The organism is Pseudomonas lijiangensis, from assembly GCF_018968705.1.
GTDB classification, from domain to species: Bacteria; Pseudomonadota; Gammaproteobacteria; order Pseudomonadales; family Pseudomonadaceae; genus Aquipseudomonas; species Aquipseudomonas lijiangensis.
Map to the genome: position 1 here is coordinate 2,052,012 of NZ_CP076668.1, position 55,941 is coordinate 2,107,952.

55 protein-coding genes (1 of these 55 cut by a window edge) are annotated in these 55,941 nt (G+C 58.3%); 25 read left to right on the top strand and 30 right to left on the bottom strand.

Annotated features, from left to right (window positions below; genetic code table 11):
- Positions 1–144: the 3' end of a TonB-dependent siderophore receptor gene (locus KQP88_RS08960; protein WP_216705918.1), read on the top strand. Its footprint begins 1,965 nt before the window's first position; 144 of the gene's 2,109 nt are visible here — the last part of the coding sequence; its start codon lies off the left edge, out of view; its stop codon occupies positions 142–144.
- Positions 145–362: 218 nt separating this feature from the next.
- Here KQP88_RS08960 and chrA read toward each other — a convergent pair whose 3' ends face one another.
- Positions 363–1,568 (bottom strand): chromate efflux transporter, encoded by a 1,206-nt coding sequence (gene chrA, locus KQP88_RS08965; RefSeq protein ID WP_216705422.1) that lies wholly within the window; start codon positions 1,566–1,568, stop codon positions 363–365.
- 257 nt (positions 1,569–1,825) lie between these two features.
- Between chrA and KQP88_RS08970 the strand changes: the two genes are divergently transcribed.
- The 7 genes from KQP88_RS08970 to KQP88_RS09000 all read left to right on the top strand — a co-directional run bounded on the left by KQP88_RS08970 (position 1,826) and on the right by KQP88_RS09000 (position 8,958).
- Complete coding sequence (locus KQP88_RS08970) at positions 1,826–3,448, top strand: methyl-accepting chemotaxis protein (RefSeq protein WP_407681832.1); 1,623 nt, start codon at positions 1,826–1,828, stop codon at positions 3,446–3,448.
- 249 nt (positions 3,449–3,697) lie between these two features.
- Entirely contained in the window at positions 3,698–4,366 is a 669-nt protein-coding gene (locus KQP88_RS08975) for a GntR family transcriptional regulator (protein WP_200993154.1), read from the top strand.
- An 87-nt stretch (positions 4,367–4,453) separates the two neighbouring features.
- Positions 4,454–5,260 carry an ABC transporter substrate-binding protein gene (locus KQP88_RS08980; RefSeq protein WP_216705423.1) on the top strand — a complete coding sequence of 269 codons (807 nt, stop codon included), beginning with the start codon at positions 4,454–4,456 and terminating at the stop codon, positions 5,258–5,260.
- Positions 5,261–5,271: 11 nt separating this feature from the next.
- Positions 5,272–6,042, top strand: a complete 771-nt coding sequence (locus tag KQP88_RS08985; RefSeq protein ID WP_200993152.1) for an amino acid ABC transporter permease — start codon at positions 5,272–5,274, stop codon at positions 6,040–6,042.
- Between the two features lies 1 nt (position 6,043).
- A complete protein-coding gene (locus tag KQP88_RS08990; protein WP_200993151.1) occupies positions 6,044–6,841 on the top strand; it encodes an amino acid ABC transporter ATP-binding protein in 798 nt (265 codons plus the stop codon).
- Positions 6,835–8,445, top strand: coding sequence for a gamma-glutamyltransferase family protein (locus KQP88_RS08995; protein ID WP_216705424.1), 1,611 nt, complete (start codon positions 6,835–6,837; stop codon positions 8,443–8,445). The genes KQP88_RS08990 and KQP88_RS08995 overlap by 7 nt, the downstream gene beginning before the upstream one ends.
- A gap of 291 nt (positions 8,446–8,736) precedes the next feature.
- Positions 8,737–8,958: a hypothetical protein gene (locus KQP88_RS09000; RefSeq protein WP_216705425.1), complete on the top strand. Its 222-nt coding sequence runs from the start codon at positions 8,737–8,739 to the stop codon at positions 8,956–8,958.
- A gap of 196 nt (positions 8,959–9,154) precedes the next feature.
- Here KQP88_RS09000 and solA read toward each other — a convergent pair whose 3' ends face one another.
- The 4 genes from solA to KQP88_RS09020 all read right to left on the bottom strand — a co-directional run bounded on the left by solA (position 9,155) and on the right by KQP88_RS09020 (position 13,013).
- The gene (solA, locus tag KQP88_RS09005; RefSeq protein ID WP_216705426.1) at positions 9,155–10,330 is read right to left on the bottom strand and encodes an N-methyl-L-tryptophan oxidase; all 1,176 of its coding nucleotides are present in this window, start codon (positions 10,328–10,330) and stop codon (positions 9,155–9,157) included.
- 379 nt (positions 10,331–10,709) lie between these two features.
- Positions 10,710–11,396, bottom strand: a complete 687-nt coding sequence (locus tag KQP88_RS09010; protein ID WP_216705427.1) for an amino acid ABC transporter permease — start codon at positions 11,394–11,396, stop codon at positions 10,710–10,712.
- A gap of 2 nt (positions 11,397–11,398) precedes the next feature.
- The gene (locus tag KQP88_RS09015; protein WP_122322012.1) at positions 11,399–12,127 is read right to left on the bottom strand and encodes an amino acid ABC transporter permease; all 729 of its coding nucleotides are present in this window, start codon (positions 12,125–12,127) and stop codon (positions 11,399–11,401) included.
- 79 nt (positions 12,128–12,206) lie between these two features.
- Entirely contained in the window at positions 12,207–13,013 is an 807-nt protein-coding gene (locus KQP88_RS09020; protein ID WP_025259524.1) for an ABC transporter substrate-binding protein, read from the bottom strand.
- A gap of 552 nt (positions 13,014–13,565) precedes the next feature.
- Between KQP88_RS09020 and KQP88_RS09025 the strand changes: the two genes are divergently transcribed.
- The 14 genes from KQP88_RS09025 to KQP88_RS09090 all read left to right on the top strand — a co-directional run bounded on the left by KQP88_RS09025 (position 13,566) and on the right by KQP88_RS09090 (position 24,201).
- Positions 13,566–14,489, top strand: a complete 924-nt coding sequence (locus KQP88_RS09025; protein WP_200993145.1) for a sigma 54-interacting transcriptional regulator — start codon at positions 13,566–13,568, stop codon at positions 14,487–14,489.
- Between the two features lie 117 nt (positions 14,490–14,606).
- Complete coding sequence (locus tag KQP88_RS09030) at positions 14,607–14,813, top strand: hypothetical protein (RefSeq protein ID WP_025259526.1); 207 nt, start codon at positions 14,607–14,609, stop codon at positions 14,811–14,813.
- A gap of 69 nt (positions 14,814–14,882) precedes the next feature.
- A complete protein-coding gene (locus tag KQP88_RS09035) occupies positions 14,883–15,851 on the top strand; it encodes a DNA-binding protein (RefSeq protein WP_095067708.1) in 969 nt (322 codons plus the stop codon).
- A gap of 35 nt (positions 15,852–15,886) precedes the next feature.
- On the top strand, positions 15,887–16,255 hold the full coding sequence (locus tag KQP88_RS09040; RefSeq protein WP_025259528.1) for an EscI/YscI/HrpB family type III secretion system inner rod protein: 369 nt from the start codon (positions 15,887–15,889) through the stop codon (positions 16,253–16,255).
- Positions 16,256–16,265: 10 nt separating this feature from the next.
- Complete coding sequence (sctJ, locus tag KQP88_RS09045) at positions 16,266–17,051, top strand: type III secretion system inner membrane ring lipoprotein SctJ (protein ID WP_122322010.1); 786 nt, start codon at positions 16,266–16,268, stop codon at positions 17,049–17,051.
- The gene (locus KQP88_RS09050; RefSeq protein ID WP_216705428.1) at positions 17,048–17,671 is read left to right on the top strand and encodes a hypothetical protein; all 624 of its coding nucleotides are present in this window, start codon (positions 17,048–17,050) and stop codon (positions 17,669–17,671) included. Before sctJ ends, KQP88_RS09050 begins: the two co-directional genes overlap by 4 nt.
- Positions 17,637–18,215: a type III secretion system stator protein SctL gene (gene sctL, locus KQP88_RS09055; protein WP_216705429.1), complete on the top strand. Its 579-nt coding sequence runs from the start codon at positions 17,637–17,639 to the stop codon at positions 18,213–18,215. The genes KQP88_RS09050 and sctL overlap by 35 nt, the downstream gene beginning before the upstream one ends.
- 70 nt (positions 18,216–18,285) lie before the next feature.
- A complete protein-coding gene (locus tag KQP88_RS09060) occupies positions 18,286–18,507 on the top strand; it encodes a serine kinase (RefSeq protein ID WP_025259532.1) in 222 nt (73 codons plus the stop codon).
- Positions 18,494–18,907 (top strand): type III secretion system chaperone, encoded by a 414-nt coding sequence (locus KQP88_RS09065; RefSeq protein WP_216705430.1) that lies wholly within the window; start codon positions 18,494–18,496, stop codon positions 18,905–18,907. The genes KQP88_RS09060 and KQP88_RS09065 overlap by 14 nt, the downstream gene beginning before the upstream one ends.
- Positions 18,908–18,965: 58 nt before the next feature.
- On the top strand, positions 18,966–20,918 hold the full coding sequence (sctC, locus tag KQP88_RS09070) for a type III secretion system outer membrane ring subunit SctC (RefSeq protein WP_236249878.1): 1,953 nt from the start codon (positions 18,966–18,968) through the stop codon (positions 20,916–20,918).
- 309 nt (positions 20,919–21,227) lie between these two features.
- Positions 21,228–21,581: a hypothetical protein gene (locus KQP88_RS09075; RefSeq protein WP_025259535.1), complete on the top strand. Its 354-nt coding sequence runs from the start codon at positions 21,228–21,230 to the stop codon at positions 21,579–21,581.
- 103 nt (positions 21,582–21,684) lie between these two features.
- Positions 21,685–22,083 carry a type III secretion system chaperone gene (locus KQP88_RS09080; protein ID WP_025259536.1) on the top strand — a complete coding sequence of 133 codons (399 nt, stop codon included), beginning with the start codon at positions 21,685–21,687 and terminating at the stop codon, positions 22,081–22,083.
- A gap of 146 nt (positions 22,084–22,229) precedes the next feature.
- Positions 22,230–23,870, top strand: a complete 1,641-nt coding sequence (locus tag KQP88_RS09085) for a pectate lyase (protein ID WP_216705431.1) — start codon at positions 22,230–22,232, stop codon at positions 23,868–23,870.
- Between the two features lies 1 nt (position 23,871).
- Positions 23,872–24,201 (top strand): HrpW-specific chaperone, encoded by a 330-nt coding sequence (locus tag KQP88_RS09090; RefSeq protein WP_117184439.1) that lies wholly within the window; start codon positions 23,872–23,874, stop codon positions 24,199–24,201.
- A 511-nt stretch (positions 24,202–24,712) separates the two neighbouring features.
- Here KQP88_RS09090 and KQP88_RS09095 read toward each other — a convergent pair.
- Positions 24,713–25,321 (bottom strand): aspartyl/asparaginyl beta-hydroxylase domain-containing protein, encoded by a 609-nt coding sequence (locus tag KQP88_RS09095; protein ID WP_200993140.1) that lies wholly within the window; start codon positions 25,319–25,321, stop codon positions 24,713–24,715.
- Positions 25,322–25,431: 110 nt separating this feature from the next.
- Positions 25,432–30,888 (bottom strand): AvrE-family type 3 secretion system effector, encoded by a 5,457-nt coding sequence (locus KQP88_RS09100; RefSeq protein WP_216705432.1) that lies wholly within the window; start codon positions 30,886–30,888, stop codon positions 25,432–25,434.
- Between the two features lie 407 nt (positions 30,889–31,295).
- Here KQP88_RS09100 and KQP88_RS09105 point away from each other — a divergent pair, with 407 nt between their 5' ends.
- On the top strand, positions 31,296–32,042 hold the full coding sequence (locus KQP88_RS09105) for a YkgJ family cysteine cluster protein (protein ID WP_216705433.1): 747 nt from the start codon (positions 31,296–31,298) through the stop codon (positions 32,040–32,042).
- A gap of 33 nt (positions 32,043–32,075) precedes the next feature.
- Here the strand turns inward: KQP88_RS09105 and KQP88_RS09110 are convergent, their stop codons facing one another.
- The 23 genes from KQP88_RS09110 to sctW all read right to left on the bottom strand — a co-directional run bounded on the left by KQP88_RS09110 (position 32,076) and on the right by sctW (position 54,403).
- A complete protein-coding gene (locus tag KQP88_RS09110; RefSeq protein WP_216705434.1) occupies positions 32,076–32,732 on the bottom strand; it encodes an HAD family hydrolase in 657 nt (218 codons plus the stop codon).
- A 6-nt stretch (positions 32,733–32,738) separates the two neighbouring features.
- A complete protein-coding gene (locus KQP88_RS09115) occupies positions 32,739–33,926 on the bottom strand; it encodes an MFS transporter (protein WP_253950569.1) in 1,188 nt (395 codons plus the stop codon).
- Entirely contained in the window at positions 33,923–34,837 is a 915-nt protein-coding gene (locus tag KQP88_RS09120; RefSeq protein ID WP_216705435.1) for an ABC transporter substrate-binding protein, read from the bottom strand. Before KQP88_RS09120 ends, KQP88_RS09115 begins: the two co-directional genes overlap by 4 nt.
- 8 nt (positions 34,838–34,845) lie before the next feature.
- Positions 34,846–35,442 carry a GDP-mannose pyrophosphatase NudK gene (nudK, locus tag KQP88_RS09125; protein WP_216705436.1) on the bottom strand — a complete coding sequence of 199 codons (597 nt, stop codon included), beginning with the start codon at positions 35,440–35,442 and terminating at the stop codon, positions 34,846–34,848.
- A complete protein-coding gene (gene mtnP / locus KQP88_RS09130; protein WP_198728262.1) occupies positions 35,439–36,347 on the bottom strand; it encodes an S-methyl-5'-thioadenosine phosphorylase in 909 nt (302 codons plus the stop codon). Before mtnP ends, nudK begins: the two co-directional genes overlap by 4 nt.
- A complete protein-coding gene (locus KQP88_RS09135) occupies positions 36,344–37,456 on the bottom strand; it encodes a fatty acid desaturase family protein (RefSeq protein ID WP_216705437.1) in 1,113 nt (370 codons plus the stop codon). Before KQP88_RS09135 ends, mtnP begins: the two co-directional genes overlap by 4 nt.
- Position 37,457: 1 nt before the next feature.
- On the bottom strand, positions 37,458–38,156 hold the full coding sequence (locus tag KQP88_RS09140; protein WP_216705438.1) for an HAD family hydrolase: 699 nt from the start codon (positions 38,154–38,156) through the stop codon (positions 37,458–37,460).
- Positions 38,153–39,523, bottom strand: coding sequence for an NAD(P)/FAD-dependent oxidoreductase (locus tag KQP88_RS09145; protein WP_216705439.1), 1,371 nt, complete (start codon positions 39,521–39,523; stop codon positions 38,153–38,155). Before KQP88_RS09145 ends, KQP88_RS09140 begins: the two co-directional genes overlap by 4 nt.
- The gene (locus KQP88_RS09150; RefSeq protein ID WP_216705440.1) at positions 39,504–40,592 is read right to left on the bottom strand and encodes a DegT/DnrJ/EryC1/StrS family aminotransferase; all 1,089 of its coding nucleotides are present in this window, start codon (positions 40,590–40,592) and stop codon (positions 39,504–39,506) included. The genes KQP88_RS09145 and KQP88_RS09150 overlap by 20 nt, the downstream gene beginning before the upstream one ends.
- Entirely contained in the window at positions 40,589–41,101 is a 513-nt protein-coding gene (locus tag KQP88_RS09155) for an NUDIX hydrolase (RefSeq protein ID WP_216705441.1), read from the bottom strand. The genes KQP88_RS09150 and KQP88_RS09155 overlap by 4 nt, the downstream gene beginning before the upstream one ends.
- Positions 41,102–42,211: a DegT/DnrJ/EryC1/StrS family aminotransferase gene (locus KQP88_RS09160; RefSeq protein WP_216705442.1), complete on the bottom strand. Its 1,110-nt coding sequence runs from the start codon at positions 42,209–42,211 to the stop codon at positions 41,102–41,104.
- A 38-nt stretch (positions 42,212–42,249) separates the two neighbouring features.
- On the bottom strand, positions 42,250–43,260 hold the full coding sequence (locus KQP88_RS09165; RefSeq protein ID WP_216705443.1) for a Gfo/Idh/MocA family protein: 1,011 nt from the start codon (positions 43,258–43,260) through the stop codon (positions 42,250–42,252).
- Between the two features lie 662 nt (positions 43,261–43,922).
- Positions 43,923–45,008 (bottom strand): type III secretion system export apparatus subunit SctU, encoded by a 1,086-nt coding sequence (gene sctU / locus KQP88_RS09170; RefSeq protein WP_216705444.1) that lies wholly within the window; start codon positions 45,006–45,008, stop codon positions 43,923–43,925.
- Between the two features lie 24 nt (positions 45,009–45,032).
- The gene (gene sctT, locus KQP88_RS09175) at positions 45,033–45,830 is read right to left on the bottom strand and encodes a type III secretion system export apparatus subunit SctT (protein ID WP_216705445.1); all 798 of its coding nucleotides are present in this window, start codon (positions 45,828–45,830) and stop codon (positions 45,033–45,035) included.
- Between the two features lies 1 nt (position 45,831).
- Complete coding sequence (gene sctS / locus KQP88_RS09180) at positions 45,832–46,092, bottom strand: type III secretion system export apparatus subunit SctS (protein WP_025259563.1); 261 nt, start codon at positions 46,090–46,092, stop codon at positions 45,832–45,834.
- A 14-nt stretch (positions 46,093–46,106) separates the two neighbouring features.
- Positions 46,107–46,760: a type III secretion system export apparatus subunit SctR gene (gene sctR / locus KQP88_RS09185; protein ID WP_025259564.1), complete on the bottom strand. Its 654-nt coding sequence runs from the start codon at positions 46,758–46,760 to the stop codon at positions 46,107–46,109.
- On the bottom strand, positions 46,757–47,821 hold the full coding sequence (sctQ, locus tag KQP88_RS09190; protein ID WP_216705446.1) for a type III secretion system cytoplasmic ring protein SctQ: 1,065 nt from the start codon (positions 47,819–47,821) through the stop codon (positions 46,757–46,759). Before sctQ ends, sctR begins: the two co-directional genes overlap by 4 nt.
- Before the next feature lies 1 nt (position 47,822).
- Positions 47,823–48,386, bottom strand: coding sequence for a type III secretion system HrpP C-terminal domain-containing protein (locus KQP88_RS09195; RefSeq protein WP_200993127.1), 564 nt, complete (start codon positions 48,384–48,386; stop codon positions 47,823–47,825).
- The gene (locus tag KQP88_RS09200; protein ID WP_025259567.1) at positions 48,383–48,847 is read right to left on the bottom strand and encodes a hypothetical protein; all 465 of its coding nucleotides are present in this window, start codon (positions 48,845–48,847) and stop codon (positions 48,383–48,385) included. Before KQP88_RS09200 ends, KQP88_RS09195 begins: the two co-directional genes overlap by 4 nt.
- Entirely contained in the window at positions 48,834–50,177 is a 1,344-nt protein-coding gene (locus tag KQP88_RS09205) for a FliI/YscN family ATPase (RefSeq protein WP_198728274.1), read from the bottom strand. Before KQP88_RS09205 ends, KQP88_RS09200 begins: the two co-directional genes overlap by 14 nt.
- Positions 50,178–50,188: 11 nt before the next feature.
- The gene (locus KQP88_RS09210) at positions 50,189–51,175 is read right to left on the bottom strand and encodes an FHA domain-containing protein (protein WP_216705447.1); all 987 of its coding nucleotides are present in this window, start codon (positions 51,173–51,175) and stop codon (positions 50,189–50,191) included.
- Positions 51,176–51,185: 10 nt separating this feature from the next.
- A complete protein-coding gene (sctV, locus tag KQP88_RS09215) occupies positions 51,186–53,291 on the bottom strand; it encodes a type III secretion system export apparatus subunit SctV (RefSeq protein WP_200993124.1) in 2,106 nt (701 codons plus the stop codon).
- Complete coding sequence (sctW, locus tag KQP88_RS09220; protein WP_216705448.1) at positions 53,288–54,403, bottom strand: type III secretion system gatekeeper subunit SctW; 1,116 nt, start codon at positions 54,401–54,403, stop codon at positions 53,288–53,290. Before sctW ends, sctV begins: the two co-directional genes overlap by 4 nt.
- 264 nt (positions 54,404–54,667) lie before the next feature.
- On the opposite strand from sctW, the gene KQP88_RS09225 reads away from it, so the two are divergent.
- Positions 54,668–55,222: an RNA polymerase sigma factor gene (locus KQP88_RS09225; RefSeq protein WP_025259572.1), complete on the top strand. Its 555-nt coding sequence runs from the start codon at positions 54,668–54,670 to the stop codon at positions 55,220–55,222.
- Positions 55,222–55,803, top strand: a complete 582-nt coding sequence (locus KQP88_RS09230) for a GNAT family N-acetyltransferase (protein ID WP_216705449.1) — start codon at positions 55,222–55,224, stop codon at positions 55,801–55,803. The genes KQP88_RS09225 and KQP88_RS09230 overlap by 1 nt, the downstream gene beginning before the upstream one ends.
- Positions 55,804–55,941 lie beyond the last annotated feature (138 nt).

The following is a 55,941-nucleotide window of genomic DNA, read 5'->3' on the forward strand; positions in this document are numbered from 1 at the left end:
CATGACTACAAGACCAGTCTGCAACTGAACATCGACAACCTGTTCAACAAGGAATACTACCCGGCCACAACCGGCAGCAGCTCGCTCCAGGTGGAAGAGGGCGCATTACGTACCGCCCGTGTGACGGCCAGCGTTACGTTCTGATGATATAGGCGGGCGCTTGCTATCAATGAAGCGCCTTCACAGTTTTTTTACATTGGGGCAGGTAATGTCGTAACTGCTCCTGAGAGAACTTTAAGCCCGCTCCCCCCCATCGCGGGCTTTTCTTTGTCTGGAATTTGGCATACGGTACGGGATGTCGTGTGGATCAGTGTCGATAGTCGGTGATCTGCAAGCAAAATCACTCCGCCAAAAGTCTTCGCTCACAGCGCCATACTCATTAACCCTCCCACCACACCGCTGCCTGTCACCACCAGCCATGGCGGTAGTTTCCAGAACATCAAGGCAACCAGCGCAACGAGGGCCAGAGCAAAGTCCTGCGGTGTGAGAATGGCGCTCGTCCATACCGGCTGGTAGAGAGCGGCCAGCAACAGACCGACCACCGCTGCATTGATGCCTGCCAGCGCTGCTTGCGTTCGGGGGCTACGGCGCAAGTGCTCCCAGAATGGCAAGGCTCCCATTACCAACAGGAAGGAGGGGGCAAAGATTGCCAACAGGGCGATCAGCCCGCCAGTCCAGCCGTTGGGTGCCTGGTTCAGTGAGGCTCCGAGAAACGCTGCAAAGGTGAACAACGGTCCCGGGATGGCCTGCACGGCACCGTAGCCCGCCAGGAATGTATCGTTATCGACCTTGCCTGACAGCACGACTTCGGCCTGCAACAGCGGCAACACCACATGTCCGCCTCCGAACACCAGTGAGCCGGTGCGGTAGAAGGCATCGATCAGTGAAAGTATCGGGTTCGGGAACAGGGCTGACAGCAATGGCAGACTCACGAGCAGGGCAATGAACAGCGTCAGCCAGAGCAGACCTGCACGGGGTCTGATGGGCATCGGCAATGGATCATGCGCTTCTCCTTGCGAAGGCTTGAACAGCAGCAGGCCAGTGATCGCTGCAGCGAAGATAACCCCCATCTGTCCCCAGGCTGTCGGCACCAGAAGCACCAGGCATGTGGCCACTGTCATGAGGGTGATGCGCGCAACGTCGCTACAGAGGTTGCGCGCCATCCCCCATACAGCTTGCGCGACGACTGCCACGGCCACCACTTTCAAGCCATGCAGTACACCGGCGGGCATTGCATTGCCGTAAGTCGCAATGCCTGTTGCAAACAGGATCATGGCAATGGCCGAAGGCAAGGTGAATCCCAACCAGGCAGCCAGCGCTCCGGTATATCCGCTACGGAACAGTCCCAGTGCCATTCCGGCCTGACTGCTCGCAGGACCTGGCAGACACTGGCACAGAGCAATCAGATCGGCGTAGCTGCGTTCGCTCAACCATTGTCGGCGTACCACGAACTCATCCCGGAAATACCCCAGATGGGCGATCGGGCCACCAAAAGAGGTCAGGCCCAGGCGCAGGAAAATCAGAAAAACAGCCCAGGGGCCAGTGTCGCTCTTGATACTGTCGGTCATGAGTGCTTCCGGGTATGTGACAGCGCTGTGGATTGCCAGCCAGGGTATTTCTCCTGCATCGAGGCTGTCATTCCCATGGTGCTGTCGCCAGTGGAGTCTGTTCAAGGTAGACGTTTCAAGATTCTGTTTTTAACGGTTTTTTACTTTTTTGCTGAATATGGAATTGCCGTCTACCGTTGATCCGACACCCTTCAAGGAAAAAAACGCTACGCCGATCAGTTAAAAACACCCCCCTCGCTGTGGAGTACCCCGCAATGATGCGACGTCTTAACCTGGCCCCCCGTTCCGCCCTGTGCTTTGGCTTTTTCTGCCTGATGTTATTGCTTCAGGGAGGGTTGTTCATGCGCCAGGCCGAGAAGCTCAATGAGGCAGAGAAACATGTTGAAACAAATGTGCTGCCCAGCGTCAAGCTGCTCGGCTCGCTGGATCGCGAGTTCGTCAGCCTGCGGGGTAACAATGCTCGCCTGCGCAACCCTGTGGAACCACAGGAACGCAAGACCAAGGCGGCCAGCGATATTCAGCAGTCCCGTCAGTTGATCAGTGAATACAGCGATGCTCTTGGCAAGCTGATTGTCACGACTGAAGGTCAAAAAGCCTTCAGTGAGCTCAAGCAAGCCATTACCGGCTATAACGCCATCCAGGATCGTTACCTGTCGGAGGCAGCAGCAGGCAATCTCGAAGCTGCGGTCAAGACCTCCAATACGGACATGAAAGCCGCTGCCGACCTGACCGAGGCTTCGCTGCAGAAGCTGATCGGCGTGAACGACACAAAAGCCAAGCGTGCGGGTGAGAAGGCTGACGCTGCTTACCATGGCACGGTGGTGATGGTGATTCTGTTCGTGGTGCTGGGCGCGACAGGCACTGTGCTGCTGGCCTGGCTGTATACCCGCAGCCTTACCGTACCTATCGGCGATGCACTGGAGATTGCCCGGCGTATCGCAGCCAATGACTTGACCCAGCCCATCAAGCAAGAGGGCACCGATGAAGCGGCGCGACTGGTCGGTTCGCTGGCCGCCATGCAGTCCAATCTGCGTGGGGCTCTGGCCACCATCCTGGACTCGGCGTCCCAATTGGCTTCGACTTCCGAAGAAATGCATGTCGTGACCGAAGACGCCTCGCGCACCACCCAGCGCCAGAGTAACGAAATCGAAATGGCCGCAACCGCGGTCACTGAAATGAGTGCTGCGGTTGATGAGGTCGCCAGCAACGCTGCGGCGGCCTCGACGTCGGCGGCGCAGTCCACCAAGGCGGCGCTGGATGGCCGCGCTCAGGTGGATGAAACGGTCGCCGCGATCAACCTGATGGTGGCCAAGGTGGGAGATACCTCCGCCGAGGTGCGCGGGCTGGCGACCATGGCCACGGATATCAGCAAGGTGCTGGACGTCATTCGTGCCATCGCCGAGCAGACCAACCTCCTGGCACTCAATGCTGCCATCGAAGCGGCACGTGCTGGCGAAGCCGGTCGTGGATTTGCCGTGGTGGCCGATGAGGTGAGGGCGCTGGCGCATCGCACCCAGCAATCGACCCGTGAAATCGAGCAGATGGTCAGTTCTATCCAGACCGGTACTCATCAGGCGGTGACGGCCATGGAGCAGACCAGCCATCAGGCCCACAACACGCTGGAACTGGCCAATGGTGCCGGGCAGGCACTGCTGGCTATTACCGACTCCATCGGCCAGATCAACGAGCGCAATCTGATGATTGCCACCGCCGCCGAAGAGCAGGCTCAGGTGGCGCGAGAGGTCGATAGAAGCCTGGTCAGCATTCGTGACCTGTCGGCTCAGACTTCCGAGGGCGCGAACCAGACGACAATCGCCACTGCAGAGCTGTCCAAGCTGGCGACAAACCTGAGTCGCATCACCAAGCAATTCCAGGTCTAGGATCTGCAAAGCCGTCCGGTCGTGGGACCGGGCGGCATCAGGTCATTCAAGGCCTCAATGTTGTGCGCATCAGCCTGTATTCGCTCCAATACGTATCACTTCTCGCCACACCGGTTTTTCCCTCGATCCCCATCTTCTTCGTAACGGTTTGATTCCCTTCATTAAAAAATGACAGGTGAGGACTTGGCTCGCTCTTTGCTTTTTTGCATTTATGGATAATTGGATACATTTATGCAAAAGGTGACAGGCATGCAGAGCGTACCCACCTATGTGGAGCGTCAGCCGGTTACGGCCGAAGAGGAGGCTTACAACTTCCTGTTGAATGCGATCTGTTCGGGTCGTTATCGCAAGGGTGATCGTCTGATAGCCGAAGACATTGCCAGTGAAATCGGGACCAGCCGGATGCCGGTACGCGAGGCGTTTCGGCGTCTGGATGCTCAGGGGCTGGTCACGTTGCGCCCCAACCGCGGCGCTGTTGTCAGCGGCCTGGATATTGAGCAGATGAACGAAGTGTTCGAGATGCGCGCGGCGCTGGAAGGTCTGGCGGTGCGGGTGGCGGTGAGCAGGATCAATGATCGGCAGATCACGATTCTGGAACGGCTTCTTGATGACATGGATGATTTTCGCGACGACCCCGGACACTGGATCGCCCGCCATCGCGCATTCCATGAATACCTGTGCAGCCTCAGCGAACGGCCGCGGCTGATGAAGCAGATTTTCTCCCTGTACTCATTGATCGAGGCCCCCATGCGCCTGTGGCTGGAGCACGGTGAAAAGCCGCTCAGTGGCCGCCAGGAACATGCACAGATTCTTGATGCCGTTCGCGCTCGCGATGCCGAGGCCGCTGAACGTGTGATTCGCCAGCACATTGAAGGGACGCTGCCGGCGCTGACGTTGTTTCTCCGATCCGAGCCATAAGAATAAAGCGGGCACTCCGATTGAGAGCTGCCCCATGACACCTCGTTGAATGCTGCCCTCCCATCACAGCAAAACGGAGTTTTCACCATGCGTAAGCAATGCGCTCTTGTTGTCGCAGTTTACTTCGGTCTCGCTTCCCATCTGGCGATGGCTGAACCGACCGTTCCTCAACGTCTGCAATCGGTTGAAAAACTGACCTACTGTTCGGGCATGGATTCGCCGCCTCTGGTTGCATTCGACGAGGCGCAGAAGCCCAGGGGGCTGGCGGTGGATCTGGGGCTGGAAATAGCCAGGCGACTGGGCAACAAGAAGGTGGAGTGGCGTGTCATTCCGTTTTCCGGGCTGGTGCCTGCGTTGCTCGCCAGCCAGTGCGACATGATCGTCGATCAGCTGTTTGACAAGCCTGAGCGTCGTCAGGTCATCGACATCGTCAACTATATGTACTCCAGCCAGTCCGTCGTCGTACCCAAGGGCAATCCCAATGGGATCTCGGCCGTGTCGGATCTCTCCGGTCACAAGGTCGCCGTGCTCAATGGTTCGACCATCAAGACGCTGCTCGATACTGAGAACGACAGCCTGACGAAGGCGGGCAAGCCGCCCATGAAGCTGGTCGTCTACAACTCCGATACCGATGCTTTCCAGGCGCTGCGCATCAGCCAGGTGGATGCCTATGGCACCACAGTGGAGACCGCCGGTTACTACGCATCGATGGCGCCTGACCTGTTTCAGGAAGGTGTTCCGGCATTTGCCAGGATCCTGACCGGGCTGGGCATCCGCAAGGATGATCCGCAACTCACTGCTGCCGTCGAGCAGATCATCAAGGACATGCGCACTGATGGCAGCTACAGCAAGCTGCTTGCCAAATGGCATGTCGACAGCGACAAGCTGGACTGAGGGGCGGCGCAATGAACTTCAACTGGGACGTGTTCTGGCAATACCTCTTGCAACCTAGTGACGTGTATCTCAATGCGCTGTGGCTTACCTGCGTCATCAGTGTTCTGGCGATGGCAATGGGCTGTGTACTGGGGCTGCTCGCGGCCCTCATGCGTCTCTCCGGGAATCCGCTGCTGCAATACCCTGTGCGGTTTTATGTGTGGCTGATGCGCGGTACACCTCTGCTGGTGCAGATCGTATTCCTGTACACGGCTCTGGCTGCCGGCGGGATATTCCGGTTTCAGGACATTGATCTGGGATGGTTCGTACTGCCGGGCAATATTCAGGCGGCGATCATTGCGCTGGCGTTGAATGAAGGGGCCTATATGGCTGAAATCATTCGCTCGGGCATCGGTGCAATCGACAAGGGCCAGTACGAAGCGGGCCGTTCCCTGGGGATGACGTTTGGCAAGCTGATGCGGCGCATCGTGCTGCCTCAGGCATTTCGCGTCATCGTCCCGCCGATTGGCAACGAGTTCAACGTCATGCTCAAGAACACCACCCTCGTGAGTGTGATTGGCGTGCAGGAACTGCTGCTCAGTACCCAGATGATCACCTCGGCCACTTTCAGGGTTTTTGAGCTGTACCTGGTGGTTGCCATTTACTTCCTGCTGCTGACCACCCTCTGGGGCTTTTTCCAGAGCTGGCTGGAAAGACGTTTCGGTCAGTCGGACCGGCCGAAAGCGGCAGCATCAAAACGGATGTTCGGCAGCAGTACATCCAGGTTGTTGAGGGGGCGTTGAGATGACGAAAACCAGCAAAGACTTCGTGATCGAGGCCATGGACATCCACAAGTCGTTCGGGGATCTGGAGATTCTCAAGGGGATTTCCCTGCAGGTGGCGCGGGGTGAGGTGGTGGTGCTGATCGGAGCTTCCGGTTCTGGGAAGACCACGTTCATCCGCTGCATCAATCTTCTGGAAGAAATCCAGAGTGGCCGGATCCGCGTCAATGGCGAGCCCATGGGCTACCACGAGGGCAAGGATGGCAGCCTGATACGTGACAGCGAGCGCAACATCGCCCGGCAGCGCCGCAATATCGGCATGGTCTTTCAGCGTTTCAATCTGTTTCCGCACATGACGGCCCTGGAAAACATTATCGAAGCGCCTGTTCAGGTACTGGGTGTAAAACGTGCCGAGGCCATTGAACAGGCCCGGCAATTGCTGGCGCGCGTAGGGCTGGCGGACAAGGCGGATCACTATCCTTCGATGTTGTCCGGCGGGCAACAGCAGCGGGTGGCGATTGCCCGGACGCTGGCCATGAAACCCCAGGCGATTCTGTTCGATGAGCCCACCAGTGCTCTGGACCCCGAGACGGTAGGGGAAGTCTTGCAAGTCATGAAGGAACTGGCCGAGGAGGGCATGACCATGGTGGTTGTCACCCATGAAATGGGGTTTGCACGGGAAGTGGCGGATCGAGTCGTGGTGCTCGATCAGGGAGAGCTCATCGAGCAAGGCCCGCCTTCACAGATATTCAGCAAGCCGACTCATCCACGTACCAGGGCCTTTTTGAGCCGGGTTTTGCCGGAGGCACTCTTATGCTGACGTTTTCCGCTCATCAATATCCTTATGCATCCCAGCGCCAGAGTGTCTTTGCACGCCGTGGCATGGTTGCCGCTTCCCAGCCGCTGGCTGCCGAGGCAGGTATCGAAATCATGCGTAAGGGGGGCAACGCCATTGATGCCGCCATTGCCACGGCAGCGGCCTTGACGGTGGTCGAGCCCACTGGATGTGGTATCGGTGGTGATGCGTTTGCTCTGGTCTGGGTCAAAGGCCAGTTGCATGGGCTCGATGCCAGTGGTCATGCACCCGCGGCTTTGAACATCGATGCCGTCAAGTCGGCCGGCCACACGGAAATGCCTTTGTATGGCTGGACGCCAGTGACCGTATCCGGTTGCCCGTCGGCCTGGGCCGAACTGTCGACCCGGTTCGGGCGCTTGCCCTTTGCCGATCTGCTGCAACCGGCTATCAGTCTCGCCGAGGAAGGCTTTCCGGTTTCTCCTGTGGTCGCTCATCAATGGCAGATCGCATTCGAGCAATTCTCCGCCAGACGTGAGCCTGCCATGCAGGCATGGTTCGATACTTTCCTGATCGATGGCAGAACGCCGAAGGCAGGTGAGATATTCTGTAACCCCGCCCAGGCCCGGACCTTGAGCGAGCTGGCGGCGACCCGTTGCGAAAGCTTTTACCGAGGCGAAATCGCCCGCCGACTCGATGCCCGGTCACATGCTGACGGTGGCTACCTTCGCCTGACGGACCTGCAGAGCTATCGTCCCCGTTGGGTCGAGCCCATCAGCGTCAATTATCGCGGCTATGACGTCTGGGAAATTCCACCCAGCGGTCAGGGCCTGATCGCACTCATGACCCTGCAAATCCTTCAAGGGTTCGAGTTCGATCACCGGGACAGCCAGCAAACCTGGCACCGCCAGATCGAAGCCCTGAAACTCGCCTACAGTGACGGACTGCACTACATCACCGATCCCGAGTACATGCGCGTGGCGGTTGCCGATCTGTTGAGCGAAGGCTATGCGCAAAAGCGGCGCGAGCTGATCGACGAAAAAGCCATTGCACCGACACCGGGGGATCCGCATTCCAGCGGCACCGTCTACCTGGCAACGGCAGACGCCGAGGGCAATATGGTGTCGTTTATCCAGAGCAACTACCACGGCTTCGGGTCCGGCATCGTGCTGCCCGACAGTGGTATCGCGCTGCAGAACCGTGGCCAGGAATTCAGCCTGGACCCCGGGCATTCTAATGCTCTGGCACCCGGCAAACAGACGTTGCACACGATCATTCCGGGATTTCTGACCAGAGAGGGTCAGCCCATCGGGCCGTTCGGGGTCATGGGCGGATACATGCAGCCCCAGGGGCATGTGCAGATGGTGATGAACCTGGTGGATTTTGGCCTCAACCCGCAATCGGCGCTCGATGCGCCACGCTGGCAATGGCTGGGCGGCATGAAAGTGGGCGTTGAGCCCGCAGCCTCCCGTGATCTGGCTCTGTCGCTGGCCAGGAGAGGGCATGAGATCGAGATTGCCTGCGACCTGGTTGATTATGGTCGTGGCCAGATCATCGTGCGCGATCCTGATACCGGTGTGTTGTGTGGCGGGACGGAACCACGCGCCGACTCGCATATTGCGGTCTGGTAAGGGCTGGCTTCCCGTAGTTGGCAGGCGCCGGATTTGTTGTATCAGATCAGACTGATCGGCATCATTCTGGTCGCTTGCCACATATGCCGGGTTATTTTTAACCCGATTGGCCAGCTTTTCACGATTCAATAATGCTCTGCTGTTTCCTGCTTTTGCAAAGTTGGCAGTCGAGCTGGCGATGCGCCTTCATCCTTGCTGACCCAATCGAGCATCCTTTCTGTTCGGCAGTAGAGTATTTATTCAAAGAATGACTTTGTCTTGGGATCCTATAATTCTGAACGCTTCAGGAAAGTGGCTGTCAAAGGCGCGCTCAAATCTCCTCTTTTAGCAGATGCCTCAACAGCCCTCGGTGATGCATTGCCGAAAAACTCTGCACGAAAACCTGACCAGATTGTCCGTTTTTGGCGCGATTCTGATGGCTTCATGCTCATTTTTCGTTTTGTCCGGCTTTTGTCCGAGCAGGTGTTGATTAAATGGGTGACAGCAATAAGCGCCAATTTAAGTAATAACTAATGCTCAACTGTTGTCAGGGTTGAGAAGGGGAGGTGGATTTATGGTGTCTGACTTTTGGTCGTCAGCTTTTTGTTATCAGCTTCAATAATTATTAACTTTATCTGGAACGTTTCCGTTTGCTTTTGTTTAAGTAAGCCTGCCGGCAAGGCTGCAAGTTTTATCGACTTGCATCACTCGGCAACAGGCCATTGAGTTTTTATTCTTCCAGATTGAAACGCTTCAACGAAAACGCCGACAAGTCCACATCACTCTTTCCATGAATACACTGTTGGGCCAGTGCCTGCCCAAGTCCGGCGGAATGTTTGAAGCCGTGTCCCGAGCAGGCGGATACAACGGTCACGTTTTTAAGGCGTGGGTGTTCATCGATGATGAAGTGGTAATCCGGTGTCACCGTGTAGGCGCATACGGAGGATCTGACGACCCTGGAGGTCAGTCCGGCTATCTTGCCGCTGACCTGGGTCCTGAACATGTCCTGTTCTTCTGCTGCCGTGATAGTCCGCTCCAGGGTTTCTGGTTGCGAGACGTCGACGTATTGCTCGGTGGCCATCTTCATGCTGCCTTCGCCAGCCAGCGGCGGGAAGCCGTAGTTGATATCCACCTCGCCCGGCCCGTGGGTGAGGATGAAGCTGGGTGAGACGGGCGCGAAGACCGCCTGGTCTTCCAGTTCAAACCAGAACAGCTTTTGCCGGCAGACCCTCAGTAATCGATCAAAAGGCGCTCCGAGCAGGTCGGCAGACCACATGCCAGCGCTGACGATCACCTTGTTGGCCAGGATCGAGCCTTTATCGGTCGTAATGCGCACGCCTTCGCCATGAGTCTGCAAGTGAGTGACGGTTTCGTCTGTCAGGACTTTGGCTCCATGGGCTTTGGCCAGCTGGAGTTGCACGGCAATGCAGCGCTCTGGCCGCACATAACCACCGGCGGGCTCGAAGTAGCCGATGGCGCTATCCAGTACCGGCGCAAACTGCGGGAATCGCTGGCGAATGGAGGGTGCCGACAGCACTTCGTGCTCCACGCCATAGGCTTGAGCCAGCTGGATGGTCTTGTGGGTGAAGTCCTGCGGGTCTTGCGGGTCGTAAGCCGGATGGGAGCTCATCACCAGCACGCCGCACTGCTCGAACAGAGACTCGCCGGACAGCGCCTCCAGATCGCGCCATATGGCGTGAGAGTTGCGCACCAGCGGCAGATATTGTGGGCCTTCACCGACGGAAAGGCGGGTGATGCGCGTATCACCGTGGCTGGAGCCATCAGTATGTGGCGGGTTGTGGCGATCCACGCCAATGGCATTGACCCCGGCTTTGGCCAATTGATAAAGGGTTGCCGCGCCCATGGCTCCCAGGCCCAGAACTGCCACTTCGCACCGTTGTTCCATCTGCAGGCCGCCTCGAAAAAGCGCTTATTTCAGAGAACCAGTGCATTTGAGGCAACAGTCAAAAAGGCATAAGCACAGGCCTGAACTGCATAGTCTTGTCGAATCGGTGGGTAAGGGGAGGGCGTGCAAAAAACTTCACACCGTCGATGATTTTTGACTTGCGCTCCCCTGTGTTTTTCAGGTTCGGATTTTTTGAAAAGTTGTCCACGGAAAACGTGGGTATGTCTGTGGGTAACTTTTTGTAAGCCACGTTCTACGTGGCCTGTGGCTGTGTGGTTATTTTATGAACAGCTCATGAAATGTACCTGTCCCGTGACCTTTGGAGGGCTGAAAATGGATCCTGAATTCGCGAATAAGCGCACAGAATCCGATTATTTTTTCAGCTTTTTTTCGCGCTTCCGGCGCCCGTGAGTCGATTGGCCATCAGGTCCAGTGCCGAGCAGATGATGAAGTACACCAGAGCGATGAACAGGAAAATCTCCGTGGGATACACCATGACCCGGTTGCTGACCTGTGTGGCCACGAACGACAGCTCACCGACGCCGATCACATAGGCCAGCGAGGTATCTTTTATCAGGGAGATCCATTGATTGAGGAACGAAGGCAGCATGATCGGCAGTGCCTGGGGCAGGATGATCAGGCGCAGTACTTGCCACGGGCTCATGCCCAGCGCCTTGGCGGCCGCCCATTGGCCTGAAGACAGGCTGAGGATGCCCGAGTGGACGGAGTGCGCCAGGTAGGCGCCACCAATCAGCGAGAGGGCGCAGACCACGGTGAACAAGGCCGGGACATCGATCTTGAACAGGATCGGCAGCAGGAAGTAGGTCCAGAAAATCAGCATCACCACCGGAATGGCGCGAAAGAAACCCAGCACGCCCAGCAATACCCAGCGTGTCCGGCCGCGCACCAGCACCAGAGCCACCCCCAGCACCAGGCCCAATGCGGCGGCCAGAATGCCTGACAGCAAGCTTAGGATCAGCGTCAGTGCCGCACCGCCCAATGGCCCGTCCGGGTACGCGCCCACCATTAGGTAGGCGAAGTTGTCGCTTATGACTGAAAAGTCCATGGTCAGGCCGCTCCCTGGCGATAACGCTTGCTGTGCTGGATCATCTGGCCGATGGCTTCGATCAGAGCGATGCTCACGATATACAGCAAGGTCGCGATACCGAAGGCCTGGAAAGCCTTGAAGGTTTCGGTTTCGACCTGACGCGAGGCATAGGACAGTTCGGCCAGGCCGATGGCCATGGTCAGCGACGAGTTTTTCAGCACATTCATGTATTGCCCCAGCAATGGCCCAAGCGCCGTGCGCACGGCCTGAGGCAGCACGACATAACGCCAGACCTGCGCGGGGCGAAGCCCCAGAGCCTGTCCGGCAATACGCTGCTGGGTGCGTACCGACGCGACACCGGCACGAAACTCTTCGGCAATGAACGCACTGCTATAGAGCATCAGGCCCCAGAAACCGGCAAGGAACTCGAATGACGGCCATTCGATCAGCAGGCCGGCCAGGTTCACTTCGTGAGGCATGTTCAGCCAGCTGACCAGCGCTTCGGGCAACAGGGCGCTGACCCCGAAGTACCAGAAGAACAACTGCACCAGCAGAGGCGTATTGCGAAACAGCGACAGATAGCCCCGTGCAGGCCAGGACCAGAGACGCGAAGAGGAAATCCGTGCCAGGCAGACAAGGAAGCCAAGCGCTGTGGCGCTCAGGCAGACCAGGATCGACAGGCCTAGCGTGAGCAGAAATCCATCGAACAACAAATGCAGGTATTGCGGGCCCAGCAGTTCACCGAACATCAGATGCAACATCCATCCAGAATTGAAAGAGCCCGCCGGGTTGTCCGCAGCGGGCTACCGAGAAACGGGTCGCTCGGGATCAGCTCTTGTCACCGATCTTGAACAGACGGGCCAGAGGTGTCGGGGTGTTCGGGCCGAACCAGGTGTCATAGATCTTCTGTGCCTGCCCCTTGGATTCCAGCTCTACCAGCGTCTGGTTGACGAACTCGGTCAGTGCGGTTTCGCCTTTCGGAATTCCGACTCCGATCAGGTCATTGGAAATGGTGAAGGGCGGGACTTCGTATTTGTCCTTGTCCGGCACATTGGCCAGCAGACCGATCAGTTTTGGACCGTCTTGAGTGATGGCCTGCACGTTACCGTTGCGCAATGCGGTAAAGGCAAAAGGCGTATCATCGTAGGCAATGACTTTTGCGCCGGGGAATTTCTCGCGCAGCACGCCTTCGTTGACGGTGCCCTTGTCGACGCCCACACGCCATTTGTTCAGGTCATCCTGATTCTTGAGCGTGCCTTTCTTGACGATGAACTGCTGGCCCGAGGAAAAGTAGGGGATGCTGAAGTTCACCTGCTCGGCCCGTTCCGGGGTGATGGTGAAATTGGCCAGAACCAGATCGACCTTGTTGGCGACCAATAGCGGCACCCGGTTTGCAGGGTTTGTGGGTTGCAATTGCAGCTTCACACCCAGTTTGTCGGCGATGGCCTTGGCGTAATCCACATCCAGGCCCTCTATTTGCTTGCTTTTTGCATCTACAAAACCGAACGGCGGATTGCTGTCGAAAGCAGCGACCCTCAAGACACCGGATTTTTTGATGTCTTCCAGGCGGTCGGCGTGAGCCAGACCCGAGAGCACGGCGAGGGACAGGGCAGTAATGGCAGTCAATTTTTTCATGAGTTCTCAACACTTTATGGATGATTCTGGTGACGAGTGTTGCAGCTCACGGATGATCTTAAAAAGAATATAAAGGAATCTTGTAATTCTTTTTTGGAATATTAAGGTGCATGTGCTCCTTTTCATGCAGGGAGCGTCACAGGGCGCTTCTGCGTGCAGTTGTTAGACGCGCAGGACATGTATATGAATCAAGGCGAAAGATGTGCCAGAAATATACGACGGTTTTATTACGCGTTCGGAAAACCGAATAAGAATGCACTTTCCCTACCATAAACGGCCGGGCTCTTAAACGACTTGCAAAGTTGCAAATTCGCCTCGGTGCAATGATGCTTTCGTCTCGGTTTTTACATGCTGTCTGCCATCCCGGTGTCTTTACCAAGAAATCAATGGTTTTAATAGAAAATCAAAACGAGATAATTGCTGGACGTTAATTTAAAGTACCCGTTTCGCGGCGCAGGTCGTCGACAGAGTGTCGAGATTCGTCTGCGAGGGTATTCCTGACATTCGGCGGAAGTGTTTATCATCGCAAGGAGATGGATGGATGAGGGCTTTATGAATACTGACTCTTCGCAGATGGAGCATGAGGTCCTCGATATCTTTGGCACGCTGCAGTCGTTTATCCGCAAGGCGGCTCCGCTCAATGTCGACATGGTGCTGGAGGGGGAGACGGGCACCGGCAAGGACACCCTGGCACGACGCATTCACCAGCTGTCGGGTCGCGAAGGCCCTCTGGTCGCACTCAACTGTGCTGCCGTGCCCGAGCAACTTGCCGAGAGTGAGCTTTTCGGGGTCATGGCGGGGGCATACACCGGCGCATCCAAGTCGCGGGCAGGCTATATAGAAGCGTCCCACAACGGGACGCTCTATCTGGATGAAATCGACAGCATGCCGTTGCTGCTCCAGGCCAAGCTGCTGCGTGTGCTGGAAATGCGCGGAATAGAGCGCTTGGGCTCGACACGTTTCGTGTCCCTGAACCTGCGTGTGATCGTCGCGACACAGACACCGCTGGAAAAACTGGTAGAGGAGGGCAAGTTTCGGCGAGATCTGTTTTTTCGCCTGAACGTCATCAAGATCCAGTTGCCTACCCTGCGTTCGCGCCTTGACCATCTTCCTTCGTTGTTCGAGCGCTTCGTCATGGAGACGGCTCAAAAACACCATCAGCCGATTCCCCAGCGCGACCCTGCCGTGCTCAATCGCCTGCTCAGCCACCGCTGGCCCGGCAATATCCGCGAGCTTAAATGTGCAGCCGAGCGTTTCGTGCTGGGCATGTCACCGCTGGGCACCGACGAAGATCCGCACCTGGAAGGCAATGTTCCTCTCAAGGGTTATCTTCGCCAGTTCGAAAAGGCTCTCATCCAGGATTGTCTGTCGCGTCATCCCAAGTGTATCGAGTCCGTGATCAGTGAACTGGGCATTCCCCGACGCACCCTTTATCACCGCATGAAAAGCCTCAGTATCAACTCGCCGGAGCCGTAGTTTTTTATTTACTTCCTCATTCGTGCGTTCGCATGGAACCGCTTCTGAAAATCGACCACTCAATGTTCGAACACCAATTCGGTGTCCAAACCATCTCGATGATCAGGAGTAATAACTATGGCTGGTACCGCTTCCCTCGGCGCTTCGATGTCCGCAATGACCCTGATGGACTCTACTGCTGCTGCAACCACAATGATGAACGCCGAAGCACAATCGAACAAAATGCAGACAGATACCATCAACGGTATCGCCAGCGCCTACCAGGATTCTGCCACCAAGGCGCAGAACGCTGCTCAGCAAACCGGTAAGGCGATCAACTACTAAGTGGTTGCCGCGCCCTCTTGGTTCACCCCAGGAGGGCTTCAACCTGTTCGGTTTCCAAGGAGTAAATCCATGATTCCTTCTTCTTCGTTAGGCGCTGCGCAAGGCACCACTTTCCAGAGCTCCTTCGCAAGTACGCAAATGTCTACCATGCAGTCCGACCCTAACGGAAGTGCTGGCAAGATCGCTTCATTGCTGGGTGATTCGCTGTTTGAAAAGTCGGGCAGCGGCGCCAACATCCGTAACACTGACAATCCGTTGCTTGGCATGGTTGCCGATTACATGGATCGCAATCCTGACGAGTTCGGAAAACCGCACGACGCCAATGGCAAGGTCAATGGCTGGCGCGACGAGCTGTCGGAAGACAAGTACCTCAACAGTAAGGAGAAAGAATCCTTCACTAAAGGTCTTGAAGGTCTGATCAACGAATTCCTCAGTGGCGGCTCCAAAGGCCAGAACGTCTCTGGCGGTTCGGGTTTCGGTACGGGGAACTCGGGTTTCAATACTGGCAACAATACCGGCACCCATTCCTCGTCGGGCTGTGGCGGTTCGGCAGCCAGCAACGGAGCTTCCGGTGGTGGCCTTCAGGAACTGCTGGCCGCATTGCTGGGCAGCCTGGGCGAGGAAAAACTCGACAACCTGCTGACGCCCAATACTGCCCCGAATGCCAAAAGCGGCCAGATGAGCTTCAACTTCGAGGACAAAGACGTTCTCAAGGAAGTCTCGCGCTTCATGGACATGCATCCGGAAGAGTTCGGAAAACCGGACGGCAAGTCGAAGGACTGGATGGGGGAGCTCTCCGAGGGCGACAACGTCATGTCCAAGGCTGAAGGCGAGCAGTTCCAGAAAGCCATCAACATGATCAAGGGCGAAATCAAGGACAGTGCTCAGGGCAATTCGCTGGGCGGCCTGTTTCCCAATGCGGAACAGAATTTCCAGAACGGTGGCGCCGGCAACACCTTGAAGACCGATGCGAGCATCGCGGCGGGCAACGTTCTGTCCGTTCTTGTTCAGCAAAGCGTCACCGACTATCGCGGTTGATCTGTAAACCTTCGTCTTGGCAGGAGAAAGCAAACATGGCCGTTACTCGCGTATCAACTCATCACACTGGCCTCTTCGAGACAGAGGTGACATCGCCACCGTCTGGTCCTACTCCTGCCGAGGCGGACATTGCCTGGTTCAATGCCGCCATGCGCTCTGCAGATCCCAAGCCTGCCAGCGATTCGCAAATGCTGGTATCGCCGATTTCCAAGGCATCGACCGCTTACCAGAAAGAGTCGGAAAGGGTTGATCGAGACCTGCAGCGAGCCGCTCGCTCGAGCGATCCGAAAATGGCAATGGATGCCAACCGTTCCCTGTCTTCCTTTTATCTGGAAAGCCTGCTCAGCGCCAAGCTGGTGAGCAAGGCGGCCCAGACTGTGGAAAAACTGACCAGTCTGCAATAAGGCCCCGACTATGCACCCCAAGGCAATCAGGCTGGCCATCCTTATGCTTTTGGCGTTAATGATGGCTGGTTGCGGCGACCGTATGGAGCTGCATCGCGATCTGACCGAGCAGGATGCCAACGAAGTGTTGGCAGAACTTGCGGGTAAAAACATTGACGCGCAAAAACGCCTGGACAAGGGTGGAGTCGCAGTCCTGGTTTCCACGCAGGATATTTCCCGGGCCGTGCGGGTGCTTGAGGCTGTAGGCCTGCCTCGCCGGTCACGCTCGACGCTGGGGGAAGTGTTTCGCAAGGAGGGTGTGATTTCCTCTCCCATGGAAGAACGGGCGCGCTATATCTACGCCTTGTCTCAGGAGCTGGAGCAGACCCTGTCGCAGATCGATGGTGTCGTGGTTGCCAGGGTGCATGTCGTGCTGCCCGAGCGTATCGCGCCGGGGGAGCCGGTTCAGCCGGCCTCGGCTGCGGTGTTCATCAAATACCGCAATGATCTTGAGCCCGACAGCATATTGCCGCGCATCCGCCGCATGGTTGCCAGCAGTATTCCAGGCATGGCCAATGCGGACGAGAAAAAGCTGGCAGTGGTGTTCGTTCCTTCCCAGGGTTATCAGGAGTCGGTGCCGATGGTCAGTGTCGGGCCGTTCACCATGACGCGCGACCGCCTGGAGTTCTGGCAGTGGATGGCGGTGCTCTGTACGTTCGGGATCGCCCTGATGCTGGCTGGCCTGTGGGCACTCAACCCGCAATGGCGACAACGCTTCATGCCGCGGCCTGCTGTAGCGGCGGAACCGCCGAAATGAAAGTGAGCGAGCCGCAGGCGCTGGTCTGGGTATGTTGGTGGACCCAGGGCTGGCGCCAGGCCCATGACAGTTGGCAACTCCACGATTCGGCAGGCATGAGCGCCTCAACCTTGAGGCTGCTGGGGCAGGTCGATGACGCAATGGTCGACCGCTACCTGGGCATGACTTCGACCCTGCCGCCTGCACCCGATGCCCTGTTGTTGCCCTTGCTGGATCTGAACGATGAGCAATGGGCGCTGGCACTCGAACTCTGTGTGGGGATCTGTGCCGGCAGTCGCCTGCCGCGCCCCGATAGCCTGGACGAGCCGGCCTGGCTCTGGTGTCGACGGTTGGGCAGGGCCTTGCAGCCCGGGCACTGGCTGCCTGAACACTGGGACGCCCGACAGCCTCGGGTGGCGGGCCTGAGCCTGTTGAAGGCGTGGGTCGGTGACCGGCTCTGGCAGCGACTGAGGGTCAAGTTCGCTCGCGATGCCGTGGATCAGGCCGAATGCCTGTCATTGGATGACATACCCAAAGCCAGATTGTGTGCCTTGTGGCAGGCCGTGGGTGGGTACGTTTTGAGCAACAGCATCGAGGAAAGTCCGCATGTTGACCAGTCGCAGTCTGACGCTTACCAGTAACCGATCCACGGTTAACGAGCCGCTTCTGCGCCGGGAAGTTCTTGAGCAGAGCCTGCTGGCAGAAGAACTGCTGGAAGATGCCCGTGCCCGTGCCCGGGAAATCCTTGAAACTGCCGAGGCTGAGGCCGAGGCGTTGCGTCGGCGCTGCGAAGAAGAAACCCGTGCCGAGGTCTGGCAGCAGGCCCAGTCATTGCTCGATGATCTGAGCGAGCAACGGGAGCAGACACTGGCAACGATTGTCGAGGCGGCAGAAGATCTGGTTCAGCAGGCATTGCAGCTTGTGCTGGGCGAATTGTCGGACGGCCAGAAAGTCGGCGCAGTCCTGCGGCAACTGACCTCGGCCAGCCCCAACGAAGAGTCGGCCTTGATCTATTGCCATCCCGACCAGATACCGCTGCTTGCCCAAAGCCTGGAAGAGCAGGGGCAACTGGGCTGGACGTTGCGAGGTGATCCGAATCTTGACCTCGATGCCATCAGCCTGCGCACCGAACATGGGGACTTCAGCCTGAGCTGGAGCGCCCTGCAGCGTCATCTCTGGCCTTGATCGGAATATTCTGGAACCAAACTCCTGCGCTTGCCACTCAGTCATGAGTTCCCGAACCAGGAGTATCACCATGCTTTCTTCCGATGCACTCAGACGCCGTCTCGACAACAACTTCGAAAACACTCAAAAGGATCTGGACTCGGCTGCACTGAGTCTGGACGCCTTCTCCCCGGATGATTGGCACGCCTTCAACTCGGCTATCCGGCAGTCCTCGACCGCCAGCTGGGCTGTGAACCAGGAGATTGTGGTCAAGCACAACCTCGCCAAGGCAATCATCAATGAAATCCGCTGATCTGAGCGTTGCTGTCGAGCGTTGGCTCGACAGCAACGAACCTGTCTTGCTGTTGCAAGTCGATCAGCAGCCGTTAAGCATTAAACGCAGCAATGCAGGGCTGATTTATCTCGCACCGCTGAGCGCGGCATGGCGCGGTGGCGATGATGGGCTCGAGGCCGCATTGCGCCTTTCCGGCCCCAGCATCAGACGCTTTTGCGGGGCGCTGGCACTGGATCCCGAAACCAGTCACTTGTGCCTTGTGCAATACCAGAAGTTTCAGAGTACGGCATTGGTCATTCATGACATTGAAGAGCTGGTCAACCAGCGCGATGTCTGGGAATCGATGCTTGAACCCAGGAAGGTGACCCCGCCAAGGCAATTCATGCGGCCTATGGCACTGAGAGGCTCTTATGTTTAAGCAATGCTTGAAACGACTGTGCTGTCTTGCACTGCTGTGCATGCAGGCAGAGGTTGCCATGGCCGCGGTACCTGAAGAGTGGCGCCAGTCTGCTTATGCCTACGAGGCAGCCCAGACTCCCTTGAGCACCGTGCTGAAGGATTTTGCCAGCTCCTATGGCGTGGGCCTGGAGATGAATGGCGTCAGCGGTGTGGTGGATGCAAAGATTCGCGCGGGCAATGCCCAGGAGTTCCTGGATCGCATGGCCCTGGAACATCAATTTCAATGGTTCCTGTACAACGGCAAGTTGTACGTGAGCCCACAGTCGGGGCAAGTTTCGCAACGGCTGGAAGTGTCTTCCGATGCCGCCCCCGACCTGAAGCAGGCGCTGACCGACATCGGCCTGCTGGACAAGCGTTTCGGCTGGGGTGAACTGCCGGATGAGGGCGTGGTGCTGGTCAGTGGTCCCGCTCGCTATATCGAGCTGATCCGCGGTTTCAGCAAGGAAAAGGTCAAGGCCGAAGAGAAGCAGCAGGTCATGATGTTTTCGTTGCGCTATGCCGCCGTGGCCGATCGCGATATCCACTATCGGGAGCAGAGCATCACCATTCCCGGTGTCGCGACACTGCTCGACGGCTTGCTGGACAGCAAGCAGGTCGTACCGCCTTCACCCCAGGACCCGATGGCCAATATCCAGGCCTTGCAGGGCATGGCGGATATCGGCCGCAACAAGATCATCAACCTGGCCACCGAACGTACCGCTTCACGTGACAAGCCCAAGGCCGGCAAGACCTCCAGTAATCGCAAGGTGGTCGCCGATGTGCGCAACAATGCGGTGCTGATCTATGACAACCCGGAAAAGCGCGACATGTATCAGCAGTTGATCCAGCAACTGGATCAACCGAGCAATCTGGTGGAAATCGACGCAATCATTCTGGACATCGATCGTACTCAACTGAGCGCTCTGGAGTCTCGCTGGTCGGCACGTGCCGGCTCGGTAAACTTTGGCAGCTCACTCCTGACCGGTGGTTCGGCCACGCTTTCCATCAGTGATTTCGATCGCTTCTTTGCCGACATCCAGGCACTGGAAGGGCAGGGTGTGGCATCCGTGATCGCCAGGCCTTCGGTGCTGACCCTTGAAAACCAGCCTGCCGTGATCGATTTCAGCCGCACCGCGTATATCACGGCCACCGGTGAGCGGGTCGCCAACGTGCAATCGGTCACTGCCGGGACCAGCCTGCAAGTTATCCCTCGCACCATTGCCGGTGCGCAGCCCAACCGCTTCCAGTTGATCATCGACATCGAGGACGGCCAGCTCGATCGCTCCCGCGACGGCGAAACCCCGGATGTGAAGCGAGGCACGGTCAGCACCCAGGCGGTCATCAGCGAAAACCGTTCGTTGGTGATTGGCGGATTTCATGTCGATGAAACCGGCCAGCGCCATGACAAGGTGCCACTGCTGGGGGACCTGCCTGTTCTGGGGCCGCTGTTCACGTCCAAGCGCCAGGAGGTTTCACGACGCGAGCGTCTGTTCATCCTCACGCCAAGGCTGATTGGCGACCAGATCGATCCGGCGCGCTACATCGCTACTGAAAACCGTCCACAACTGGACAAGGCACTGGCCCTCAGTGGCTCGCCCAACAGTCGCGAGCGCAAGAAAATAGCCATCTCCAACGCCTTTGCCGACCTGGTCAAGGGACGCATCCCGAGTGATGTTAAAGAGGCATCTTCTGGTGTGCGTCTGGGGGACCTGTGTAGAGTGGGGAGCGGGCTTTCGATTGATCCTGCGCGGGGTCAATGGTTTGGCGGTAATGGCTTCGATATTGCTGTTGGCGTCGTTCGTAATAACAGCAGCAAGGCTCAGGATTTCTCTCTGGCATCCTGCTCCGGGGGTCGTACACTTGCTGTAACAATGTTGCCTGCCGGGCGCCTTCAGCCAGGTCAATCAACTGAAGTGTTTGTGGCAACCCGGCCGGTGGCGACGATTGCGACACCTGCCAGTCCTGCCAGAGTATCAATACTGCCGCCTTGAAACCTATGGGATGGAGAACGGTTTCAGGCACAGTGACATCTATTGTTTAAATAGCGACACAACCCATTAACACAGTACTTTTCAGGGCCGAATTCAGTACAGTCCGTTTGTAGGGAGAATCCGAAATGAAGTTGTTACATGCAGGTGCCTTATTTATTGTTACTCTCTTGTTGAGTGCTTGTGCGACAATGCAATCATCTTGTTCTGCCAGTGAATGCCAGCAAGTTGACGCCAATAGTTCCGGCCTTAAAGTTTGGTGGTCTCCTGAACTGCGTAACGACGCAACTGAATACACTACGGTACATTTGAATGACTGAAACGATTCTGCGTAGTAGCGACCAGCGAGATTTCCTTGTCAGCATCGGCGAGCAGCAGCCGAGTACCTGGCAATGGGCCCCTGGCATCGATTTCGTGTATCGCAGAGACAGCGTGGGCTGGGGGCTGGCGCTGATGATAGAGCGCCAGGCGCAGCGGCCCAACCTGTTCTCAGACACGCTCAAGCGCCGCTTCGAGGACGTCGAGTCCTATGACGGTTACTATATCTGTCTGGACAATCAGCAACGGTTCGTCGTCTGGCACGAACTGGGTCGTGATTATCGACGCGAAGACACCTTGCATGGCCTGCTCAGTGAGTTCCTCACATTGACCGGGTTTAAACACTAGATTCAGAATATTTATTCCAGCCGGAACCGCTCGCCATTAATTTTCCACTCAGTTGTCGCACTGGATCCATTTTTTGAGCAACGACAAACTTGAGGAAAATTCAATGGCGAACTCCCAACGCGACGCGCAACGTTTTATTGCGCGTCTTAGTGAAACACTCGGTACATCTTTAACCCTCCAAAATGGTGTCTGCGCTTTGTATGACAGCCAGAACCGTCAAGCCGCCGTTATCGAAGTGCCCAAGCTCAGTGACAATGTGGTTATTCATTGCAGTCTGGGCCAAGTGCGCAAGAGCCAGGAAAACATGCAGCGTCTGCTCAACATCAACTTTGATGTTGCAAGTCTGCGTGGCTGCTGGCTGGCCCTTGATCAGCAAGAATTGCGTCTGTGCACCCAGCGTGAACTGGCTCGTCTCGACGAAGTCCAGTTCTGCGATCTGGTCAACGGCTTCATGACGCAGGTCCAGCAAACCCGCACCACCGTTCAGCCCTTGCTGAATTGAGTATTTGTCAGGGAACCGTCTGTCGGCTGTTGCCACACAACGGTGAGTGCCACTACGAGGTCGATCCTCTCGATGGCACTACCCCCGGCCAGAACGGCATCGATTGCCGTACTCCGGACACTCTCAATGAAGGAACGAGGTAGAAAATGGCTGATATCGCGGGTATTTCGGGTTTTTCCCAAAGTGGTCTTTCCGGTCTTTCGGGACTATCCGGTGGTCTGGGCGGGGCTACAGCAGGTGCTGCCACGGGGCAGGGCGGACAATCCGCTCTGGAGCAACTGGCCGGCATGCTGGCTGAAATGTTGCTCGGTTCCGGTTCTGGCTCCGGTGGTGGTGCCGGCGCAGGTTCGGGTTCCGGTGCGGGCCAGGCTGGCAAGTCGGGCCAGAGCGACATCGATTCCTTGCTGCAGTCCCTGCAAGGCGGCGAGCAGAAGGATGGCAGCTCCAAGGGTGCGAACGGCACCGGTGACGAATCGTCCAAAGAGCTGCTGACTCAGGTTCTGATGGCGCTGTTCGAAAAAATTCTTGGTGGTTCCGACTCTTCGTCGGGCACGGGCGAAGGCGGTGGCAACGGCGCGGGTTCCGGTTCGGGTTCGCCGGTAAGCGGTGCAGGCGGCGGTGCTGGTGGCGGCACCAAAGGGCTTGAAGGTCTGGGCTCGGGCCAGGGTCTGGGTGGAACTCAGGGCGCAGGCGCGGGTGGCGGTTCCGGCAGCGTCGAAGATCTGGTCAACACCCTGATGAAAAGTCTGGGTGGCGGTTCCATGGATAACGCAATCCAGCCGACCTCCGATGGCGGTGGCCAGGTATCCCAGGACGGCAAGCTCAAAGAGCTGCTGGAAATGATCGCCCAGTTCATGGACAGCCATCCGGAAACCTTCAACCAGCCGTCTGACTCCTCCAGCAAGGGGACTGGCGGTGGTGGCGGTGGCGGTGGTGCTCCGGCTCCATCTGTGGGCGGTGGCGGTGGCGGTGGCGGTGGCGGTGGCGGTGCTACTCCAGCTCCATCTGCGGGTGGCGGTGGCGGCGGTGCAGCTCCAGCTCCATCTGTGGGTGGTGGCGGTGGCGGTGCGGCTCCAACTCCATCCATCGGTGGTGCGGCTCCGACTCCTGGTACAGGCAGTCCTGCAGGCACTGGTTCTGCTGGCTCATCCACTCCAGTGTCCTTCCCGACTGCTTCGGGTAGCCCGACCGTAGTCAACGAAACGATCAAGGTAGGCCCGGGCGAAGTGTTCGATGGCCAGGGCAAGACCTTCACTGCCGGCCCTAGCCTGGGTGATGGCGGACAGGGCGAAGGACAGAAGCCAATCTTCGAGCTGGCTGAAGGCGCCACCCTGAAAAACGTGACCTTCGGTGAAAACGCAGCTGATGGCGTGCACGTCCGTGCTGGTAACGAGAAGGCTGTAAACGTCGATAACGTTCACTGGACCAACGTCGGTGAAGACGCGCTGACCGTGAAGGGCGAGGGCGGTGCCAAAGTCACCAACCTGAACATCACCAACAGCAGCGCCCAGGGCGCCAATGACAAGATCTTCCAGCTCAATGCCGACGCTAACGTGAGCGTTGACAACTTCAAGGCCAAGGACTTCGGAACCTTCATGCGCACCAACGGCGGGCAGCAGGGTAACTGGAACCTGGACCTGAAGAACGTCGACGCTGAAAATGGCAAGTTCTCCTTCGTGAAGAGCGACAGTGAAGGCCTGAACCTGACCACCAGCGGCATCAACCTGAAGAACGTAGAGCATGCTTACGACAAGCTGCCTGGCTCTACCAACCACAAGGAGGTCTGATATGACAGCTGTGCAACAAAAGCCTGAAGAGGTGTCATGGTCCTCTCTGGTACGCAACGGCGGTTACCTGACTCCGGCACAGCGTCAGGCGTTTGAAAGTGCAATCGCTCTGGTCAACGAGCGTCTGCAGAGCACCCTCGACAAGCCGGGTAACCGGGTCAATGGCCAGTTCAGCCTGAACAACTACATTGACAGCCTGGAGTCGGAGTTCAAACGCGATGCAGGTACCGACGAGCTACGTGGCGATGCTTCGCTGACAGCCTTCTGGATCGTGCGGTTGCTGGCGGATCGCTTGCTGGAAGCAGCAGGTGCCAGGCCGGTCGTGCACTGACAGTGTATAAGGCGGGAAACAAAACGGGCTCCTGAAGAGCCCGTTTTTTTATGTCCGGGTTTTTATACGCACCTGTCGCTCCGCTTATCCGCAGGTACGGGCCATTTCGCAACGGAGTCGCTCTCATCAAGCAATACGTAAAACTATGAATTAAAAGGTTTTTCTGTAGGAGCGAATTTATTCGCGAGACGTCATTGAGGGCGATAGATTTTCTTCAGCTTCACGGGCCTCTCGCGAATGAATTCGCTCCTACAGTTTGCTGCGCGACAGCGCGGCGCCGAGGCGGCGGTGATCTCCTACGGAAACTCCATTCTGAAGTGGGAGGGAGCTTGCTCGCGACGGGGCCATGAGAATCAAAGCATTTTTATCGGTTGGTCTTCATTGTGGCCGTCGCCAGCAAGCTGCCTCCCACAAGTTTCGTTTTTGGCCTTACCTGATGTGAAACCACAGGCACAAAAAATCCCACAGGCGTTACGCACGCTCTGTGGGACGGGTGCAGTGTTTACTTCCATCAATGCTTCATGAACTTCTCTTTCTCGAACTCCATGTAGATGATGGTCCGTTGAACCGGAGTAGCGTTGACGGCGAAGTGGTCCAGGGAGCCGTCGAAGATCGCGCCTGTGCCCGGTTTCTGGTGATAGAACTCGCCCGCCACGTTCAGGTAGGAGTAGTTGGCTTCATTGGCGGCGCTGAGGGTGATGTGCATCTGCAACAGGCCTTCATCCGTCAGTTCCGGGTGACGGTGCAAGCTCAGAAAACTGTGAGGCGCCATACGGGCCAGGGCCACGACTTTTATGCCCTTGAGCGGCTTGAACAACTCCAGAGTGCGGGGCATGGTCGCCTGGGCCGGGCCGATAGGCGTGTCTCTGAACAGCAGCGCATATTGCGTCCAGTCACGGTTGCCTCCTTCGGCACCCCAGCCCTTGAGCCAGCCGTAATCGCCACCCTGTTGCAGGTGTTCGCTCAGTTCTTCGTGTACTTGCTGATGCTGCTTGTTGGTACGGTCGATATCGAGCAGAGGTGCATCCAGAGTCGCGAGCTCTTCCTGGATCACCGCGCAGTTGGCGACCAGGTTGGCCAGTTCCGGAAAATCGTCGAGAGCATAAAAAGCGGTAGTCATCTTGAGGTTCCTTTGAGCAGTCAAAACACAGAACAGGTGAGGCTCGCGGCGCAATTCTGTTTGCGCCGCGAGCCTGTTTTTTACGTCAGTGAACAAAGAACGGGAGCGGCTTAGCTCTTGAGTTCCAGTCCGCTTTTCTGCAGGTCTTGCATTACGGTTTTCTTTGTGTCCGATGCTCGGGAAATCTCACCGTTCACGAAGTACGCCTTGGGTTTGTCCTGATCCTCGCCGTAGGTGAAGTTCACCTTGGCCAGGGTCTTGTTCACGGCCATTGAGGCTGAGCTATTGGCACTGACCAATGGCGTGGGAGTGGTGAAACCTTCGGTCTGTGCTGCGCTCTTGAAGATCGAAATAGCCAGGACCCGCATGTTGTCGCGGTTGCTGAGCAGTTCGAACATTTCTTTTTGCGTGAGAGTGCCATCCCGGCTGCCGGCATCGACCCTGTCGAAGACATGGTCCTTGGGCTCCAGGCGAACCCGTGCCAGGGTGCCAGGCTGGCTTTGAAACTCTTTGAGTATCGACTTGAGTGCCGGGTCCTGATCGATCAGCTTGGCGATGTTCTCCGCGTTGCTGGTCTGATGATTGCCGTAAATCACACTCATGATCTTGGAAGTAAGGTTCTGCGAGTCCAGGCGCGCCAGGTTGGTGTAGTTACTTTCAAAGCGACCATTGTCCAGCACGCTGTGCTTGTTGACCGAGGCTTCCTGCTGGGCCGTGGAACGTTTCAGAGAACGCAATGCTGCGTATTGATCATCGTTTTCCGGCGTCTTGCTGGCAAAGAAGTCATTGAGCCCCTTGAGGTGAATCTGGATTTTCTCCTTGGCACTGGCGTCCTTGTATTCCGGTTGTTTATGGTCGGCCAGTCGAGTCAGTTCGGCCTTCGAAGCCTTGTCCTTGAACGCATCGCCCAACGACGTTGCGAGTTTGGTCACATTGGCGGTGGTCAGCGGTGCCGCCTCCTTGAACTGGAACTTGATCCGCTTGGTTGTCTTGTCGTCAATGGAGGCGGTTCCAGTGATGCCGTTGGTGCTCGTGATTGCCTGAGAGCCGGGGGCCGAGCTCGGGGTTGGATTGGTATGGCCGCCGACAACCTGAGCGCGGGCGAAAAATCCGGCATTGAAGTTGTTGAGCAGACGAGGCCTGTTCTGGGATTTTTCATCCATGCGACTGGTATCGTTTTCCTGACTCAGTTTTTGCCAGGTGAAGTTGGCAAGATTGACGTTGGCGGTGAAACCGACACCGAAGCGTGCAGAGGCTGTCAATGGCTTGCTGTCATGATCCGAGATGCCCAGTTGTACGCGGAACTCGGTGTTGGCCCCCGCAGTCAAGTCGACATTGACCCGCTTCATTTCGTGGGCCTTGTGGTTTGCGCCTTCCTTGAGAACATCCAGTGCTGTCAGCTTGCCTGTGAAGAGGTTGTCGACGAACTGATCGATCTTTTCATCCGGCACTGTAAATGCCACACCGGTACGTTGGGTGTGGGTACCCGCAAGCGTTATATCGCCTCCTACGCGAAAGGCCAGTGCGCCACGTTTTTCATTGCCCAGATCCAGGGTGGTCAGTTTTGCGTATTCACCGGCGCTCGTAATGTCCGGCAGGACATCCTTGCCGGCTCCCACGGTACCGCTGAGCAGGTTGGCACGTTCACGAAGCAGATAGACTTCCACGCCCTTTTCGCCGCGCTCGGCCGCAAAGGCGTAATTGCGGGTGTTGGTGTACTGCCCGCTGGGGAAGGGGCCTGTCACGTGTTTGGCTATACCAATGAAGGGCGTGCTCAAGGTCATGCCGTAGCTGCGTGAAAGGCTGATTTCGTCGTCCGGAAATTCCAGCTGCTTAAGCGAGTTCTTGAATTTTTCAGCCAGCTCGGCCTGATCCTTGCTGCCGGTGGCGACGCGCATGTTGAGGCTGGTGGCGTGATCCGGCTTGTGGAAACCGTTCAGGAAAGCCTTGATTCCGTCGTAGGACTTTTCCAACTGATAGTGCTCGGTAAAACCCATGTCCGAAACGTGCTTGATCGGATTTTCGCCATAGGTCTTGTCGCGCAGATGGGTCAATTCGTGCTTGATGGCCTTTATCTGGGCATTCTTGTCGGGGCCATCAGGGAGTTTTTCAGCTTTGTCCAGCAGCTGTCCGACCTCATTGAGGGTCTTGATATCCAGAGCCAGGCGTGCCTTGGTCAGGGCGTGTTCATCGTGGCCATGGCGACGCTTGCCCGCGGGGGTATCGGCATCCAGATGCTTCATTTTCAGGCCCATGCCCTGCAGGGACTTGAGCAATGCGCCGGTCGGGTTATCCGAGGACGGAGAGACTTTGTCCAGAGCACCCTGAGTCAGTGCCATCAGGTCATTCTTGGCTTCATTACGTTTTGGAGGCGCAGACTCCAGTTTACTCGCGGCTTTTTTCCCTTTTTCCGTGGGCTCTCCATGAAGGTTGAGCAGGCCTGCTTTTTCGCCCAGGGTCATGACCGCCTTGCGGCTGTGGTTTTCCAGCTCTTCGCGGAAAGACTCCAGGCTTTTGGTCAACTCCTTGCCTTCTTCACCGATATCCAGTTTGGCGATGCGAGTTTTCAGGTCGTGGCCGGCTTCCGGGGCCTTGCCTGGCGCCTGGCGGATTTCCTTCAAGTCATGAAACAAGGGGGACTGGGCATTGTAGACGTCTGCCAGACCGACCCGGCCATTGATCTTGTGGTCGAAATAGTTCACTACGTTCTTGGCCGGTCGTATTTCCAGATCGGGCTTGAAAACGTAAGCCTTGGTGAACTCTACCGTGCTGGATTTATTGCTTTGCTCTATACCGCTGCGGCCCAGCAGGTTGGAGGTATAGTTTAATGTGCCGACTCCGGGAATGCTCACCCTTGCCATGCTTTTGTCGAGTCGATTGAATATCGTGTTCAGTTCGTTCTGATCGGCAGGACGATGGTCAATGGTTTGCCATTTCTTGTCCTTGAGCTGATAGGCGCCGTTACCATTGGGGTCGTTTTTCAGCGAAACGCTGAGCGTGTTATCCACTTCTGTACGAATACTGGCTATCTCACTCCCGAAGCTGAGAGGGATTTTTTGCCATTTGGGCTCGCTGTCTGTTTTGGACTCCGATGCCTTGGGGCTTGAAGGTTTGTCCGCTGTTGCAGTGGAGGTTGAAGGTTTGTCCGCTGCTGCGGCGGATGTTGAAGGTTTGTCCTCAGCCGCTGTGGAGGTCGAAGGCTGGGACTGCAATGGCGTATCCGTCGGTTTTTTCTGCCAGTCCTCGTTGAGCATGAAGAACAGATCGCCATTGCTGGTTGCAGCATGCACGCCATTGGCGTCCAGGGTCAGGTAGGCAACAGTGCCTTCCAGTCCATGGCGGGTCATTTCAGTTGGATCGCCTTCCTTGTGGTGGGCGGTCATGCGGCCTTTGTCATCAAGGGCCACGAACTGTTTGTCGTTGTACATGGCAAAGTCTTTGATCACGCGGTCCTCCAGGCCCGCGATGGCATCGCCCAGTTCGACCTTGGTAGAGCGTGGCGTATCTTTCAGGTTGTGGGTGTCGTTGAAGGTGCTCTTGCCGTAGTCGGGAGTCACTTTCAGCTCGTGAACCTTGCCGTCCTTGAGCACATAGGCATTGCCGTCGATGCCGCGTTTCAGCGCATCGATATCTTTGACGCCGGTGTCTTTCCAGGCCTGAGTGGTCGTATCCCATGCCTGGATACTGCCATCCACCAGGCCTACGCGACCGTTCCTGTGCAGGTCGTAGATGTTTTCCGAAGTCGGCTCGCTCTTTACAGGCAGGCCCTGGGTATTTTCCAGAACCTTCACATCCGAGAGGTTCCAGCCGCTCTGGAGGCTGGAGGTCTTTTCATCCAGGGTATGGGAGTGGATCTGGCCGGCACCGTCCTTGACCAAGGCATGCATCTGCCCGTCATCACCACTCATGAAACCGGTGACCTGATGACGCGCTCCCAGCTTGCCGTCTTCAGGCTGGTAGTTTTTCTCCGGCATGAGCCGCAGGACGCCATCATCGCTTTTAAGCTCGTTGCGCGAGGCGCTGTACAGCTTGCCTTCGGTATCGGCGACGAACAGGCGATCCTTGGTCAGGCCGATGCTGCTGGCTTCGGATTTGCCATCGTTGAGGTTGAGGGTGATATGCAGTTCAGGCACTTCCCCCATCTTGCCCAACTGCAGGGTCTGGGTGTCCTTGCCCGCCAGCATGGCCACGGTGCCGTCGGCGGCGACCGAATGTGCCGCCAGATCCTTGAGTTTGATTTCGGGTTTTTTGTCGCTGGACAGGTTGATCAGCGAGTCGCCACTGCGGGCATAGAGCTTGCCGTCACCTTCCGTTGAAAGGCTGCTGAATTTTTTGTCGCCTGTATCGGGAAGAGGGGACCACTTGGAAGTGTCCGACTTGAACTGATAAAGCTTTTCATCATGCAGGCGTAGCGTCTGGCCGTTGCTGTCCTGATGGGCTCCGCTCAAGTGGGCAATGTGCGCTTTGTCCGGCAGGGCTTGTGTGACCGTCGATTTCAGGCCTTCGAGGTTCATCGAGTTGCCCTGGCGTTGCAGGGCGACGCTGCCTGGCTTGCTGCCCGACGGTACATCCAGCGATTTGCTGCTGCGCAACAGGGTGAAGCCTGTTTCACTCTGCTGCATCTTGAGCAGGTGGCCCTTGGGTTCCAGCAGGACCTGATCGTTGCCTTTCCCCGTGTAATGGTGGGCCAGGTAGGTTTTATCCTTTTTGCCAAGGGTATCCTGAAGCAAGGTGTTCAGCGCCGGTGGGCTGAAGTTCTCGAAACTGGCCTTGCCTTTCTTGTCCAGAGTGACCGCGTTGCTATCGGGTCTGGGGAGGGATTCGCGGCCCTCGTTGATGGCGGGGCCCAGGCCATTGCTGCCACTGAGTCTGGTATTCGATCTGCTTCTGGCCTGAGCAGCGTTCTGGAGCGCCTGCTCATCACGGGAAAGCTTCGGTGATCCGGTTTCGGTAATCTCCTGCTTCGATGACGTACCGGCTTCTTTCTGGATTGGCGTCTCTTTGGCGGATTCGCCCGCGATGCGCTTGCCTTCGGCTTTCTTCGATTTCGAGGATTCGCCCTGAGTTTCGCCCATCACTGAGTGTTTCAGTGCACTGTTGCGCAACGGCCAGCCCATGCCATCTGCTTTCGGGGCGACGGGATCATTCTGGGCCAGAGGCGTGGCTTCGGACTTGGCGCTGCTTTCTGCAGAGCCTTCGGATTTCTTCGCTTTCGAGGACTCTGCCCGGGGTTCCCCCATCAGAGAGCGTCCCAGCTTATCGGCACCGCGCATGCGTGAGCCCGCGCTCCGTACTTGCTGGGCAGCTGCTTTAGCCGCCAGATCATCAGGATCCTGAGTCTGTATCTCGGACTGTACGCTGCTCTGCACGCCGATCTTTGGCGTGGCCTGCAGGTCCTGAGTCACCGGGCCGGTTTTTGCGGTTGAGTGCTGACCCAGTTTGTCCAGTGAAGTGGCTGTACGCTGTGTCGGTGGCTGGTTTTGCTGGTTGAGACCTTGCGGGTTATGGCCCGAGGACGTCGCGCCATGTATCTGGCTCGTGCCGGGTGTGTTGTTAAGCGGGATCATGAGCATTCTCCGTGTCATGGACTGACCGGAACAACCTCGCGATGGCTGTCCGGCCGTAAAGGAAGGTTTCCTTTGCCCTGAGTGGAAATGCCCTGTGACTTGGTTCCAGCATGGCGATGCCGTTTGCGGCTTTGCCTGGCTTATGGGACGAGAATGCTTCTCTTTGAAATACCCGGCTACAACTGTGTCGATATTGATACGTTCGGAAACTGTTATTTTCCCGCCATGACTGCACCAGCGCCATCCTATTGATGCTTGTGTATCGCAACTCAATACATTTGTTTACCCCTCACCCTGGCTGATCAGCAGCAGGTGAATGTCCGTGACCCTGTTTTTCAATCATTCGACCAGATTCTGGGCGCCGAACCCGTTCGCCCCTGAAAAGACCTGTAGCTCCAGGATGGAATATGCAAAACACTGTAATTCGCTATAACTGCGTGGGCTGCGGGATCTGCTGCAAAGGCCGGCTCATACCCCTGACGCTGACCGAAGCCGAGCAATGGCTGGCCCGAGGTCATGATGTAGCGGTGGTGCTGGAAGCTTTCAACGAGCTGACCTGGCCAGCCGACTCAAGACAATATGCCCACGGCGCAGGCCGGTCGGTCGCGGTCAACAGTGACGACAGCAGCATCCGCGTTATCGCAGTGTTCGTTGGCAATGCTCTGGAGCAGTGCCCGAATCTGCGTGCGGACAACCTGTGTGGCATCTATGAAGAGCGCCCGCTGGTCTGCCGGATCTACCCGATGGAAATCAATCCGTTCATTGAGATGAGCAGCGACAACAAGATCTGTCCGCCAGAGTCCTGGGGCAGTGGTGAGATTATCTGTACCGACGGCGTGGCCAATCCCGAGCTTCAGGAACTCGTTAACCGCTCCAGACAAGCCGATGTGGCGGACGCTGCAACCAAGATCGCCGTCTGCGCGCAACTGGGCCTCAAGGTTGCGAGCTGGAAGGAAGATGCGTTTGCTGTCTATTTCCCCGAGCGCTTGAAGCTGATCGATGCCATACGTCAGAGCAAAGAGGTCGTAGTGGACGACTGGGCCGAGGGCTGGAAGGTACGAGCCGACGATCCGCAACTGCGCGAGCGCCTGATTGCAAACCGTGTCCCGCTGGCCAGCAGTGACGCTGGCGATTATATCTTTCACAGGATTTAGGAGGGGTGGACAGAACTGTCCACCTCACGTGCATCACGAAGACGATTTCAACAGATTCCACAGAACATCGTCATTGAAGTCGCGGATCACGCTCCTGGCTCCGGCTTCTCGCAGCTGCTTTTCATCAAGCCCCGACAAGAGGCCGAAGGTATGAATCCCGGCGGCGTTCGCCGACTGCACGCCCGCCAGCGAGTCTTCGAAGGCCAGCGCGTTGTCGGCTTTCACGCCCAGCAATTCCAGGGCGGTCAGGTAGGGCATGGGGTGAGGCTTGCCGCGCTCCAGTTCACCGCCGATGACGATGGTCTCGAAACGATCGACGATCCCCAGGCCGGTGAGCATGGCCATGGCGTTTTCTCGCGGTGCGTTGGTCACCACGGCAGTGCGCAGGCCGGTGCTCTGTGCATGATCGAGAATGCGCAGCACGCCTGCTACCGGAATGGTTTCTTTCAGTTGAGCGCGGAACATGGCTTCTTTCTGAGCCGCCATATCCGCGTATTGCGAGGCGGGAATGTCTGGAAACAGGCCGCCGAAAATCATGTCATCCGGGAAGCCCATGACATGGGCCTTGTAGTAGCCGATGTCCATCGAGCGGTCCCAGCGTGCCAGTAACTGGTTGTAGGCGTTCAGGTGCAATTCATCGGTATCGATGAGGGTTCCGTCCAGATCGAACAACAGCGCAGAAAGGGCCATTGGTTCTTACTCCTTTAAGTGTTCAGTAGTGTTGCTCAGTGACCAGACACCCCGCAGGGCCGGTACCAGCGGCAACATGAGCAGGGGATAGACGATCAGCAGGCTGAAGGCGGCTTCGACCCCTATGCGTTCTGACAGCACCCCCAGCAGAAAGGGTGCCAGCAACAACGCGACGCCCACGGCCTGTGAAGCCTGGGTACTGAGCGCCGAGCTTGCCTGGGGCGCGATGCGCATGGCAGAGCCCAGAATCAGCGGGAAGAAATTGCCCAGACAGGCACCCAGTACAAAGATGAATATCGCTGTACCGACCAGCCCTTCGATAAACGACAGCACCAGCAGTGTAGCAATGGCGCTCAGAATCACCGAACTCAGCAATGTCAGCGGTGATATACGACGCAGTGCATAGCTGCTGGCCAGACGTCCGCAGACGGTGCCGGCAAAGTACAGGCTCATCAGGGTAGCGGCCACCGATGCGCTGGTCTGCGCATGGGTCTTGATATATTCCGCACCCCAGAAGCCCACACCCCATTCTGCGGAAATCCCCAGTATCACCAGCGCCCACAGGCTGAGCCGGGTCAGACGCTGCGCATCCGTGGTGTCCGTGGCTGTTTCCGGTGAGGCCGTCTGATCAGGCTCTGGTCGATGGATCGTCTGTGGTGCGCAGAACATCACCAGGGCCCATGCGCTGACGATCAGCGGAGCCGTGCGCCAGGACAGCCCCATGGCCGTCGCTGCCCCGACCAGCAGCGCACCGCCCAGCACACAGAGCCCTGCCACAATGTGTGCTTCCACCAGTTTCGCGGCAGCCTGCTGGCGATAGCGCTTGCCGAGCATGGCCTGTCCGACGGCCATGACCAGCCCTCCGGACAATCCCATGAGGACGCTGCCCGGCAGGGTCATGGGCAAGCCGCCCGCAATGGCGAACAGTCCGCTCGCCAGCACGATCGAACCTATTGCGATACGCCCGGTGCCGATTGGTAATGCCCTTCGCTCAAGCCAGCGATAGGGGATGCCGATCATCACCAGCCCCCATGCATAGGCCGCAAAATGCAGACCGGTCCAGCGCAGGTCCAGACCGAATTCGGCACGCAGAAAGGGCATCAGGGGGCCGAGCATGCCTTGTTGAGCGCCGAACAGCCCGAACATCAGGTAAATCGCCCAGGGGCGTCGTTCTGTGTGAGCCGTGTCTGTCATAGGCCTGCCTTTGTGTCGAACAGTGAATGCCAGCGTGCGCAACGAGCAACCTTGGTGTGGCTGGCCTCGATGGCATCCAGCGCTTTCAGCTCGACCGCTACCAGTGTCTCGCTGGACACGCCGCCGACCACGACTTTGCCGTAGCTTCTGCTGATTGCCGCCGCGTGCGGCGAGAGCATCCAGTTGAGCGCCTTTATCGCCTCGGTTGCCCGTGGCGAACCGGCGCGACAGCCGAATACTTCAAACTCGTAGCGCCGGGCATCAGCGGGGACGCACCAGCGCAAGGACGAATGCTGCGCCGCTGCGCGAGTGGCCGCCGTGGACACCGTCACCCCGACCAGTGCATGGCCTTCAAGTACGGCCTCTATTGGCGCCGTCGAAGATCCGCTGATCGAAGTCCGTAGCTGCGCAACGTCGGCCAGCATCTCCCAGGCCCCATCGCCGTAATGCTCCAGCAGTGCGCTCAGGTGCAGATAACCGGCCCCCGAGCGGCCCGGGTCCGGCAGGGCAATGCGTTGCGACCATGCCGGTGCGCAAAGCGCTTCCCAGGAGAGTGGCGGTGTCAGGCCATTTTGGGCGAGTACCTGCGGGTCGTAGCAAAAGGCGGGCACAAAGCCTGACGGGCTGAACCAGCGCCTGTCGGCTGCAATCGCCTCGGGAGGCAATGTCGAGTCATCCAGGCCGTCAAGAGCCCGCAACTGTGAAGCCAGTGCGGGATCGAGGAGGGCGGTGGCAGCGGTCCCCAGCAGCAGGTCCCAGTCACCCGCCGTGCCGTTGATGACCCGCTCGATCAACTCCGAGGTGGACCAGCGCGACAGGCGCACAGGCACGCCGACATGTTCGCTGATACCCGCCATGAACTCGGCAAGCTCTGCGTGCTCCATCGAACTGATAGCGATAAGTTCATCCATGCCCGGCCTCACTCCAGCAGTCGATGCAGTTTGGCGTATTGCAGGAGCATGATGGTCTTGCCGTCGCAGATCGCGCCGGTCTCGATCATCGACAGCGCTTCGTCCAGAGGCAGTTCGAGGACTTCGATGTCTTCGCCTTCGTCCTCCAGACCTCCACCGGCGCTCAGTTTGTCTTCGTCAAAATACTCCCCGACAAAAAAGTACAAGCGTTCGGTAACCGATCCCGGGCTCATGAAGGCTTCGAACACCTTGCGCACTTCCTGAATGCGATAACCGGTTTCCTCCTCGGTTTCCTTGCGGATGCAGGTCTGAGGATCGTCCCGGTCCAGCAGCCCGGCACAGGTTTCGATCAGCATGCCGTCGTGTTCGTTGACGAAGGCAGGAAAGCGGAACTGCCGGGTCAGGACGACCGTCTGTTTCAGCTTGCTGTAGAGCAGGATGGTTGCGCCGTTGCCCCGGTCATAGGTTTCACGGGTCAGGGTGCTCCAGGTGCCGTTGTTGCTCTGAAAGTCGTACGTGGTCTTGCGCAGGACGTACCAGTTGTCCGACAGCACTTCGACCTTCTTGATCTGCACCCGGTCCTTGGTAGGAATGGCCTTGCTCATGGCTTGGCTCCCAGGTGGGTGGCGTTGGGCGCAACGGTCAGCAGGCGTGCGACCATTTCCGGGTCGCGATGCTCCGGTGCGGTCATCACGGCCGTATCCAGCGCGTGGTCGCACCCGGCTGAACAAGCGCCCTGATGTTCACCCAGGCGGGTGACGGCTTCGGTGACCAGACGGCGGGTCAGGGTAAAGGTGTCGGCCATGCGCTGGGCAACCAGGGTGGCGTTCACGTCTTCGTGGGACTCGTGCCAGCAATCGAAGTCGGTGGGGATGGCAATCATCGCGTAGCAAAGCTCCGCTTCGCGGGCCAGCTTGGCTTCGGGCATGGCGGTCATGCCGATCACGGTGCCGCCCCATTGGCGATAGAGGTGGGATTCGGCGCGGGTCGAAAACTGCGGTCCTTCCATGACCACGTAAGTGCCGCCATTGAGGGCTTGCACGTCAGCGGTTTCTGCGGCGGTTGCCAGTACCGAACGCATGCGTCCGCACACCGGGTCGCCAAATGGCACATGACCGACCAGACCCGGTCCGAAGAACGTCTTGTCACGCTTGATCGTGCGATCGATGTATTGATCGATCAGCACGAAGCTGCCCGGTGGCGCATCGTGGGTCAGGCTGCCCACGGCACTTACCGATAACACCTGGGTACAGCCGACACTGCGCAGCGCGGCGATGTTGGCCCGCACATTGATGAAGGCTGGCGGGATGGTGTGCCCGACGCCGTGGCGCTGCACGAAGGCCACCGGCACATTGTTGAGCGTACCCAGGGTGATGGCTGACGAAGGTTTGCCGAACGCGGTCTCGCATTCGACCAACTCGATATCCTTCAGGCCGGGCAGTTGTTGAAGACCGCTGCCGCCAATGATGCCGATACGTTGAACCTGCTGCTGTGTCGATGAGTTATTCACACGCTGCCTCTCGTATTCAGGGTGTTTTCTGGGTGTCCGGTGGTCACCAGACGTTCATACAGTTCGGAAAGCGCAGTGGGTGCGCTGCCGCGCTTGAGCAGCAGGCCTTCACTGGCGTTGTTGCTGTAGCGGGGTTCATGAATCTTCAGGTGTCGGTCGATGGCTGGCAGGTAGTTCCAGCGAACGCCGGGGTACAGCGAGTGGGCCAGATGGTAGGCATCGGACGTCGGTGCGATGAACACGCGGATCAGCCATCCGCTGATGCCGAAATAATCGGTAGGGCGGCCTGCCAGGTATTCGAGGTCGCGTCGGTCTCGGGAGGTTCCTTCGACAAACCAGCGGTGTTCGGTGAGCAGCGAGACCCAGGCAAAGACCGGGTATGAGGTCATCAGCGGGACCAGCCAGCCAAACAGCACGCCTTTCCAGCCTCCAGCCCAGTAAAGCAGGGCGGCGACGGCTATCAGACACAGCACCCGGACCACCGTCGTCAGCCGCGAATGGTTCAACAGGCTGTTGCGTGCCATGGTTGTCAGGTTGACCCAGGCACCACCGGGTGTCAGCGGGTAAAGCAGCAGCGCATGGAAACTGCTGGAGGAAATCCCCGCCACATAACCACCGGCCTGGACCCTGGCCCGGTTTGGATCACGCTCGGGGTGATTGGGGTTGCGATGGTGTTCCATCGTGTGGGTCTGATGGCGACTGCGCATGTCGCGCTTGAACGCCGGAAACTGATAGAAAACGTTACTCAGCCACCACTGCCATGCATGGTTGGGGCACAACGCGAAATGCACGGCGTTGTGTCCGAACTCCTGCAGGGCGCGCAGGCGTCCGCCGCTCCAGAGCACCACCACCAGCCACATCAGCGGCGTCGAGTAGATCGATGCCAGCAGCACGGCGGCCACGATATCCAGCCAGGTCCAGATGAAGGGCAGCGGTGCGAGCCATCCATCCCATGGCCGGTAGTAGTGTTCCTTGCGGCCAGCAATCCGTGGCTCCAGTTTCAGCAACCGCAGAATGCGCTGATGGTCGCGGTAGTAAAAGGCGACCAGCGCGCGCAATGCCAATGCAGTCGCGATCAGGCCGATCAGCACCATGTGCGAGGTGGTCATGTCAGGCCTCCCCGGTTTCGGCGCAGAGAGCCTGAGCAGGTGCAAAACGTTGCAGCAGTTCGTCCAGGCTGCTGAACAGCGGCGCACCACTGACGCGCAGTCGTTCGCTGTTCTGATGGCCTGTCGAGACCAGTACCGGTGACCAGCCCACTGCATTCGCCACCTCGAAATCGTGCAGTGTGTCGCCGACGAACAGGGTGCGTGAGGCGGGTGTCCCCAGCGTTTCTTGCAGCACAATGGCTTCGGCCGTCTTGCTGGTCGCCTGGTTATGGCTCAGCCCCACGACATGTTCGAAATAGTCATACAGGCCTTTGGCCCGAAGGGTCTGCACCAGCACATCGCAATGCGACGCCGAGAGTATCGAGACGCCGATACCGGCTCGTTTTGCAGCGTCGAGAAACTCGATCACGCCCGGGTGCAGCGGACAGTGGGCGACATTTGCGTCGAAGTGTTCCAGATAACGCTGGACGATGGTGGAGAAGGGCACGCGATCCAGATCGAACCCGAGCGCCGCGTAGAAACCGGCAATGGGAAAGTCGAACTGAGCCCGATACCGCTCAGCGGTAATGGGCGGGACATCGAAGTGCTCGCCGCAGCGATTCACGGCGAAGACAGCAAGATCGATATCGTCGATCAAGGTACCGTTCCAGTCGAACACCACATGTTCGATACCGGAAAAATGCAGGGGGTCGTCGATCATGGTCGGGTGATCCTGGGAAATAGGGCATTGAGTGCGATGCGCGACACAATCGCCGGCGCGTAGAGCCGGCTGGGGTCCATCACCAGATTGGTCACACCGATCTGTGTTTCCAGCGCCCGGCGATTGTTTGCCGAGAGCTTGCCAAGTCCGGCGCCGTACCAATGGTCGAAGCGGGTGCGCCAGGTGCGTTCACCGCAGGTTTCCGGGAAGCGGAAATCCTCGGTCGTGGCCATGTTCCAGGCACCGTCGACCACGCCACACAACAAGCCTTGCAACTGATGACAACTGAGCGAGGGCGTCAGCAGCGCGTGCAGGTGGTTTTCGATGCAGTCGGCTTCGAGTGCGCCGATGGTCATGCCCTGGCTGTACAGCGGGTTCATGCTGCTCAGGGCATCCCCCACGACCAGCAAACCTTCGGGCCAGTGTTCGAGGCGGTCGTAATGGGTGCGGCGGCTGCCGGGCATCTTGAACGTGAAGACCTCCGACAGCGGCTCGGCCTCGCGGATGACTTCGTGGATATCAGGCACCGGCAGGTTGGCCAGAGCCTGCAGAAAGTCGTCCGGGTCCTTGCCGGGAAAGTGGCCGAACCAGCCACCGGTGGTCACCATCCAGCGGTCACCCTCGATGGGGCTGATGACCCCCATGGAGCGTTGTTCCGGAGCCGTTGGCAACACCAGCAGCACCTGCCATTGCTCGGCGAAAGCGGGGAGCCGCTTGTAGATGCGCGATGCATAACCCAGCTCGGTCTTGACCACGCTGTTCTGCACCGTGCCGAAGCCGGCCTCTTTCAGCCAGGAGGGCATGTGCGTGCCCCGGCCGCTGGAGTCCACCAGCAGGTCGCAGGGCAGGTGTTGCGCACCTGAGCCGTTGTCGATGTTCACGCCTTTGACATGGCGTTGTCCTTCGGCACCGGCAAACTCGATCCCTGTCACTCGCGTGCCGGACAGAATCTCGACCTGCGGCACCGTCGTCAGGCAGCGGCGCAACTGGTTGTCGATGAGTCTGCGGCTGCAATAGTGGGCATGGATGCCGCTGCGATAACGGTTTTTCCAGCGACCGCGCTGATACCACTTCACGTCGTGCCCCAGGTCCGCTACCTGGGCACCGTCCTGTTCCAGCGCACTCAGCAGGCCCGGGAAAATGCCTTCCATGATCTGCTTGCCGCGCAACAGCAGAAGATGCACGTGGTGTTCCTGTGGAAGGCTCTGGCGCGGACCGGTTTCGTCGTAGAAATCACTTTTCTCGATCACGGTGACACGCTCGAAGCGCCGCGCCAGCACGGCAGCGGTCAGGCAGCCGGTCACGCTGCCGCCGATCACCACCGCATGGCCCGAGCGTGTGCCCGATTCAGTTGGGAGAGTAGTCATTGAGCACCTTGGCGATGTAATGCAGGTCGTCGTCCTTCAGATCCGGGTGCAATGGCACCGTCGTCAATGAACGCAGCAACCTGGCGGCGTTGGGGCAATCGCGGTGATACCGGGTCAGTAACGGCAGTTGGTACAGCGGCTGGTTGTCGTACTTGCCGATATCGGACTCGATACCGTGCCGCTGCTGGTAATGCACCAGTTGGCGACCGTCATGCCCCACCGATTGCAGCAACAGCGAATAGCCGTTCACCACGCCACCAGGGACCACCGGCATTTCACGAAACGCCGGGTTGTCCAGCAGACCCAGAAGCCGTTCGCGGTTGCTCAGGCGTTGCTCCAGATGCGTGCCGAGCTGACGTGAGCGGGCCAGGCCCAGGGCCGCCTGCAGGCCGCCCAGTTTCAGGTTGATGCCCAGGGATTCGCCGGTCAGATTGCCGAAACGGGTGTAGGCGCGAATCCGACGTGCCCGCTCATCGTCATCGGTCATCACGAAGCCGCCTTCGCCGGTGGAGATGAACTTGCAGTCATGGGTGCTGAAGCAACTGATGTCGCCATGACGTGCCAGCCATGTTCCGTCCAGACGGGTCATGTGGGCGTGGGCCAGATCCTGGATCAGCGGGATTCCGGCTTCCTTTACAAAAGTCCAGGTCGCGTTCGAGTTGATCGGGTAACCCCACATCGGTACTTCGATCACTGCACAGGTCCGAGGCCTGATACAGCGCCGCAGATCCAGTGGATCCAGACCGAAACTGTCCGGCGCGACATCGCAGAACACCGGCACAAGCCCCATCGCGAGAATGGGCAGTACCGTACAGATCGGTCCTGTCGGGGCGACGATGACTTCATCGCCCGGACGGAAGTCGACGCCGGCCAGCGCGGCCGTCACCGAAGCCGCACCGGACGAAACGCTGATCACATGCTTGATGCCGTACAGCGCAGACATCGCGGCTTCGTACTCCTCGACAATGGGCGAAGTGCCGGTCAGGCCCGAGTGCAGGGCCCTTTCCAGCTCGCGCAGGTCGTCAGCCGAGTGCAGGGTGCCTTTCTGGGTAATGGTTCTCAGGTTCATGACGACACCTTTTTCCCCACCAGATCCCACAGCGCATCGTCTGCGAAGACTCGGTCTACCATTCGCCGGAAGTTGGGAAACATCTGCAGCGATGCCGTTTCCCGATGACTGAAGAAGCGCGCATTTTCCACCTCTCTGTCGTCCGGGCAGGCGAGCAGAGGGGTTGCCGTGACATAGATCAGGTCCAGGTGATAGTGCGGCCCGCGCTTGTCATCGATGTATTCGCACAACACCCGATAGGGTTGGTGCAAGACGGTGACGTCGGTTTCGATATCGGCGAGTTCTTCATCGCGCTCGCCGAGCAGTTCGGCGCGGATGCCCGTTTCCTCGAAAATCTCCCTCAGCACGGCTACGTCGGGTGTTTCTCCCTGTTCGATGTGGCCGCCCGGATACAACCAGACACCGAGCTTGCGGTGATGCAACAGCAGCATCTTCCGGTCCGGGTTCAAGACGAACCCGGACGCGGTGAAATGCCGATCCAATTGTGAGCGATCGAGAGGGGCCGTCATTCAGGCGGCACCGTACTGGTTGATGCGTTCTGCCATGTAGTCCAGTTCCGTCTGGGTAATATCCGGATGAACCGGAATTGTCGTCATGCCTGCCAGCAGGGCTTCGGCATTTGGACACTCGTTGCGGTATTGGGCAAGTGCCGGGAATTCATAGAGCGCCTTGCAGCCATAGCGCTTGATGTCGGAAGGGATGCCCGCATCATCGAGGTAGTCGATGAAAGCACGGTTGTCGGCAAAATGTAGCTCAAGGTTGAGAAAGTAATAGTTCGGCAGGCCGCCATCGATGATTTTTTTCTCCCGGACCTTGCTGTGATCCAGCTTGCTCAGGAAGTAGGCCGCGTTCTCCCGGCGTTTCTCGATTTGCCCGGCCAGTGACGCCAGACGGCTGCCGCCCAGAGCTGCCGGCAGTGCCGCGAGCTTGTAATTGAGGCCGAAATCCTTGCCATTGAGGTTGCCGAAGCGGCTGTAGTCGCGGCAGCGCTTTGCCAGTGCATCGTCGTCGGTGAGGATGAAACCGCCTTCTCCGGTCGCCAGTGGCTTGCGCTCGTGGGTGCTGAAGCAGGACAGGTCACCGAACTGCGACAGTGGACGGCCCTGCAGGGTCGTGCCATGGGAATGAGCCAGGTCCAGAATCAGCTTGATGCCCAGTTCATGGGTCAGCAGGCGCAACTCGTCGACTTCGGTCGGGTATCCCCACATCGGGATGTCGATGATGGCCTTGGTGTTCGGCGTGATGCGAGCCTTGATCGAGGCCGGGTCTGCACCGAAGCCATGGGCGCGGGTATCGACGAAGATGGGGTTGGCGCCGGCGGCAATGATCGGGTAGATGGTACACAGCGGGCAGCTAGGCGTCAGCAGGACGTCATCGCCCGGGCCTACGCCCGATGCATAAATAGCCACGCTGAGGGCTGCGCCGCCTGACGACACGGCAATGGCATGCTGTGCCTCGAACCACTCGGCAAGTTTGCTTTCGTATTCGCCCACCACGTCGCTGGTGCCCGACAACGGACGTTCCAGGGTCAGTTTCATGGTGAGCAGGTCGTCCGCGTATACCGGGCGATATTTATCGGAAACGGGTGCGTTTACGGTATTTGAAAGATTGGCTGACATTTCATGTATTCCATTACAGGCTGTGGATGGACCGAGGCTCACGCGCTAAGGGCAAGGTTTTGTTCGGCGGCGTCGCAGATGCTCTCGATCACCTTGTAGGTCGCACGCAAGCTTTCAAAGCTCGCTTCAAAGGCGGTGTTGGTGCGCACGGCATGGAAGAACTTTTCCAGCTCGCCGAAATAACCGCTGCGCTCATAGCCCGAATCCAGTGGCCCAGGCTGCCACGCCCCACGCCAGCGTTTGGCAGTACCTGTGGCACTGGTGCCGTGTTCCGGCTCGTGCATGGTGATGTTCCAGAGGTTGTTGAGCTCCACCATCATCGAGTTCGAGCTGACAATCTTCATGTCGAATTCAAAGTAGGGGAACAGGGTGCCGCTGAGCAGGCTGACACTGGCACCTGTGGTGAATTGCAGCTCGAGGCTGACCAGCAACGAGTCGCCATGACGCTGCACCCGGGACTCGATATCACGCAGTTCGCCGCCACCGAAGGTCACGCCCAGGTCGATGGTGTGAATGGCCTGGGCCAGCAGGAAGGAACGCAGTGTCGAGTCCAGGCCCCAGAGCGGCGACGTGGGTTTGCTTGCATAGTGGTTGAGCTGAACATGCACGGTCTGGCCGAACTGTTCGGTGCTGGTCATCTTGCGCAACTGCTGCATGGGCTTGGCGAACTTGAAGTTCATGCCGACGCCGGTAACCACTTTGGCATCGTTGCTGGCAGTGATCAGCGCTTCTAGTTCGTCAAGGGTGAAGCAAGGTGGTTTCTCGACGAATACGTGTACACCCTTGGCCATGGCCTTGAACGAAAGGTCGCGGTGCGCCTGGGGCGGGCAGGCCATGACCACCGCATCGAGTCTGGCGGATGCCAGCATTTCGTCGAAGCTGTCGGTGATCATCACGTTGGATACGAAACGATTGATTTGTTCGGCACGGGTACGGTCACTGTCGCAGACCGCCACGATACGAATATCCGGCATTTGCAGAAGTGTGGGCAGCAGATTTTCCTGCATCTGTGCGCCGAGACCAACGATACCAACTCTGAGTCCAGTCATAGTTATCTCCATCTTGGAAAGATTAATATTTCATTGGAAGTACGGACGAGCGCGTACACGAATTCCGTAACGGATTGTCGGGCGGACAAACCGAAGAAGTTCAGCGTTCGTTTTAAACGGTTAGAGCAAGGGGTGTGTATTGAGCCGGCTAATGAAAATGCTCTTCGCTGTTTTCAGCCAGTCTTGTGAGGGGTGTCATCAAGTCAGGAGTATTAAGGGGCTGCCGGGTGTCGCAAGCGTCGCGCATCAGGTCTTGAGAGCGGGGTGTGGGGATGTTCCCGAACCGGGAGCGCAATGAGATTGCAGGGGCCGGGTTTGCTTCGGAAAGTGCGAACATTCTTGCGAACTGTTCATGTGTTGCCTTGAACGAAGAACGGCAGTTGCTTTTCTGATCAGTATTCATAATACAAATCTTCCGTGATTGCCTGATTCAAACTTCAACAGAGTCCGTGTTGAAGCCACTTCGTCAGTATGTCTTGCTGACTGAGTACGAGGCTGAATCTATAGGCGGGCTTTGTGCGTGGCAACCCGGTATATAGAACGGAAAATTATAAAAGGCAGTGCGTTATTTGTTCGTTGGGTATTAAGTGTTTTTGTTACTCTGGTAAGTAGATTGATTTATAAGGAAAAAATTCGGCGTATTTTCATTTGTTGATGAGGCCTCAATAGTGAGGCATCTCGATCGTGTCCCCTTTTGCCTGTTCATCGATTTCGCGCAACAAACGATAAACCTGCGCCACAGCCTGCAGGGTGGCCCGAGGAATGAACTGCCCGACGTTTTCGCGATACAGCGTCCGTGCCAGCCAGACGAAGCGCACCACAGGCACGCCAGCCTTGCGGGCGCGCTCGATGAGTTCCCGGGCATCGGCGTCGTGACCCTTGCAAATGATACGCGGCAGCGGAGTCTGGTCAGGGCGATAGAAGAGCGCCACGGCAAAGTGGGTCGGGTTGACCAGCAGCATGTCGGCGTCTTCGACCGGTGCCTGGGTCGGGGCCGCGGAGCCGGGTTTTTCGGAGATTTCCCGGGCCAGGGACTTGCGGTGGGACTTCATGTGCGGGTCGCCTTCGGACTCCTTGTATTCCTTGCGGATGTCTTCATGGCTCATGCGCTGACCTTTGATGAAGAAGTACTTCTGCAGGGCGAAGTCAAGGATTGCCAGCACCAGCAGCAAACCCAGACAGATACGTGACAGACGTCTGAACAGGTCGACCAGCGCTTTCCAGTAACTGTCCAGATCCGTCTGGGCAAGACCGATCAGGTCGCCCAGTGACGGCGGCAGCAGCCAATACAGCACGAGGGTGATCATCACCGCCTTGCACAGGCTGTTGAACAGGTTGAACAACTGGCGCGAAGAAAACATCTGCTGGAACTGATTGATGGGGTTCAGACGCTCGAAGTCCAGCTTCAGGGCCTCGGTGGCGAACAGCGGCCCGAACTGGACCCAGCCGCCCGCCAGGCGCATGACTACGGCAATCCCCAGGACCGGGAGCATGAACAGCAGCAACTCCAGGCCAGCCTTGGTCATCACCTCGCCAAGGGCGGCGCCGAAGGGCCGATCCAGCTCCATGATGGGCAGAATCATCAGCTCTTTGAGACGCTCCATGCCGGAGTCCACCATGGCCAGGATCATCTCGATCAAGGCCGCGAAAATGAACAGTTTGGGAATATCCTGACTTTGCCCGACCTGACCTTTCTTGCGTGCGTCGTCGAGCTTTTTCTGCGTGGGTTCTTCTGTTTTTTCGCTCATGGTCAGGCTTCCGGCAGAGGGCGGTCAGGGGATCTGCAACATCAGCGGCAGCAAGTGCTTCAAGTCTTTCAGTTCATCCAGGCGCCCTTCGCCAAGCCAGGTGAGCATGGGCATGTACAGCACCAGAAAGCCCAGGCCCACCAGACTCTTGGCAGGCATCGCCAGGGTCGAGACCTGCAGTTGCGGGCTGTACAGGCTGAGGATCGCCATGCCGAATTCGATCAGCAGCAACAGGCCTACCAGCGGCGCGGCGTACAGCACCATGAAGCGGAACGTGCTGGCGACCAGCTTGAGATAGACCTCGAACCCCTCGGGGCCTGTGACGGGTACCCATTGGGTGGCGGGCCAGATCAGATAACTGTCCCACATGATCTGGGTCAGGGTGGCGTAACCGCCGCCCAGGATCATCAGCAGGATCATGACCTGCTTGAGCATGTGGCCCAGTTCCGAGGTGTTGTCGCCCAGTGCCGGGTTGATCTGGCCGCCCACCAGCGCGCCACGCTGGTTGTCGAACAGGCAGCCGATGGACTCGAACAGCCAGAAGGGCATGGCCAGCAACAGGCCCAGCAGCAGACCGATGATGCTTTCCTTGAGCAGCAGCGCCGTCAGGTCCAGCCAGTCGAGGGTCTGACCGGTGAGAGACGCGCGAATGCCGGGCATCGGGAACAGGGCCAGGGCCAACACGATGGTGTGCCGCAGCATACCCTTGAGTTCGGTGAACGCGAACGCCGGAATCAGGAACAGGCACGGGTACAGCCTTGCCATGCCAATGGTCAGGGCAATGATCGATTCGCTGACTTCCTTGAACGGGAGTTCGAACATCTCAAGGCCTCGTCTGACCGATCATGTTGAAAGACAGGTAGGCCAGTTGCATGAGTTCGATACCTATCCAGCGTCCGGTCAGCGCCAGTGCCACGCCAACGGCAACCAGCTTGATGGCGAATGGCAGAGTCTGATCCTGCAACTGCATCACCGCCTGCAGCAGCGAGGTGATGACACCGACAATCACCGCCACGATCAGCGCCGGAGCGGACAGCACCACCACCAGCAACATGGCCTGCTTGAAAAGCGTCAGGGTTTCCATAAAGCCTCGGCGGATCACATGTAGCTGTAGAAGAGCCCGTCGAGCAGGCGGGTCCAGCCATCCACCAGCACGAACAGGAGGATTTTCAGCGGTAGCGAGATGGTCATCGGCGCAACCATCTGCATGCCCAGGGCCAGCAGAATGTTCGAGACAATCAGGTCGATGACGATGAACGGGATATAGATCAGAAAGCCGATCTGAAAGCCGGCCTGCAATTCGGACAGCACGAAGGCCGGCACCACCAGCAGCAGGTCATCGCGGCTGGCCTGGGACGACATTTCCTTGGGCCACATGCGCTGGGTGTTTTCCAGCAGATGGGTCTGGATGTCCGGGTCGATGTTGCGGGTCATGAACAGGCGCAGCGGCTCGATTACATGTTTGCCGGCGCTTTCCATGGCGGCAAAGTTGTCCAGCCGATCGGGGAGTTTCTTGACCCGTTGCCCCATTTCGTTGAACACCGGCGCCATGATGAACAGGGTGGCGGCCAGGGCAATGCCATACAGCGCCATGTTCGGCGGCGCCTGCTGGACACCGATGGCGTTGCGGGTGATCAGCAACACCATGGCGATCTTCAGGAAGGCCGTGCAGATGATCATCAGCAATGGCACCAGTGACAGGGCCCCAAGAAACAGGGCCAGCGTCAGTGGGTTGGCATCCTGCAGGTTCACCGCAAAGCTTCCATGCGGGTGATTTGCAGACCCAGACGTCCTTCGACATCCACCAACTCGCCATGTGCCAGGGCACGTTCGCCATGAAACAACATGGCATTGCCCGGCGCGCAGCCGTTGAAGGTCAGTACGGAGCCGACAGACAGTGAGCGCAACTGACCCAGACTCAGAGAAAGATTGCCCGCCCGCAACGTCAGGGCCAGGGCCAGATCGTTGAAGCGTTCCAGATCGTCGCTTCCGTCAGCTGCGTTTTCGGCGAAGTCTTCATGTTCCTGTAGATGGATATCGTCGAGCAGAATCGGGTTATCGCTGTCGGACGCCGCAAAGTGGTCGATAGTGGCATTCATGGTGTCTTGCTCCAGTTCGGTAAGGGTGAAGCACAATGCGTTGGCGGATTCCTGGACCAGGCTCAGGCGGCAGGAGCCCAGTTGCAGTATTCCGTGGCCATCGGGGGTAAACAGTGGGTGATCAGGCAGCAGCACATCGCCCGGGCGCAGGCCTTTCAATTGCTTGTAGGTCAGTGCCAGATGGCCCAGCAGCAACGGGGTATTGATGGGCCACGGCCAGGTCTTGCCGACGGACCTGTGCTGCCATTGGCCGCGATCCAGCAGGTCGAGCAGAGTGGCGGGCGGCGCGCTCAGCCGGGAGCAGACCCGCAAACCGTTGATGCGTGCTTCCAGCAGGCAGTCCAGCCCTTGTTCATTGGGCTGATCCAGCGGTTGCAGGGAGCCGAACAGGTGTTGCAGTTCCGGGCTCAGGTAATGGTTGTAAAGCTGCCAGTACCATTGATGGTCTTCGCTGTTGTCCGATTGCTGTAACAGAGCCGGGCAACTGGACAACAGGCCCAGCAGGGCTTCGGTGTTGGTCAGTCGCAAAGGTCCGGACGCACATTCCAGATGACCTTCGTCAACGCTCTGGCCGGGCATGGGCGCCAGGCGCAGGGCCAGTTGGCCTCTTTGCCGGTTGAGCTGGAAAGGCAGGCTCAGACCGGTGCCTATCCGCTGCCTGATCGAAGCCTCGGTGGTGCTGACGGGTCTGAGGGCAAGTGCCTGTGCATTCATTTCAGTGACCTGCCTGATCGAGAGTGAGCCTGACGCGACGTCCCAGCCGCTGGCTGAGCCATTCACGGCTGGCTTCGCGGTTTTCCTGACAGCGCTGCAAGGCGGTATCACGGGCAAAGCGCAGGGCAATATCCAGGCCGTCGCTGCGCGGGATGACCTGTACGGTTACCTTGCCCAGTTCCGGCAACTCGAAGATGGCCTCCATGGGTTCCATTTCGTTGCTGGCCAGGTGTTCCTCGATCGGGTTGAGCAGGGAATCCCACAAGGCTTCGACCGGTGCCGGTGGCAACGAGGCATTGCCGCCATGCTTTTCCCCGTCGCGCCAGCCATCGCTCAGCCCTTGTGGCTGGTCATTGCCCAGCCAGAAGACGTTGTCGTTGGACGCGGTCATCATCTGCTCGAAGAGTTCGCCTTCTTCCAGGGTTTCGTGAGGCACATGCTCGCCGCGCTCGTGCTTGATCGGCGTGGCGGTGTTCTCGCTGCTGCTGTTATTGCTGCTGCGCGGCTTGGGCGGCTCCTGCGGGCGAGGAGGCACGGGTTTGTGGGGCGCAGGCTTGGTGTTCATGAGGCCTCCCGAGCGAGATCCATCAGGTAGTCGAGTTTTTCAACATCACGCTGGCGTTTGCGCAGTTCCGTGTGGCTGTCGTCAGTCCACATTTTCTGCTGGCGATGTTCATGCTGCAGATTGCTCAGGTGCTTTTCGTTGCGCTCGATATGCCGGATGGTCTGACGTTCCTGTGCCAGCCAGTCATTCATTTCGCTCAGGGGCAGCGGGCGGTTCGAATGCCGCTCGCGCTGCTCGATGCGTGACTGCCGATAGGCCTGGTGCAGCGACTCAAGGTCCTGGGTCATCTGATGCAGACGGGTCTGCAACTCGTTGAGCACCTGGTTCTGGCGACGCCAGGCCTGTTCGGCCAGGGTCAGGCGATGGCGACGGATCGGCGCCAGGATATCCAGGGTTTCGCCAAGGCTGTTCATTTGCGGATCATTGGCCGAATCCAGCAGGTCAAGGTCATCGTGGGACATCAGCAGTTACCTGTATGAGGTGGTCCAGGGTGTCTTCCAGCGACACCGGATCTCGTAGCGATTGCTGCAGAAAATCCATGATCTGATCGCGTGATTGCACAGCGAAGTCGGTCAATGGATCGTTCCCCTGTTGGTACTCACCCAGCTTGATCAACATTTCAACTTGCTGATAAGCAGCCAACAGTCTGCGTATCTGTGTGGCACCCTTGACCTGTTCGGTTCCCACCACATTGCTCATCGTTCGACTCAGGCTGGTGAGAATGTCCACGGCCGGGTAATGGCCGCGCTCTGCCAGGCGCCGCGAGAGCACGATATGGCCGTCCAGCAGGGAGCGAACTTCGTCGGCCACCGGGTCGTTCATCGAGTCCTGCTCGATCAGAACCGAATACAGGGCCGTGATGGCGCCGGTTTTGGTTCGCCCGGCGCGCTCCACCAGACGCGGCAGCAGGCTGTAGACCGACGGCGGCAGCCCGCCGCGACCGGCCGGCTCGCCACTGGCCAGGCCGATCTCCCGCTGGGCCCGTGCGAAACGGGTGAGGGAGTCGATGATCAGCAGGGTTGATTTGCCTTGCTGTCGGAAGCCTTCGGCGATGGTGGTGGCGGTGAAGGCGGCCCGGGCGCGCTCCATGCTGCTGCGGTCCGACGTGGAGCAGACCAGCACGGTTCGCGAGCGCAGTTCTTCGTCCAGCTCGTGGTCGAGAAACTCGCGCAATTCACGTCCGCGCTCACCGATCAGACCGAACACAATCGCCTCGCAAGGCGTATTGCGCGCCATCTCTGCCAGCAGTGTGGTCTTGCCGCAACCGGCACCGGCGAACAGCCCGACCCGCTGGCCTTCGCCAAGGGTCAGAAGCCCGTCGATGGCGCGCAGGCCGGTGGACAGCGGCGCTTCGATCCTGGGTCGCTCGGTGGCGGGCGGCGCATCGCGAATCACCGGCTGGGCACCCGCTGCGCCTGACAGGGCAAAGGCCGAAGGTCCGTCACCGCTGAGCGAGCGGCCGAAACCATCCAGCACCGAGCCCAGCAGGTATTCACCCACCACCAGGCTATGGGGCTGGAACAGTGGCCGGACCGGCGCGCCGATGGCGATACCGTCCAGCGCCCCGAGGGCTGCGAGCAAGGTGTGTTGGCGGTCGAAGCCCACGATTTCGGCCATGACTTCACTGCCGTCGGCCCTACGTATTTCGCACAGATCCCCGATACGGGCCTGAGGCATATGGCTGTGCAAGAGAATGCCTTTGACACCGGCGATACGGCCCATGACCTCGACCGGTGCGCAGCGTTGCAGTCGCTCGCTGTGTTCCTGGCGCCAGCTGTCCAGAGGTGTCATGGTCGATTCCATCACCAGCTCACCTCCACACGCCGCTCACCCTCGAACACCACTTTGTGTTCGTTGATGTCCACGAAGCGCACGCCATCGACTTCATCGCCCAGGAACAGGCGTCGGCCATCGCTGGTCAGGACACTGGCCAGGCGTGTATTGCTGATCTGAATGATGGTGAAGGGCAGTTCGGCGGTGGCGGCGGGCAGGGCGTTGAGCACTTGCAGCGGGCTTTTGTACTGGCGATCGAAGTGCAACAGCATGCGCGAGGTGGATTGCAGCAGGTCGTCTTCGTCGAAAGGGCCGTGCAGGAAAATCTTTCCTTCTTCTTCGGCCAGGGTGATGCGCTTTTGCAGTTCGCGTTCTTCGAGCATCTTGGTGAGGACTTTCTTGACCTCGGTCGCATCCTTGAGCTCGATTTTGGAGGGCTTGATCGGCGCGGGTGGTGCAGGCTCCTGCTGATTGACCAGCCAGAACAACGCGCCCAGAAAGACCACCAGTGAACCGGCCAGCAGTAAAGGCCCGAGCAGTGAACGCGGTGTCCGCTTGAGTGCAGGTGCTTCACGCTCGGCCACAAGCTCCTCGGGTTCCGGCTCCGGTTCGGGGCTGTATGCCTGTTCGAGCTCCGGGTCGTTGAGGGCCTGTGCAAAGTCCCGCGCAGAAGTCTGAGGTTGTTCTTCGTCCTCTTCGGCCGGCCATTCGGTGTTGGCGCTGAGCACCGACAACCACACGCCATTGAGGGCAAAGGGCGTGCCCGGCTCAAGCTGGGTGATGCCCTCGATCTTGTGGCCCTCGCTGTCGGTGACGGCGCCTTCGCTGCTGGCCAGGGACCAGGTGCTGTCCACCAGCCGCAGCATGCAGTGGCTGTCCTTGATGCCGGGGTCGTACAGCGCAAGGTCTGCGCCGCTGGATGAGCCGATGCTCCATTGATCGCCGTTCAAGGGCAGTGCCGCGCCCCGATGCAGGCCGGTCAGTACCCGTAATTCGTAGTGTTTCTTGGTTTCCATGGGGACTCCATCAGGCCATCAGGGCTTGTGCTTCATCCAGGTCGATGCGACCCAGAACCTTGACTTGCACCGTGGATAACAACTCGGCGAAAGACAGCACGGGTACGTGGTTGAATTCTTCTGCCAGCAGGCTGTGCAAGGGGCTGCGCAGGTCCTGGGCAACCAGCAATACAGCCTTGGGACTGGATGGCGGGTTCGATTGCAGGGCAAAGGCTTCGCGCAACTGTTCCAGCAGCGCACTGCCCAGCTCGGGTTCGAGGGCAAAATAGGATTCGTTCTGGGTCTGGCGCAGGGCATCGCGCAGCAATACTTCCGTTTCCGGCGTCACCAGCCAGGTATTGAGGGTGTTTTCTTCGCTGTGCTGATGGCAGATCTGTGCCTTCAGGGCGATGCGGACATAGTCGGTCAGGGCATTGAGGTCGCGTTCATGCTGGCCTTGTTCGATCAGGGTTTCGGCAATCGGCCTGACCGAGCGCAACGAAACCAGTTCGGCAGAAAGACGTTGCAACACAGCAGCAAACCGCGCCAGAGGCAAGGTACGTTGCAGCTCCTGGGCCAGTTCCGGTTGTTCGGACTCCAGCCAGCTGAGGATCGCCTTGCTTTCCTGAAGACCGATGAATTGCGGGCCGGTGGCCTGGAAGGCGCGGCTCATGCGTTCAAGGATCAGCTCATGAGGCCGTATGCCGACGATGTCCTCGTCTTCGAACAGCGGATCGTTCGCATCGACCCACATCCATTGGGCTTCGTCGCGATCAATACGTCCGGGGTAACCGGCCTGATCTTCCTCCACATCGCGGATATCGACGGCCACGTGGGTCAGGGAAATGGTGGCGCGTACAAAAGGCACTTCATAAACGCAGAAGCGGAATTCGTCGATTTCGCAACTTTCCACGAACTCGATATCGAAGGAGGGCAGCGTCAGGCCGAAGTTGTGAACCAGTGTGTTGCGACGCTGGCGAATGCCTTGAATCAGCATGTCGAGCTCCATCAAACCCTGATGGCTGGGGTGAAACTGCAGCAGGTAGGCCCGCGACGGGTTGAAACGGCGGATATCCTCGCGACCATTGAGTTCAGGCGCGGCATTGCGGGCGGAGCCGACCTGATCCTGGTAAAGCTCTTTCTGACGAATGCGCCACAACTGAATCAGGCCGCTGAACAGGCAAAGCGCGCTGATGCACGCAAAAACAAAGGTCGGCATTCCCGGAATCAGGCCGAACCCCATCATCCCGATGGAGGCGAATACCCAGGCTTTTGGCTGGCTGGTGAGCTGTTCGGCGATTTCGTGACCGATGTTGGCATCGGCGGTCTGACTGTCCGGGGCCACGCGGGTGATGATCATGCCCGCGGTCAGGGAGATCAGCAGCGCGGGGATCTGGGCGATCAGGCCGTCACCGATGGTCAGCACCGAATACAGGTGCATGGCGTCACCGGCTTCCATGCCGTGCTGCATCACGCCGATGGAAAAACCACCGATCAGGTTGATGAACACGATCACCAGGCCGGCGATGGCATCACCCTTCACGAACTTCATCGCGCCGTCCATGGCACCGAACAGCTGGCTTTCCTTGGATAGCTGCTCACGGCGATGCCGGGCTTCGCGCACGTTGATCAGGTTGGCCCGCAGGTCGCTGTCGATGGACATCTGCTTGCCGGGCATTGCGTCCAGGGTGAAGCGTGCCGCCACTTCCGCAACCCGCTCCGAGCCCTTGGTGATGACCAGAAAGTTGACGATGGTCAGGATCAGGAAGATCACCAGACCCACCGCCAGGTTGCCGCCAACCACGAAGCTGCCGAATGCTTCGACGATATGGCCGGCATCCTGTTGCAGCAGAATCAGGCGGGTGGTGGCAATCGACAAGGCCAGGCGAAACATGGTGGTCAGCAGCAAGACTGCCGGGAAGGTCGAGAACGCCAGCGGGCGCGGCAGGTACATCGCCAGTACGATAAGCAATGACGAAATACAGATGTTCAGGGCGATCAGCACGTCCACCAGTGCGGTGGGCAAGGGCAGGATCATCATGAACACGATGGCCATGACCATGATCGCGCCGACGATTTCCGTACGCTTCATCACGGCCAGCGCGAGGCTGTTCAGTGCATGGATGATGCGGATCATTGGATGGCTCTCCCGGCATCTTCAATGCCCATGGCCTTGCGTTCCTGGCGAGACAATTCATCCATCAGGCCCTGCAACAGGCGCAGGCCGTTCTGGCGGGTCTTGAGGTCCTTCCATAACGGCAGGGGCAGGTTTTGCAGCAACGGATACAGGCCGTTGAAGAACAGCGGTTGCAGGTTGGGCGTGCGGCCAATGGTTTCCTCGGCCAGCAGCGTCAGGTCGCGGGCGAAGAAGCCGTTGCCGCAGAAACGCAGTACCCGTTTGCTCATGCCCAGTGCGGTCATGGCGCTGTCGGGAGATTTCCTGGCCAGGCGCTCAAGCAGCGCCAGGCAGGTTTTCAGCAGGTTGTTCAACTGGCCGCTGGCGCCCAGGCCACGCAGCATCGAGCGCAGTACGCCGCCCGGCAGTGAAGGGGCGAGGGCGGCAATGTCATCGGCCAGCGCCCGTTGCAGGGTGCGCAGACCGCGGGCGAACTGATCTTCATTGAAGCGTTCGAGCAAGGCTTCCAGCAGAGTGGCCAGCGGCTGCTGGCCAACGATTGCCTTGTAATAGAGCTGACGCATCAGGCTGCGTTGCTGCGGGTCGCTGCTGAACAGGGCAATGGCGCTGGCGGTATTCAGACCGGCGCGAATCTTGTCGCCGTGGGTCAGGCGCAGCTCTTCAAGCATGCTCTGAGCCTGGTCGTGGCTGCTTTCGCTGCCTTCGGCAACGGACAGGCGCACCACCTGCTGCAACAGAATGTCGGCCCGCGCCGGGTCGTTGTCCGCCATCTTCAGCAGGTCAGGCATCGAACTGCCTTGCTGCATCATCTGGATCTGCATGCGCCTGGCCTGCTGCTCCAGGGTTGGCTGCTCGCTGTTATCGAGCAGGCGGTACATCTCGGCCAGCTTCTCGATGCGCTCGATACGTTGCGAACTGCCGGATTCGCGAACGTGTCGCTCGTCCAGTCCCTTGCTGTGGCGCTCCACACTTTCGCTGAACTTCATCGCCACTTCTTCCATGGAATCGAGCAATGGATTCTTGGGGGCGAACGACTTTGTTTCCGCAACAGGTGGGCGAGGGAGCGGCTCCAGGTCAGCAGGCCGCATATCTGGGAAGGAGTTGATTTTCATGGGCTGCGCTATCGCCTCGGAACATGTGTTTCCTGAGTGGCGTTTAAGCGCAACCGGTTCCTGCAATCCGGTGTTTTGAATGCTGTGCCAGTTCTTGCACAGCCTTTGTGTCGGGAATGCAACAAATGGCACAAAACACCCTTTTTCGCGCCTATAAATCCTTATAAAACAATAACTTGAAAATATTAAATAGTTGGTACGTTCGCTGCTCTCCCTATCTGGCCACTACTGGCAAAAGTTACGTATGGATATGGAGATACAACCGTGGAAGTCAAAGGCATGCAGCGCGAAGGGAAAGTCATTGGTGTTATCGCACTGGACTTGGGTGGCCTTGCTAAAAGCAGCGAGAAAAAGCTGCGGGGTTTCATCGCTAAACGTGTATTCAATCAGGCGGATGTCGATGACCTGATGCAGATGACGTATCTGGAAGCCTGGCGCAACCAGCACAAATACCTGGGCACCTCCCGGCCTGAAACCTGGTTGTTCGGGATTGCAGCCAATCTGGTGAGGAACCATTTCAAGACCTTCTATAACCAGCCTCAGTGCATGGAGCTGACCGACTCCGAACTGGAAAACCTGGAACATGGCCATGACCCGAGCCTGGTCAGCGATTTTCAGCGCACCCTGGGCCGGACCCTCGAAGCCATCGAAGAACTCTCGGTGGACATGCGCACCGTCATTCAACTGGTGGTCGACTCGGACATCAGCTACCAGGATGCCGCGCGTCATCTGGATATCCCGATTGGCACCATCCGCTCACGATTGGCTCGTGCCCGTGGACAGCTCAAATCCAGCGTTTATTCCAAGGAGATTCACTGATGAACAGTTTTGTCCCTAACCCCGAGCTGCCACGTCTGCCACGCGGTATTCGCGAGTTCACTGAAGACGACCTCGAAGCGATGATGAACATCTTCAATGAAACGGCGGGCAGTGGCGCCAACTCGCCGGTTACCCGGCCGATGACCTACGAAGAAGTGAAGTTCTACGTCAACCTCTACAAGCGTGATGGCTTGCCGGTCTACGTTTACGAGCGTCGCGGCGAAGTCCTGGGCTGGCTGTCGATCAACCGCTTCAGTTGGGGAACCCAGGCCTGCTACAGAACCGGGGAAACGGCCATCTACGTGCGCGGCGACCATTTCGGCAGTGGTATTGGCGTCCTGCTCTGCAAGGCGACGGTCATTCTGGGTCAGCAGGCCGGGCTCGAAAACCTGGTGGCCTGGATCATGGCGGCCAACACCCCGAGCCAGAAGATCGTCACGGCGGTGGGTGCGCACCTGTGGGCCCGCTTGCCCAATATCGCCCGCTTCGGTGAGCAACGTTCCGATGTTCTGCTGTTTGGCCTGCCATTGGGGCAGTCGTTGAACGTGCCGGTGCGGATCAATGTTTCGGAGGCTGTCTGATTCGCCAGCGTTGGAAAAAGGGTATGCACTGGTTGAAGGTGCATACCGTGTTATCTACCGCACGACCGTATTGACGGTCGATGCGGTGCTGATTCCGGCCAGGACCGGCACACGGTCCTGGCAATCCGGCACAAGGTC

What these genes read in the sequence shown, in the direction of transcription:
- chrA (WP_216705422.1), bottom strand. Translation starts at nt 1,568, where the DNA reads ATGACCGACAGTATCAAGAGCGACACTGGCCCCTGGGCTGTTTTTCTG.
- KQP88_RS08970 (WP_407681832.1), top strand. Translation starts at nt 1,826, where the DNA reads ATGCGACGTCTTAACCTGGCCCCCCGTTCCGCCCTGTGCTTTGGCTTT.
- KQP88_RS08975 (WP_200993154.1), top strand. Translation starts at nt 3,698, where the DNA reads ATGCAGAGCGTACCCACCTATGTGGAGCGTCAGCCGGTTACGGCCGAA.
- KQP88_RS08980 (WP_216705423.1), top strand. Translation starts at nt 4,454, where the DNA reads ATGCGTAAGCAATGCGCTCTTGTTGTCGCAGTTTACTTCGGTCTCGCT.
- KQP88_RS08985 (WP_200993152.1), top strand. Translation starts at nt 5,272, where the DNA reads ATGAACTTCAACTGGGACGTGTTCTGGCAATACCTCTTGCAACCTAGT.
- KQP88_RS08990 (WP_200993151.1), top strand. Translation starts at nt 6,044, where the DNA reads ATGACGAAAACCAGCAAAGACTTCGTGATCGAGGCCATGGACATCCAC.
- KQP88_RS08995 (WP_216705424.1), top strand. Translation starts at nt 6,835, where the DNA reads ATGCTGACGTTTTCCGCTCATCAATATCCTTATGCATCCCAGCGCCAG.
- solA (WP_216705426.1), bottom strand. Translation starts at nt 10,330, where the DNA reads ATGGAACAACGGTGCGAAGTGGCAGTTCTGGGCCTGGGAGCCATGGGC.
- KQP88_RS09010 (WP_216705427.1), bottom strand. Translation starts at nt 11,396, where the DNA reads ATGGACTTTTCAGTCATAAGCGACAACTTCGCCTACCTAATGGTGGGC.
- KQP88_RS09015 (WP_122322012.1), bottom strand. Translation starts at nt 12,127, where the DNA reads ATGTTCGGTGAACTGCTGGGCCCGCAATACCTGCATTTGTTGTTCGAT.
- KQP88_RS09020 (WP_025259524.1), bottom strand. Translation starts at nt 13,013, where the DNA reads ATGAAAAAATTGACTGCCATTACTGCCCTGTCCCTCGCCGTGCTCTCG.
- KQP88_RS09025 (WP_200993145.1), top strand. Translation starts at nt 13,566, where the DNA reads ATGAATACTGACTCTTCGCAGATGGAGCATGAGGTCCTCGATATCTTT.
- KQP88_RS09030 (WP_025259526.1), top strand. Translation starts at nt 14,607, where the DNA reads ATGGCTGGTACCGCTTCCCTCGGCGCTTCGATGTCCGCAATGACCCTG.
- KQP88_RS09035 (WP_095067708.1), top strand. Translation starts at nt 14,883, where the DNA reads ATGATTCCTTCTTCTTCGTTAGGCGCTGCGCAAGGCACCACTTTCCAG.
- KQP88_RS09040 (WP_025259528.1), top strand. Translation starts at nt 15,887, where the DNA reads ATGGCCGTTACTCGCGTATCAACTCATCACACTGGCCTCTTCGAGACA.
- sctJ (WP_122322010.1), top strand. Translation starts at nt 16,266, where the DNA reads ATGCACCCCAAGGCAATCAGGCTGGCCATCCTTATGCTTTTGGCGTTA.
- KQP88_RS09050 (WP_216705428.1), top strand. Translation starts at nt 17,048, where the DNA reads ATGAAAGTGAGCGAGCCGCAGGCGCTGGTCTGGGTATGTTGGTGGACC.
- sctL (WP_216705429.1), top strand. Translation starts at nt 17,637, where the DNA reads ATGTTGACCAGTCGCAGTCTGACGCTTACCAGTAACCGATCCACGGTT.
- KQP88_RS09060 (WP_025259532.1), top strand. Translation starts at nt 18,286, where the DNA reads ATGCTTTCTTCCGATGCACTCAGACGCCGTCTCGACAACAACTTCGAA.
- KQP88_RS09065 (WP_216705430.1), top strand. Translation starts at nt 18,494, where the DNA reads ATGAAATCCGCTGATCTGAGCGTTGCTGTCGAGCGTTGGCTCGACAGC.
- sctC (WP_236249878.1), top strand. Translation starts at nt 18,966, where the DNA reads ATGGCCGCGGTACCTGAAGAGTGGCGCCAGTCTGCTTATGCCTACGAG.
- KQP88_RS09075 (WP_025259535.1), top strand. Translation starts at nt 21,228, where the DNA reads ATGACTGAAACGATTCTGCGTAGTAGCGACCAGCGAGATTTCCTTGTC.
- KQP88_RS09080 (WP_025259536.1), top strand. Translation starts at nt 21,685, where the DNA reads ATGGCGAACTCCCAACGCGACGCGCAACGTTTTATTGCGCGTCTTAGT.
- KQP88_RS09085 (WP_216705431.1), top strand. Translation starts at nt 22,230, where the DNA reads ATGGCTGATATCGCGGGTATTTCGGGTTTTTCCCAAAGTGGTCTTTCC.
- KQP88_RS09090 (WP_117184439.1), top strand. Translation starts at nt 23,872, where the DNA reads ATGACAGCTGTGCAACAAAAGCCTGAAGAGGTGTCATGGTCCTCTCTG.
- KQP88_RS09095 (WP_200993140.1), bottom strand. Translation starts at nt 25,321, where the DNA reads ATGACTACCGCTTTTTATGCTCTCGACGATTTTCCGGAACTGGCCAAC.
- KQP88_RS09100 (WP_216705432.1), bottom strand. Translation starts at nt 30,888, where the DNA reads ATGATCCCGCTTAACAACACACCCGGCACGAGCCAGATACATGGCGCG.
- KQP88_RS09105 (WP_216705433.1), top strand. Translation starts at nt 31,296, where the DNA reads ATGCAAAACACTGTAATTCGCTATAACTGCGTGGGCTGCGGGATCTGC.
- KQP88_RS09110 (WP_216705434.1), bottom strand. Translation starts at nt 32,732, where the DNA reads ATGGCCCTTTCTGCGCTGTTGTTCGATCTGGACGGAACCCTCATCGAT.
- KQP88_RS09115 (WP_253950569.1), bottom strand. Translation starts at nt 33,926, where the DNA reads ATGACAGACACGGCTCACACAGAACGACGCCCCTGGGCGATTTACCTG.
- KQP88_RS09120 (WP_216705435.1), bottom strand. Translation starts at nt 34,837, where the DNA reads ATGGATGAACTTATCGCTATCAGTTCGATGGAGCACGCAGAGCTTGCC.
- nudK (WP_216705436.1), bottom strand. Translation starts at nt 35,442, where the DNA reads ATGAGCAAGGCCATTCCTACCAAGGACCGGGTGCAGATCAAGAAGGTC.
- KQP88_RS09135 (WP_216705437.1), bottom strand. Translation starts at nt 37,456, where the DNA reads ATGACCACCTCGCACATGGTGCTGATCGGCCTGATCGCGACTGCATTG.
- KQP88_RS09140 (WP_216705438.1), bottom strand. Translation starts at nt 38,156, where the DNA reads ATGATCGACGACCCCCTGCATTTTTCCGGTATCGAACATGTGGTGTTC.
- KQP88_RS09145 (WP_216705439.1), bottom strand. Translation starts at nt 39,523, where the DNA reads ATGACTACTCTCCCAACTGAATCGGGCACACGCTCGGGCCATGCGGTG.
- KQP88_RS09150 (WP_216705440.1), bottom strand. Translation starts at nt 40,592, where the DNA reads ATGAACCTGAGAACCATTACCCAGAAAGGCACCCTGCACTCGGCTGAC.
- KQP88_RS09155 (WP_216705441.1), bottom strand. Translation starts at nt 41,101, where the DNA reads ATGACGGCCCCTCTCGATCGCTCACAATTGGATCGGCATTTCACCGCG.
- KQP88_RS09160 (WP_216705442.1), bottom strand. Translation starts at nt 42,211, where the DNA reads ATGTCAGCCAATCTTTCAAATACCGTAAACGCACCCGTTTCCGATAAA.
- KQP88_RS09165 (WP_216705443.1), bottom strand. Translation starts at nt 43,260, where the DNA reads ATGACTGGACTCAGAGTTGGTATCGTTGGTCTCGGCGCACAGATGCAG.
- sctU (WP_216705444.1), bottom strand. Translation starts at nt 45,008, where the DNA reads ATGAGCGAAAAAACAGAAGAACCCACGCAGAAAAAGCTCGACGACGCA.
- sctT (WP_216705445.1), bottom strand. Translation starts at nt 45,830, where the DNA reads ATGTTCGAACTCCCGTTCAAGGAAGTCAGCGAATCGATCATTGCCCTG.
- sctS (WP_025259563.1), bottom strand. Translation starts at nt 46,092, where the DNA reads ATGGAAACCCTGACGCTTTTCAAGCAGGCCATGTTGCTGGTGGTGGTG.
- sctQ (WP_216705446.1), bottom strand. Translation starts at nt 47,821, where the DNA reads ATGAATGCACAGGCACTTGCCCTCAGACCCGTCAGCACCACCGAGGCT.
- KQP88_RS09195 (WP_200993127.1), bottom strand. Translation starts at nt 48,386, where the DNA reads ATGAACACCAAGCCTGCGCCCCACAAACCCGTGCCTCCTCGCCCGCAG.
- KQP88_RS09200 (WP_025259567.1), bottom strand. Translation starts at nt 48,847, where the DNA reads ATGTCCCACGATGACCTTGACCTGCTGGATTCGGCCAATGATCCGCAA.
- KQP88_RS09205 (WP_198728274.1), bottom strand. Translation starts at nt 50,177, where the DNA reads ATGACACCTCTGGACAGCTGGCGCCAGGAACACAGCGAGCGACTGCAA.
- KQP88_RS09210 (WP_216705447.1), bottom strand. Translation starts at nt 51,175, where the DNA reads ATGGAAACCAAGAAACACTACGAATTACGGGTACTGACCGGCCTGCAT.
- sctV (WP_200993124.1), bottom strand. Translation starts at nt 53,291, where the DNA reads ATGATCCGCATCATCCATGCACTGAACAGCCTCGCGCTGGCCGTGATG.
- sctW (WP_216705448.1), bottom strand. Translation starts at nt 54,403, where the DNA reads ATGAAAATCAACTCCTTCCCAGATATGCGGCCTGCTGACCTGGAGCCG.
- KQP88_RS09230 (WP_216705449.1), top strand. Translation starts at nt 55,222, where the DNA reads ATGAACAGTTTTGTCCCTAACCCCGAGCTGCCACGTCTGCCACGCGGT.